Source organism: uncultured Friedmanniella sp., from assembly GCF_964244005.1.
Lineage (GTDB): Bacteria > Actinomycetota > Actinomycetes > Propionibacteriales > Propionibacteriaceae > Microlunatus.
The window spans coordinates 112894-156912 of the sequence record NZ_CAXTHG010000007.1; the positions used below are offsets into that span (position 1 = coordinate 112894).

General features: G+C 70.0%; 49 protein-coding genes, 4 tRNA genes and 1 pseudogene (1 of these 54 only partly in view). 27 read left to right on the plus strand and 27 right to left on the minus strand.

What is annotated here, in order from left to right; translation table 11 throughout:
- The 6 genes from fdh to ACFE76_RS06455 form a co-directional block, all read right to left on the minus strand.
- Positions 1-1478, minus strand: the 5' portion of a protein-coding gene (gene fdh, locus ACFE76_RS06430; RefSeq protein WP_375430915.1) for a formate dehydrogenase. 1858 nt of this gene lie to the left of the window's left edge; only the first 1478 of its 3336 coding nucleotides appear in the window; it begins with the start codon at positions 1476-1478; the stop codon falls past the left edge of the window.
- Positions 1479-1565: 87 nt separating this feature from the next.
- Positions 1566-2459, minus strand: a complete 894-nt coding sequence (locus ACFE76_RS06435) for a DUF4143 domain-containing protein (protein WP_375430916.1) — start codon at positions 2457-2459, stop codon at positions 1566-1568.
- Entirely contained in the window at positions 2395-2847 is a 453-nt protein-coding gene (locus ACFE76_RS06440; RefSeq protein ID WP_375430917.1) for an AAA family ATPase, read from the minus strand. The genes ACFE76_RS06435 and ACFE76_RS06440 overlap by 65 nt, the downstream gene beginning before the upstream one ends.
- Before the next feature lie 104 nt (positions 2848-2951).
- Positions 2952-3290, minus strand: coding sequence for a type II toxin-antitoxin system PemK/MazF family toxin (locus tag ACFE76_RS06445; RefSeq protein ID WP_375430918.1), 339 nt, complete (start codon positions 3288-3290; stop codon positions 2952-2954).
- Entirely contained in the window at positions 3287-3547 is a 261-nt protein-coding gene (locus ACFE76_RS06450) for a hypothetical protein (RefSeq protein ID WP_375430919.1), read from the minus strand. Before ACFE76_RS06450 ends, ACFE76_RS06445 begins: the two co-directional genes overlap by 4 nt.
- 83 nt (positions 3548-3630) lie before the next feature.
- A complete protein-coding gene (locus tag ACFE76_RS06455) occupies positions 3631-3948 on the minus strand; it encodes a hypothetical protein (RefSeq protein ID WP_375430920.1) in 318 nt (105 codons plus the stop codon).
- A gap of 195 nt (positions 3949-4143) precedes the next feature.
- Here ACFE76_RS06455 and ACFE76_RS06460 point away from each other — a divergent pair, with 195 nt between their 5' ends.
- The gene (locus ACFE76_RS06460) at positions 4144-4395 is read left to right on the plus strand and encodes a zinc-ribbon domain-containing protein (protein WP_375430921.1); all 252 of its coding nucleotides are present in this window, start codon (positions 4144-4146) and stop codon (positions 4393-4395) included.
- A 3-nt stretch (positions 4396-4398) separates the two neighbouring features.
- On the opposite strand, the gene ACFE76_RS06465 is transcribed toward ACFE76_RS06460, so the two are convergent.
- Entirely contained in the window at positions 4399-5361 is a 963-nt protein-coding gene (locus ACFE76_RS06465) for an NAD(P)H-quinone oxidoreductase (RefSeq protein WP_375430963.1), read from the minus strand.
- A gap of 77 nt (positions 5362-5438) precedes the next feature.
- Between ACFE76_RS06465 and ACFE76_RS06470 the strand changes: the two genes are divergently transcribed.
- Positions 5439-5525 (plus strand) — tRNA-Ser (locus ACFE76_RS06470).
- A 15-nt stretch (positions 5526-5540) separates the two neighbouring features.
- On the opposite strand, the gene ACFE76_RS06475 is transcribed toward ACFE76_RS06470, so the two are convergent.
- Complete coding sequence (locus ACFE76_RS06475; protein ID WP_375430922.1) at positions 5541-5771, minus strand: hypothetical protein; 231 nt, start codon at positions 5769-5771, stop codon at positions 5541-5543.
- Positions 5772-6232: 461 nt separating this feature from the next.
- Between ACFE76_RS06475 and ACFE76_RS06480 the strand changes: the two genes are divergently transcribed.
- A complete protein-coding gene (locus ACFE76_RS06480) occupies positions 6233-6730 on the plus strand; it encodes a hypothetical protein (protein ID WP_375430923.1) in 498 nt (165 codons plus the stop codon).
- Positions 6731-6756: 26 nt separating this feature from the next.
- On the opposite strand, the gene ACFE76_RS06485 is transcribed toward ACFE76_RS06480, so the two are convergent.
- Positions 6757-8367, minus strand: coding sequence for an LCP family protein (locus tag ACFE76_RS06485; RefSeq protein ID WP_375430924.1), 1611 nt, complete (start codon positions 8365-8367; stop codon positions 6757-6759).
- Positions 8368-8551: 184 nt separating this feature from the next.
- On the opposite strand from ACFE76_RS06485, the gene ACFE76_RS06490 reads away from it, so the two are divergent.
- A tRNA-Ser gene (locus ACFE76_RS06490) sits at positions 8552-8645 on the plus strand.
- Positions 8646-8705: 60 nt separating this feature from the next.
- Here the strand turns inward: ACFE76_RS06490 and ACFE76_RS06495 are convergent.
- Positions 8706-9080, minus strand: a complete 375-nt coding sequence (locus tag ACFE76_RS06495) for a PIN domain-containing protein (RefSeq protein ID WP_375430925.1) — start codon at positions 9078-9080, stop codon at positions 8706-8708.
- 35 nt (positions 9081-9115) lie between these two features.
- Complete coding sequence (locus tag ACFE76_RS06500; RefSeq protein ID WP_375430926.1) at positions 9116-9352, minus strand: type II toxin-antitoxin system Phd/YefM family antitoxin; 237 nt, start codon at positions 9350-9352, stop codon at positions 9116-9118.
- Between the two features lie 118 nt (positions 9353-9470).
- Here ACFE76_RS06500 and ACFE76_RS06505 point away from each other — a divergent pair.
- Positions 9471-9546, plus strand: a tRNA-Arg gene (locus ACFE76_RS06505).
- 128 nt (positions 9547-9674) lie between these two features.
- Here the strand turns inward: ACFE76_RS06505 and ACFE76_RS06510 are convergent.
- Both ACFE76_RS06510 and ACFE76_RS06515 read right to left on the minus strand, forming a co-directional pair.
- Positions 9675-9866 (minus strand): annotated as a pseudogene (locus ACFE76_RS06510) (CHAD domain-containing protein); the annotation flags it as partial.
- A 307-nt stretch (positions 9867-10173) separates the two neighbouring features.
- Positions 10174-10404 carry a hypothetical protein gene (locus tag ACFE76_RS06515; protein WP_375430927.1) on the minus strand — a complete coding sequence of 77 codons (231 nt, stop codon included), beginning with the start codon at positions 10402-10404 and terminating at the stop codon, positions 10174-10176.
- A 176-nt stretch (positions 10405-10580) separates the two neighbouring features.
- Between ACFE76_RS06515 and ACFE76_RS06520 the strand changes: the two genes are divergently transcribed.
- The gene (locus ACFE76_RS06520; RefSeq protein ID WP_375430928.1) at positions 10581-12359 is read left to right on the plus strand and encodes a hypothetical protein; all 1779 of its coding nucleotides are present in this window, start codon (positions 10581-10583) and stop codon (positions 12357-12359) included.
- Positions 12360-12375: 16 nt separating this feature from the next.
- Here ACFE76_RS06520 and ACFE76_RS06525 read toward each other — a convergent pair whose 3' ends face one another.
- A complete protein-coding gene (locus ACFE76_RS06525; protein WP_375430929.1) occupies positions 12376-13860 on the minus strand; it encodes an exo-alpha-sialidase in 1485 nt (494 codons plus the stop codon).
- Between the two features lie 202 nt (positions 13861-14062).
- Here ACFE76_RS06525 and ACFE76_RS06530 point away from each other — a divergent pair, with 202 nt between their 5' ends.
- On the plus strand, positions 14063-14968 hold the full coding sequence (locus ACFE76_RS06530; protein WP_375430930.1) for a class I SAM-dependent methyltransferase: 906 nt from the start codon (positions 14063-14065) through the stop codon (positions 14966-14968).
- A gap of 49 nt (positions 14969-15017) precedes the next feature.
- On the opposite strand, the gene ACFE76_RS06535 is transcribed toward ACFE76_RS06530, so the two are convergent.
- Entirely contained in the window at positions 15018-16115 is a 1098-nt protein-coding gene (locus ACFE76_RS06535; protein ID WP_375430931.1) for a fatty acid desaturase family protein, read from the minus strand.
- 171 nt (positions 16116-16286) lie between these two features.
- Between ACFE76_RS06535 and ACFE76_RS06540 the strand changes: the two genes are divergently transcribed.
- Positions 16287-16787 carry a DUF4395 domain-containing protein gene (locus tag ACFE76_RS06540; protein WP_375430932.1) on the plus strand — a complete coding sequence of 167 codons (501 nt, stop codon included), beginning with the start codon at positions 16287-16289 and terminating at the stop codon, positions 16785-16787.
- A gap of 12 nt (positions 16788-16799) precedes the next feature.
- Positions 16800-17090, plus strand: coding sequence for a hypothetical protein (locus ACFE76_RS06545; RefSeq protein WP_375430933.1), 291 nt, complete (start codon positions 16800-16802; stop codon positions 17088-17090).
- A 246-nt stretch (positions 17091-17336) separates the two neighbouring features.
- On the opposite strand, the gene ACFE76_RS06550 is transcribed toward ACFE76_RS06545, so the two are convergent.
- From ACFE76_RS06550 to ACFE76_RS06565, 4 genes are read right to left on the minus strand one after another with little or no spacing between them, the layout of a single operon-like run.
- Entirely contained in the window at positions 17337-18320 is a 984-nt protein-coding gene (locus ACFE76_RS06550; RefSeq protein ID WP_375430934.1) for a sulfate/molybdate ABC transporter ATP-binding protein, read from the minus strand.
- Positions 18321-18342: 22 nt separating this feature from the next.
- A complete protein-coding gene (locus ACFE76_RS06555) occupies positions 18343-19176 on the minus strand; it encodes a sulfate ABC transporter permease (protein ID WP_375430935.1) in 834 nt (277 codons plus the stop codon).
- Positions 19169-20029: a sulfate ABC transporter permease subunit CysT gene (gene cysT, locus ACFE76_RS06560; protein ID WP_375430936.1), complete on the minus strand. Its 861-nt coding sequence runs from the start codon at positions 20027-20029 to the stop codon at positions 19169-19171. The genes ACFE76_RS06555 and cysT overlap by 8 nt, the downstream gene beginning before the upstream one ends.
- A 25-nt stretch (positions 20030-20054) precedes the next feature.
- Complete coding sequence (locus ACFE76_RS06565; RefSeq protein WP_375430937.1) at positions 20055-21086, minus strand: sulfate ABC transporter substrate-binding protein; 1032 nt, start codon at positions 21084-21086, stop codon at positions 20055-20057.
- Between the two features lie 236 nt (positions 21087-21322).
- On the opposite strand from ACFE76_RS06565, the gene ACFE76_RS06570 reads away from it, so the two are divergent.
- Positions 21323-21745, plus strand: coding sequence for a helix-turn-helix transcriptional regulator (locus ACFE76_RS06570; RefSeq protein ID WP_375430938.1), 423 nt, complete (start codon positions 21323-21325; stop codon positions 21743-21745).
- Positions 21746-21918: 173 nt separating this feature from the next.
- On the plus strand, positions 21919-22827 hold the full coding sequence (locus tag ACFE76_RS06575) for a GH25 family lysozyme (protein ID WP_375430939.1): 909 nt from the start codon (positions 21919-21921) through the stop codon (positions 22825-22827).
- Between the two features lie 176 nt (positions 22828-23003).
- Here the strand turns inward: ACFE76_RS06575 and ACFE76_RS06580 are convergent, their stop codons facing one another.
- Positions 23004-23183, minus strand: a complete 180-nt coding sequence (locus tag ACFE76_RS06580; protein WP_375430940.1) for a hypothetical protein — start codon at positions 23181-23183, stop codon at positions 23004-23006.
- Between the two features lie 110 nt (positions 23184-23293).
- On the opposite strand from ACFE76_RS06580, the gene ACFE76_RS06585 reads away from it, so the two are divergent.
- The gene (locus tag ACFE76_RS06585; RefSeq protein WP_375430941.1) at positions 23294-24616 is read left to right on the plus strand and encodes an alpha-amylase family glycosyl hydrolase; all 1323 of its coding nucleotides are present in this window, start codon (positions 23294-23296) and stop codon (positions 24614-24616) included.
- 30 nt (positions 24617-24646) lie between these two features.
- On the opposite strand, the gene ACFE76_RS06590 is transcribed toward ACFE76_RS06585, so the two are convergent.
- On the minus strand, positions 24647-25069 hold the full coding sequence (locus ACFE76_RS06590; RefSeq protein WP_375430942.1) for a (deoxy)nucleoside triphosphate pyrophosphohydrolase: 423 nt from the start codon (positions 25067-25069) through the stop codon (positions 24647-24649).
- A gap of 195 nt (positions 25070-25264) precedes the next feature.
- Between ACFE76_RS06590 and ACFE76_RS06595 the strand changes: the two genes are divergently transcribed.
- Positions 25265-26776 (plus strand): DHA2 family efflux MFS transporter permease subunit, encoded by a 1512-nt coding sequence (locus tag ACFE76_RS06595; RefSeq protein WP_375430943.1) that lies wholly within the window; start codon positions 25265-25267, stop codon positions 26774-26776.
- A 42-nt stretch (positions 26777-26818) separates the two neighbouring features.
- Here the strand turns inward: ACFE76_RS06595 and ACFE76_RS06600 are convergent, their stop codons facing one another.
- Entirely contained in the window at positions 26819-28009 is a 1191-nt protein-coding gene (locus tag ACFE76_RS06600) for a LacI family DNA-binding transcriptional regulator (RefSeq protein ID WP_375430944.1), read from the minus strand.
- Between the two features lie 340 nt (positions 28010-28349).
- On the opposite strand from ACFE76_RS06600, the gene ACFE76_RS06605 reads away from it, so the two are divergent.
- The 9 genes from ACFE76_RS06605 to ACFE76_RS06645 all read left to right on the plus strand — a co-directional run bounded on the left by ACFE76_RS06605 (position 28350) and on the right by ACFE76_RS06645 (position 35823).
- Positions 28350-29474: an ABC transporter substrate-binding protein gene (locus ACFE76_RS06605; protein ID WP_375430964.1), complete on the plus strand. Its 1125-nt coding sequence runs from the start codon at positions 28350-28352 to the stop codon at positions 29472-29474.
- 31 nt (positions 29475-29505) lie between these two features.
- A complete protein-coding gene (locus ACFE76_RS06610) occupies positions 29506-29979 on the plus strand; it encodes a carbohydrate ABC transporter permease (RefSeq protein ID WP_375430945.1) in 474 nt (157 codons plus the stop codon).
- A 6-nt stretch (positions 29980-29985) separates the two neighbouring features.
- Positions 29986-30396, plus strand: a complete 411-nt coding sequence (locus ACFE76_RS06615; protein WP_375430965.1) for a carbohydrate ABC transporter permease — start codon at positions 29986-29988, stop codon at positions 30394-30396.
- Positions 30396-31304, plus strand: a complete 909-nt coding sequence (locus ACFE76_RS06620) for a carbohydrate ABC transporter permease (protein ID WP_375430946.1) — start codon at positions 30396-30398, stop codon at positions 31302-31304. The genes ACFE76_RS06615 and ACFE76_RS06620 overlap by 1 nt, the downstream gene beginning before the upstream one ends.
- 93 nt (positions 31305-31397) lie before the next feature.
- On the plus strand, positions 31398-32516 hold the full coding sequence (locus tag ACFE76_RS06625) for a zinc-binding dehydrogenase (RefSeq protein WP_375430947.1): 1119 nt from the start codon (positions 31398-31400) through the stop codon (positions 32514-32516).
- On the plus strand, positions 32513-33307 hold the full coding sequence (locus ACFE76_RS06630; protein WP_375430948.1) for a sugar phosphate isomerase/epimerase family protein: 795 nt from the start codon (positions 32513-32515) through the stop codon (positions 33305-33307). Before ACFE76_RS06625 ends, ACFE76_RS06630 begins: the two co-directional genes overlap by 4 nt.
- Positions 33308-33435: 128 nt before the next feature.
- Entirely contained in the window at positions 33436-34326 is an 891-nt protein-coding gene (locus tag ACFE76_RS06635; protein ID WP_375430949.1) for a hypothetical protein, read from the plus strand.
- Positions 34327-34408: 82 nt separating this feature from the next.
- The gene (locus ACFE76_RS06640; RefSeq protein ID WP_375430950.1) at positions 34409-34840 is read left to right on the plus strand and encodes a VOC family protein; all 432 of its coding nucleotides are present in this window, start codon (positions 34409-34411) and stop codon (positions 34838-34840) included.
- Between the two features lie 74 nt (positions 34841-34914).
- Positions 34915-35823, plus strand: a complete 909-nt coding sequence (locus tag ACFE76_RS06645; RefSeq protein WP_375430951.1) for a 1,4-dihydroxy-2-naphthoyl-CoA synthase — start codon at positions 34915-34917, stop codon at positions 35821-35823.
- 42 nt (positions 35824-35865) lie between these two features.
- On the opposite strand, the gene ACFE76_RS06650 is transcribed toward ACFE76_RS06645, so the two are convergent.
- Together ACFE76_RS06650 and upp are read right to left on the minus strand one after the other, a co-directional pair.
- Complete coding sequence (locus ACFE76_RS06650) at positions 35866-36606, minus strand: response regulator (RefSeq protein WP_375430952.1); 741 nt, start codon at positions 36604-36606, stop codon at positions 35866-35868.
- Between the two features lie 152 nt (positions 36607-36758).
- Positions 36759-37421 (minus strand): uracil phosphoribosyltransferase, encoded by a 663-nt coding sequence (gene upp / locus ACFE76_RS06655; protein WP_375430953.1) that lies wholly within the window; start codon positions 37419-37421, stop codon positions 36759-36761.
- Positions 37422-37546: 125 nt separating this feature from the next.
- Here upp and ACFE76_RS06660 point away from each other — a divergent pair, with 125 nt between their 5' ends.
- The 3 genes from ACFE76_RS06660 to ACFE76_RS06670 all read left to right on the plus strand — a co-directional run bounded on the left by ACFE76_RS06660 (position 37547) and on the right by ACFE76_RS06670 (position 38956).
- Positions 37547-38164, plus strand: a complete 618-nt coding sequence (locus ACFE76_RS06660) for a tRNA adenosine deaminase-associated protein (RefSeq protein ID WP_375430954.1) — start codon at positions 37547-37549, stop codon at positions 38162-38164.
- 49 nt (positions 38165-38213) lie between these two features.
- The gene (gene tadA / locus ACFE76_RS06665; RefSeq protein WP_375430966.1) at positions 38214-38642 is read left to right on the plus strand and encodes a tRNA adenosine(34) deaminase TadA; all 429 of its coding nucleotides are present in this window, start codon (positions 38214-38216) and stop codon (positions 38640-38642) included.
- A gap of 226 nt (positions 38643-38868) precedes the next feature.
- Positions 38869-38956, plus strand: a tRNA-Ser gene (locus tag ACFE76_RS06670).
- Between the two features lie 108 nt (positions 38957-39064).
- On the opposite strand, the gene ACFE76_RS06675 is transcribed toward ACFE76_RS06670, so the two are convergent.
- Complete coding sequence (locus ACFE76_RS06675; protein ID WP_375430955.1) at positions 39065-39340, minus strand: hypothetical protein; 276 nt, start codon at positions 39338-39340, stop codon at positions 39065-39067.
- Between the two features lie 92 nt (positions 39341-39432).
- Between ACFE76_RS06675 and ACFE76_RS06680 the strand changes: the two genes are divergently transcribed.
- Positions 39433-40959, plus strand: a complete 1527-nt coding sequence (locus tag ACFE76_RS06680; protein ID WP_375430956.1) for a potassium/proton antiporter — start codon at positions 39433-39435, stop codon at positions 40957-40959.
- Here ACFE76_RS06680 and ACFE76_RS06685 read toward each other — a convergent pair.
- Positions 40946-41479, minus strand: coding sequence for a LytR C-terminal domain-containing protein (locus ACFE76_RS06685; protein WP_375430957.1), 534 nt, complete (start codon positions 41477-41479; stop codon positions 40946-40948). The two genes, ACFE76_RS06680 and ACFE76_RS06685, sit on opposite strands and share 14 nt — an antisense overlap.
- 95 nt (positions 41480-41574) lie before the next feature.
- A complete protein-coding gene (locus ACFE76_RS06690) occupies positions 41575-41868 on the minus strand; it encodes a type II toxin-antitoxin system VapB family antitoxin (protein ID WP_375426293.1) in 294 nt (97 codons plus the stop codon).
- A gap of 59 nt (positions 41869-41927) precedes the next feature.
- Here ACFE76_RS06690 and ACFE76_RS06695 point away from each other — a divergent pair, with 59 nt between their 5' ends.
- On the plus strand, positions 41928-43583 hold the full coding sequence (locus tag ACFE76_RS06695) for a helicase HerA-like domain-containing protein (protein WP_375430958.1): 1656 nt from the start codon (positions 41928-41930) through the stop codon (positions 43581-43583).
- The last annotated feature ends 436 nt before the right edge of the window (positions 43584-44019 follow it).

Sequence of the window (44019 nt, forward strand, 5' to 3'; positions counted from 1 at the left end):
AGCAGGTTGAACAGCGTCGGGATGTCGGTCGAGCCCTGGATGCTGGCGTGGCCGCGCAGCGCGAGGATGCCGCCACCGGGGCGACCCATGTTGCCCAGCAGCAGCTGGATGATCGCCGAGCCGCGGATGTACTGCACACCCACGGTGTGGTGGGTCCAGCCGACCGAGTAGACCCAGGTCGTCGTCCGCTCGCGGTTGCTGTTGTCGGTGACCGCCTCGCAGACCTCGAGCAGCTGCTCGGGACTGATCCCGCAGGTCTCCTGCACCATCTCGGGGGTGTAGCGGGCGTAGTGCCGCTTGAGGATCTGGAACACCGTACGGGGGTGCTGCAGGGTCTCGTCCCGGACCATGTGGGACGGGTCCATAGCGGCACCGTGGCCGCCGAGCTCGTGGCCGGCTCCCCGGCTGCCCTCGGACTCCTCGCTCTCGTCGCCGCTACCGCTGCCGTCCTCGACGTCGTTCTGGTCCTCGTACGCCCAGCTGGTCGTGTCGTAGGTACCGGTCTCGGGGTCGTAGCCGGAGAACACGCCGTCGAGGTCGTCAGCGTCGACGAAGTCCTCGCTGACCAGGGTGGCCGCGTTGGTGTAGGCGACGACGTACTCGTGGAACCACTTGTCGTTGCTGAGGATGTAGTTGATCACCGCACCGAGGAACACGATGTCGCTGCCGGCCCGGATCGGGACGTGGGTGTCCGCCACAGCCGACGTCCGGGTAAACCGCGGGTCGATGTGGATGATCTTGGCCCCGCGGGCCTTGGCCTCCATCACCCACTGGAATCCCACGGGATGGCACTCGGCCATGTTGGAGCCCTGGATGACGATGCAGTCAGCCTGCTGGAGATCCTGCAGAAAGCCGGTGGCACCGCCACGGCCGAACGAGGCTCCCAAACTGGGAACCGTGGCACTGTGTCAAATACGGGCCTGGTTCTCGATCTGGATCGCGCCGAGCGCAGTGAAGAGCTTCTTGATCAGGTAGTTCTCTTCGTTGTCCAGCGTCGCTCCGCCGAGCGAGGCGAACCCCATAGTGCGGCGCAGCGGTCGGCCCTCGGCATCGGTGTCCTGCCAGTGGGTACGTCGGGACTCGACCATCCGGTCGGCGATCATGTCGGTCGCCTCTTCGACGCCGATCTTCTCCCAGGTCGTGCTGCGCGGACGGCGGTAGAGCATCGTCGTCGCGCGGCCCGGGGAGTTGACGAGCTGCTCGCTGGCCGAGCCCTTGGGGCAGAGCCGGCCGCGGGAGACGGGGGAGTCGGGGTCGCCCTCGATCTGGACGACGTGCTCGTCACGCACGAAGACCTTCTGGCCGCAGCCGACGGCACAGTACGGGCAGATGCTCTGCACGACCCGGTCCGCGCTGGTCGTCCGCGGCACCACCGCTCGGGTGTGCGCCGACTGCACGGCCGCGCCCCGGCCGAGCGGGTCGTTGCCCGTCAGCTGACGAACGACCGGCCAGCTGAGGAACGTCTTCTTGAGATCCATGTCACGCCTCCCGGGTGCAACATAACCCGGGCAGTGAGGGATGAAACCTCGGGTCGGTTTCGCGCCCCTACTCCGCACGTCACCGGGTCAGGGGCCCAACAGGGCAAGCGGCACGACTGCGATGCCGTCCGCACGCCTGTAGGCGTAAGGCCCGGCCGTCACGACCACCGCATCGATCAGGTCGTCCCCGATCTCGCTTCGCAACCAGTGCAGATGTCGGACGTCGCCGTCGTCGGGCGTGGCTCCGAGCTTGACCTCGATGGCCAGAACGCGGCCACCCTCACCCACGACGATGAGGTCGATCTCCTGACGTCCGGCCCGGGTGCGCAGGTGCGCTACGCGTGCTTCGGCCGCCTGCGCGAAGACTCGAACGCTGAGGGTGGCCAGGGACTCGAACAGGGGACCGAGCATCGAACGGTGCCGCAGCTCGCCCACCTGATCCCCGCCGATCAGGGAGTCCGCCGTCAACGACAGGAGGCGAGCAGCCAGGGCTGGGTCGGCCAGGTGGTGCTTCGGTGCCGCCGTCAAGCGGTTGAGAAGGTTCTTCGTGGGCAACCACGCCTCGAGCGGGTCCAGGATCCAGAGTCGCTGCAGGGTGTCGCGGTAACCGATCGCCGTGACCTTGGCTGGTTTCTCGCTCTCGCCGGGAGTCGCCGCGTCGCGGATGGTCTCGTAGGCCGCCGTCGTCGAGGTCGCGGCCGCGTAGGCCGTCAGCCACGGTCGGATGGCAGCCGGACGACGTCGCCGCGAGCCGTTCTCGGTGAGCTCATGGTCGAACAGGCGGTCCAGATAGCCGTCGAGCTGCGCACGGCGCCCGCGACCGCTCTTCGCGGTCCTGATGCCCGGGTAGCCCGAAGCCAGGATCTCCTCGACGTAGCGATCAACTCCCAGGTCGGTCTCGCCCCCGACGTCGGCGTCACCGCGCAGCAAGGCGCCCAGCGACACCGAGGGCTCTGCCGCGCCTCGCTCGGGAAGTGTCATCGGTCGCATCCGGAGCGGCACGATCCGCCCCCGCCCCGGTGTGGATGTTCGCGAGCGGACTGGCTGATCCGGTCAGCAGGTAGGTACCCGGCCGCGCTCCGTCGTCCACCGCCCGGCGTACCAAGTCCCAGATCTCGGGCCACCGCTGCCACTCGTCCAGCAGTACCGGGGAGGGGATGCTACGCAGCAGATCGGGCTGGGCAGCCAACAGCTCCAGGTCTTCGCGCCTGTCGAAGCGAAACGTACGCTCGACTCGTTGCAGGGCGGTCTCGGTCTTGCCTACTCCCTTGGGGCCGTCGAGGGACACCGCCGCGAGATCGCTCATCAGCAGATCGATCTCAGCGTCGATGACCCGCGGCCGGTACGGCACGGCAGCTGGCACGGACACGGAGGCGACTGTACCGTCTGACCGCGCCTAACTGTACTTTCTGACCCACAATGACTGTACCGTCTGCCCTTGGGCGACGGGCGAGACGGTCGCTGAGTCCGCGGTCAGGGCGAGAGTGCCAGTAGTCGACTCAGGATCAGGTCTACCCGCGCCATCACGACTGAGTCGGCTTCGCCCATCCTGTGCTGAAACCGGAGCGGGGAGATGGCCCGGATGTCCTCGCACTTGACGTAGCTGACCGCCGCCAGACCCGAGCCGCCCGGCTCGAGCTCGACGTGGGTGGAGCGGCTCCGGTGAGTGCGCGTGAGCGGGAGCACGGCGATCACGGGCGGATTGCTCAGCAGCCAGGGATCGGCGCTGACGATCAGGACAGGCCGCTGCAGTGCCTGCTCGTGACCGACAGGCTCGCCAAGGTCCGCGAGATAGAGATCGCCCCGTCTCACCAACCGTTCCTGACGCTCACTGCGTCATCTGCCGGATCGATGGAGTCCCTCACCGTCGAATCGGCAGCGTAGGCAGCACGGTCCGCCTCACTGAGGGCGGCATGTTCGGCGGTGACGGCCGACCAGAACGATCGCTCTTCGGACTCATCCAGGGCCCTGGCGATCACGACGCCGAGGGGGACTCGATCGCGCTGAGCGCGGGCAGCGAGCCGGTCGCGCAGCTCCCTCGAGACCTTGATGGTGGTGACGGTCGACATACTCGCGAGTATACCTACACGGGCTACTTCACGAGCGTGACACGCGAACCACGCTGATCCACACCGCTGCGCCACCGGCGCCATCAGAGAGCCTCGTAGTACCGCCGGATGGACGCGGCCATGAGCCGACGGCGCTCGCCCAGAAACTCCCGGTACGAAGCGGTGGTGACCTCCCGCACGAAGGACGGCACCGCGTTCTCCGACAGGTTGGCCTGCAGGTCTTCGGACTGGACGATCTCGCCGAGGACCAAGGTGCCGGTGTGGGTCTGCTTGTCCACCATGGTCACGGAGTCGATCTTCGACAGAAAGCCGCGCGCGCCACCGGCCACCTGGGCCGCGAGGTAGGTCTGAAAGAACGGGCTACCCGTGCTCGTGGTCCCGAGCGCCGCCGGCAGCGTCACCGTCCAGAAGGCATCCGACAGGTCGGCCTCCTCGAGCTGCTTGAGATCGGCAGCCGCCCCCCCTGTCGTGGTCGGCGGATGGACGGATGCGTCACCCTATGCATACCTCGGCGGCGGCGACGGTTTCTTCGGCGACCCGCCTCCGTGACAGGCTGGCCATCGCTCCGATCCCGGAGCGGGAGAAGGAGTACCCCCGTGTTGATCTTCGGGCTCAGTACCAAGCAGTTCCTGTTGGCCACCTTGGTCTACGTCTGCGAGGTCTGCGGCAACAACGCCGCGCACCACCTGGTGAAGCGCGTGCGTCGCTTCACCCTCTTCTTCATCCCGATCTTTCCGGTGAGCACGCGTTACGACGACACCTGCACCGCCTGCGGTCGCGGCCTCGACGTGCCGGCCGACCGGGCCGAAGCAGCCGCGGCTGCTCAGGGTGCGCCCGAGCTTCGCTGATGGTCAGCTGACCGTCAGGACCACCTTGCCGAGGTTGTCGCCGGACTCCAGGTGCGCGTGGGCCTCGGCGGCGTCGGCCAGGGCGAACCTGGTCTGCGGCGTGAGCTGGATCGACCCGTCGGCGAGCAGCGGCCAGACCTGCTCGACCACGTGACGGCAGATCTCGGCCTTCTCGGCCGGCGGTCGGGAACGTAGCGTGGTCGCCCGGACAACCGCCCGCTTGGCCAGCAGGGCGCCGAGGTCGAGGGTTCCCTTCGTACCGCCCTGCAGACCGATCACCACCAGCCGACCCTCGGTGGCCAGCAGCCCGAGGTGGTCACCGAGGTACTTCGCGCCCATGTTGTCGAGGATGACGTCGACGCCTTGCGGGGCCAGCTCGCGCAGCTGCGCCACCCAGTCGTCGCGGTAGGACAGCGCGTGGTGGGCGCCGATCGAGCGGCAGTAGTCGAGCTTGTCCGTACTGCCGGCCGTCGCCACCACGGTCGCGCCCAGGTGCCGCGCGTACTGGATGGCGAACGAGCCGATCCCGCCGGAGCCGCCGTGCACCAGGAAGACCTCACCGGTGATGAGCTGCGCGAGGCCGAGGTTCGAGACCACGGTGGCGGCCACCTCGATGACCCCGGCCGCTTCGACCAGACCCAGTCCGGGAGGCGGGGCCAGGACCTGTCCGGCCGGTACGGCGACCTGCTCGGCGTACCCGCCCCCGGCGAGCAGCGCCACGCACGGCTGACCGACCTCCCAGCCGGTCACGCCGGTCCCGAGCGCCGCGACGTGCCCGGACACCTCGAGCCCGATGATGTCGCTGGCTCCCGGCGGCGGCGGGTAGGCGCCCTGGCGTTGCATCAGGTCGGCCCGGTTGACCCCGGACGCCGTCACCGCGACGAGGATCTCCCCCGGGCCGGCCTCGGGAGCGGGCAGCTCCGCCAGCTCGAACGCTTCCGGTCCGCCCGGCTGCCGTACCACCATCGCCTTCACGCGTCCGAGCCTGCCACCGGCCTGGTCGGCTACGATCTTGGGGTTCCGGCGGCAGCAGGTGCCGACCGGGCGAGGTCGCATAGTGGACTAGTGCAGGCGCCTTGAAAGCGCCCGAGCGGGAGACCGTTCCGTGGGTTCGAATCCCACCCTCGCCGCCTGCGTCAACCCGATCAGCTGGTCTGCGTCTCCCAGACGAAGGCGCCAGAGGCGGTGCCGCCCTGGGTGCTGTTCGAGGCTGCGTGGTCTAGGGCGTAGGTGATCCTGAAGGTGCGGGTCTCCTCAGCCGTACCCCTCGGGTTCCAGGCGCCGAGTCCGCTGCCGTAGCTCGGATAGGCCGTGCCGAAGCCCAGGAACGTGCCGTTGTCCAGGTCGGACCTGCTGGCCAGCGGTACCAAGCCCATGCAGGAGCCGAACGAGCCGCCGGTGCCCTGGGTGACGGGTGAGGTTCAGGTAGCCGGCCAGGTCGGCGGTGCTGACCGAGCAGGCCGAGGAGGAGGCCTGCGAGACGACGAGACCGGAGACGATCAGGCCAGCGGGATGGTCGCCGGCGACAGCTTCGCCATCCGGCGGGTGCGGCGGCGTGGGGTGCCGGTCATGGTGGTCGGTGATCCTGGGGGCCAAGGCTCGGTGTGTCTTGGGAGGGGCACCCCGGCGCCTGCTCGGTGAGAGCTGGCGCCGGGGGCAGGACAGAGACTGCCGGTCCGACCTCAGGGGCCGCCGTGTCCAGGGACCGACGGATCTCAAGGTTGGCCGAAGATCGCCTCGACTGCCCCCGAATCTCAGGTCTGGCTGAACACATGGCCGTGAGCGCCCGGAATCCGCTGGTACGCGGTCGTCAGCCTCGCGGCACTAGGGTTCGGGGGTGAGCGAAGCGAGCACGGCCCAGGTGCCCGCGCAGCGGTTCACGCTGAACGCACCGCCACCCGTACGGCCGCTGGCCATCGCTGCCGGCACGGTCGTCGTCGCCGCAGTGCTGCTGGTGCTGTGGGGCAGCCTCGATCTGCCGGTCGCCCTCGCGGGACTGGCCGTGCTGCTCTTGGTGCTGGGTGTCGCGCTGGCGGTGGCCGCGCTGGTGCTGGCGGCCCGGCTCCGCACCGAGGTGTGCCTGGACGCAACGGCGATCACGGTCGTCCACCGACGGCAGGAGCGGTCGGTGTCCTGGCGCGAGGTGACGGAGGTCAGCCTGGCGCACCCGCGGCTCAGCCTGATCACCGGCGAGCGGACGACCAGTCTGGTGCTGGTCAACCCGCGTCGCCCCGACAACCCGGTGTTCAACGCTCTGGTCGACCAGGTGCGGCAGCGGTTGGACGGCAACCGCGGCTACCGCGACCTGCCCGACCCGTCGCCTGACCTGGTCTGAGCGCGCGGTCCGGAAAGCGGCAGAGGTCAGCCCCGGTACGGGGTGGCCGTCGCCGCCATCTCGGGGTTGAAGGCGCAGGTGTCGTCGACGTCCTCGCTCTCGGCTGTCTTCGAGCTGGTGCCCGAGCTGCTGCCCGAGCTCGAGCCGGAGCTCTTCTTGCTCTTCTTGGTGCTCGGCGGCTTGGCGGCCTCCCCGAGGGCGACCTTGACCCGCTGTCGCATCTCCGGGAAGTCGGGATTGGAGCTGAAGAAGCCGTCGACGCCGTTCTTGAACACGATGCTGCGGACGTTGCCGTCCTTGACCCGCAGCCCGAGGTCCACCATCAGCGGCAGCACCTCCTGCGGCACGTCGGTCTGCACGATCTCCTTGCCGGCCTTCGCGATGTCCTCGTAGCGGGAGAGCAGGGTGGCGGGGCTCGCTTGCTTGATCATCGCGTTGATCACGCACCGCTGCCGGTCCATCCGGGCGAAGTCGTCGGCACCGTAGCGGCCCCGGGCGTACCAGAGCGCGCTGCGGCCGTCCAGCTTCTGGTTGGCGCCGGGGTGCAGGAACTCCGACGGTGGGATGTGCAGGTCGGTGTTGCCACCGATCGGGATGTAGGAGTTGACGTTCAGCCGGATACCGCCGAGCGCGTCGACCAAGGTGCTGAAGCCCTTCAGGTCGATCAGGGCGTAGTAGTCGACCTCCAGACCGAGGGCCTCGCCGACCGAGATCTTGAGGACGTCAGCCCCCAGGTCGTCGGTCGGGCCGAGCACGTTCTTGGGCACGGAGGCGGGGACGTTCTGGTACAACGCGTTGAGCGCGAACTCCTGGTCCTCGCCGTTGCCGTTGGTAAAGCCGTTCGGGTAGTAGCGGTGCAGCGGCGACTTCTTCGGGAAGGGCATCCGGGCGGTGTTGCGCGGCAGGCTGAACAGCGTGGTGTCACCGGTGTGAGTGTCGACACTGGCCAGGATGACGGTGTCGGTGCGGGTACCGGTCCGGCCCTTGCCCGCGTCGCCGCCGAGCAGCAGCACGTTGAGCCGGGGCTTGTCGGCCCACGGGTCCTGCGGCGCGGTCTGGCCTTTGGTCGGCTTGCCGGCGTTGAGCGTGGGTCGGGTGGCGCTCTTGCTGTCCGCCTCGCTCTTGAAGGTGCCGGCCACCGACGTCGCGGTGTCGTAGCTGTAGCGCGCGGCCACCGCCATCGGCGCGGCCACAGCGAAGGCCAGTACGCCGACCAGCAGACCCCCCAAGACCCGGTGCCGACGGCTCGGACGCCCGCGCAGGCTGAGGTGGCTGGCCACCACGACGCCCACCCAGACCACGGCGACGACGACCAGGGCCACGGTCAGCCGCATCAGCACTGCCGGCCGGACGAACTGGCCGAGGAAGCCTTGGGTGTCCGTCAGCGCCCAGATCCCGAGGCTGATGGCCGCGACAGCGAAGACGCCGAGGATGATGCTGCCGACGACCCGACGCCGAGCCAGGATCAGCCCGAGGCCCGGCAAGACCGTGCCGGCCACCGTCAGCAGTGCCGTGCTGCGAAAGCTGCGGTTCGTCGCCAATGCCGTCGCGCCCGACCGCTCGGTCAGGTCCCACGTCCAACCGCCGTCCGGTTCGCCGGCGTTCGCCTGCGTCTCGTCGGGCGGCTGGTCGGACATGGAGCTCCCACGAGAGGCGGCGACACAGGGGTCGAGGAGGGACGAGGTGGCCCCACTGTACGTCCCCGGCCAGGTCAGCGGCACATTCCGGACTCGATCGCGCGACGGCGCGCGTTTTCGTTTTTGCTCGGGATGACCCGCGTCGGTAGTCTTGCCCAGCGCTCGTTCGCGGGCGTTCAGGTTGGGAGGCGTCGCCTAGTCCGGTCTATGGCGCCCGCCTGCTAAGCGGGTTTGGGTCTTAAAGCCCATCGCGAGTTCAAATCTCGCCGCCTCCGCCACCTCGACACCGCCCCGACTCCGCTGAGTCAGGGCGGTGTCGTGTTTCACCGGCCGCGAGATCAGGCGTCAGGGTGGGGAAGCGTGACGACGGTGAGGCCATCGATGGACGAGAAATCCCGAGGGTTGCATGTGTACACCGGGAGATCGTGAGCCAGGGCCGTAGCGGCGATCAGGGCGTCAAAGGCTCGCGCGCTGACTCGCCGCCCTGACCGACGAAGGTCCGCCGCAACTCGGCCGTAGGCACGGGCGGCGGCCGCGTCGAAGGCCAAGGCGTCGAAGCTGCTCTCGGCCTCCTGCAGGCGCACCTGACGGGCGGCTCGTTCCGCCGGGTCGTCGGTCACCAACGCCCCGACCGAGAGCTCGGCCAGAGTGACGGCAGTGATGACCGGCTCGACCGGAAGGTGCTCCGGAGCGAGGGCGTCGAGCAGGATCACGGCGTTGGTGTCGAGGATGCCGGCGCGGGTGGTCGTCACAACGATTGGTCGATCATCGAGTCGACGTCACGGCGGAAGGTCGTTGGGTCGATCGGTGGCAACGCTCGAAACCGTTCGACCAGCGCCGCGGCCGAGAGAGGTTTGCGACGCAAGGGAATGAGCTGCGCCACCGGCTCGCCGTCACGAGTGATGGTCACCTGCTCCCCGGCCAGCACTCGATCCAGGACGTGGCCACCCTGGTTACGCAGTTCTCGCACCGAAGCATCGCTCACGCGGGGAATGTATCACGCGTGAGACATCTGCACGGGATGCCTCGTCGGCAACGGGTTCGCCTGTCTCTCAGCCGGCCGCTATGATGGTGGACCGTTGTCCGGCTTCGTCGGACGACTGGCACCTGTAGCTCAACGGATAGAGCATCTGACTACGGATCAGAAGGTTGGGAGTTCGAGTCTCTCCAGGTGCGCCACCCCAGCCCGGCTGGATCGACTGACCGGGCTGCCCACGCCGCAGGCGGCTTGACGCTTGTTCTTGGCCCACTGCTGAGCGGAGTCGTCCCGAACCGCGCGTTGGAGATCGTCGGCCCGTGGAGACCTCGTCAGGTCGGAAGAGGGCCGCGAACACCCGTACGGTGCTGCGCAGCCCCCGGATCGCCACCCGGGCATTGTGCACGAGCGGCTCGTCCTGCCGCAGACCGATGTCGCACCGGACGATCTCCCGACACTGGTCCGCGAGATAGGCCCAGACCAGCCCGCCCACGGTGTCGAGAGCGGCGTGCTCCGCCGGCACTCAGCCGCTCCGTCACCGACCGCCGTAGCCGGCGGCGGCGGCCAGCGGTCCGGAGCGTAACCGTCACCTCTCGCCACGCGCTGGTTCTGGCCGTCTGACCCGCCGCTACCCCGGACAAACGGTCGTCGTACGGGTCGAGGAGCGGTGCGTCGTCCGCTTGGGTCAGCGTGTGGACGGTACGCCTGGTCGACGAGGGTCAGCTCTTCGTCAGCGCAAACACCGGTGACGAGGCGACGCAGCACCTCAGGAGGGGTGTCGGAGGTCGAGGTGTTCTCGATCGTTCGTTGGTCGTCGCCGTCCGCGCTGATCAAGGACCAGCCAGTGCCGGGGCCCGTTCGCGGTACCGCAGGGTGATCCCGAACTGGGCGAGGTGGCTCGACGGAGTGTCGAGGTAGACGTCCTCGAACTCCTCTTCCGCGGTCGTCCAGCGGCCTTCGGTGCGAGCCAGGTCATCCATGACCGGAAGCGGAAAGGTGCTGTCGACCTCGAACACGACCGGTAGGTTCCGGTCGGTGTCCACGGCCCTGCGGTCGTTCACCTGTTGTCCTTCGTCTGAAAAGTGCCCCGCAACTCGTGGCCGGCGCGCCGGTGAGGATGGTCCCCCGAGAAGACCGACCTGAGGCTGTCGGCCAGTACCCACTGTTCACTCGGCCGTTCCCGACTCGTCATGCACCGTTGCGACCGCTGTCGGATCGGACCTCCATAGAAGAGGGCATGAACGAGGCGCCGGTCACCGGCTGGCGCGTACGGTCGCTGCTGGTCTGGGTCGGCGCCGCCCTGGCGCTGGCGGCATTGCGGCTGCCGAGCTTCGAGCTGTGGGGCGACGTCCGGTACACACTGGGGGTCGAGCGGGTCACCGCGGCCGCCGGGTGGCCGTCCTGGCAGGTCTGGACGCACCGGCCGCTGCTGAATCGGGTGCTGATGGCGGGGCTCGACCACCTCACCAGGGGTCCGTACCGGGAGCAGCAGCTGCTCGCGTGGAGCTCACTGATGGCCGCGGTAGCGGTCGGCGCCCTGCATCCGCCGCTGGTGTCACGGATCGGGCGGCTGGCGGCGACGGGGCTGTGCGGCGGGCTGCTCGTCGGCCTGGTCTGGGCGCCGCCGCGAAGCCTGATGCAGCCGGAGTGGTACGCCGTGGTGTTCGGGATCGCCGCCGTCGCCGTCGTCGGTCAGCGCCCCCGCTCGCGGCGCGGCGAGTGGTTCCTCGCTCTCCTCGGCGCCGCGCTGCTCACGGCCGCCGTCTTGATGAAGTGGACGACGATCGGGACGGCGGCCGCCGCCTGGACCGCGGCCGCCCTGCTCTGCCGGCAGCAGCCTCGGCGGCTGCTGCGACTGACGGTGGCGACGGCGGTGGTGCTACCCCTCGTACTCGGCCTCGAGCTGCTGCTCGTCCCCCAGGAGCTGCTCTGGCTGCGCGAGATCCCGCAGCTCAACCCACCAGACCAGCCCCTGGAGTGGTGCACCCCCCTCGCGGCACCACGAGTAGAGTGCCGCGCGCAGACGTTGGTCCTGAACGAGACCCTGACCTCACCCGTCCTGCTCCTGCTGCCGGCGGCCGTCCTGTGGCTCGCTCGGGCCGCCGCCGGGCCGGTCCGGATCGCGGCTCTCGTCATCCCGGCGGCGACCATCGCCGCCACCCTCGCGACCACCGCGGTGCAGGGTCAGTGGTTCAGCTACCACGTGGCCGCGCTGCCCGTGCTGGCCGGCGGCTGGGTGGGCTGGGCTGCTGGGTCGGTGCTGCAGCAGCGCGGACGGCCGCCATGGGTGAGCCTCCTGCTGATGGGGGCGGCCACGGCCGCGAGCGTGGCGTTGCTGAGCCTCCCCACCCGCGTCCGTGCCGGGAGCGGCGCGGTGTGGGAGGGGCTCAGTGCGGTCGACCTCGCCTACGCCCTCGGGCTCGGGGTGGCTGCGCTTGGCCTCTTGGCTGCGGTGCTGAGCCGGGCGCCAGTTCTTGCTGGCGATGAGCGCCACCCCTTCGGGGCCTTCGACAAGCTCAGGGCGTGGACGGGTGCGTTCGTGGTGCTGCTGGTCATGGTCGGTCAGGTCGAGTCGGTGCTACCGAGCACCGCGTACTCGTTGAACACCCAGTCGGCGAACCGGACCGCGGCGAACCTGCGGGCCCAGCGGCACCGGGAGGTGGCGCTGGCCGCCCGGATCCACGCCCGGATCGGTACGACGGCGACCGTGGTCTACCTCGGGTTTGGCGACCGGGGCTACTGGCTGGGCAACCCCAGCCGGTGCCGGTATGCCGCCGCCACCTACCTGCAGCGCAGCGGCTACCTGCCCGCCGGCCGGCTCGAGGGGTTCGAGCAGAACCTCGACTGCCTCGCCGATCCCGGGACGGCGTACGTCCTGATCCAGACAGGCTGGGTCGATCTGCCGAACGCCGACCCGCGCGTGCAGCAGGCGATCGACGCCAGCTTCGACTGCGGCGACCCGGTGCTCGACGAGCCGAACACCCTGGTCTGCCGTCGGCGCGGGTCACCCGGCTGAGGCTCGAGCAAGCCCGTCAGCGCACCGTGATCGTCTTGGTTGTGGACGTGCTGGCGATCCGGGCGGTGCCGATGTAACGGACCCCGACCCGGTACGTCCCCTTCCTGAGCTTGCCCAGGCTGGCAACGCGACGTCCGTTGCTGCCCGGCATCAGGGGCAGGACCTGGGACCGGTCGACCCCTGGGCCGCGCAGCCGTACCCGCAGCTCCCCAGCCGGTGAGGTCGCCCCCGGGACGGTGACGAGGAGCGTGGGGCGAGGGGCGCTACCCGTGCGGACCCGGCTCGGCAGGGTCACGCGCAGCTCGGCGGCGACGCGGTCGGGTGCGAGCACGTCGGTGATCGCCAGGCTCCGGAAGCGGATCCGTTCGTGCCAGGAGGTACGACCGGTCTCGTAGAGGACCCCGACCGTGGCGTCGTCGAGCTGGACCAGGTCGGAGTAGGAGGCGGGTCGGCTGTCGAGCTCCACGTCGTACGGTGCGCTCCACCGGCTGCCGGCCGTGCTGCCCCGGCTGGTGAACACCGCCATCTGGTGCCGTCGGTTCAGGTCCTGACCGGCCGGTGAGGAGAACAGCAGTGCGCCGGCGTGGGTGCCGGTCAGGGCGAGGGCACTGCCCTGCACCGACACGACCGGCAGACCGGCGAGGCGGAACGGGCCGTCGAGGGTGCGGCCGCCGTCGCTGGAGTAGGCGCCGACCCGGCCGGCACCGACGGCCGGCTTGCCGCTGCGGGCGTGGTAGCTGACCCACAACCGACCGTCAGGCAGCTCCGCGACGGTCCCCTCGATCCGGGCGTCGCCGGTCAGGACGTCGTAGCCGGCCCGCCAGTGAGCCCCGTGGTCGTCGCTGATCAGCCCGTACGTGCCGTAGCGGTCACCCGACTTGTAGCCAAGCGGCACCACGAGCCGGCCGCGGTGTGGACTGTTCGGCGACTGCAGCTGGATGGCGTGTCCCGGACCGGTCAGTCCCCCGGAGCGGCCGGGGTTGCGTGCGAGGGTGATCCGCGCCTCGCTGTAGCGGGTGAAGGTGAGCCCGTCGTCGGTGCTCCGCTGCACGTGCAGGCCGCCGCCGCGCGCGCCCTGCTGCGGACGGTCGGCCGTGAACAGCAGCACGGTGCCCGTCGTGGTGTCCACCACCGGCACCGGGTTGCCCACCGTGTCGGTCCCCGAGTCGGCGATGACGCGAGGCGCGCTCCAGTGGCAGCCGCGGTCGGTCGACCGGGCTACCACGACCTCGTTGTCAGCGTGGTCGCTCTCGGGCGCGGTGCTCCGTCGACGTTCGGCGAACGCGACGAGCGTGCCGCGCGGGGTGGCGACCAGGGCGGGGATGCGGTAGACGACCCGCTTGGACACCGAGGTGAGGAAGGGCGTCCCCGTGCAGAGCCCCGTAGCGGCCTGCGCTGCCGGAGCAACAGGAACGAGGAGGAACGGGGCCACTGACGCGGCGACCAGGGCCGCCAGCCGGCGCGATGGGAGGTACGGGTGCGCGGCGCGGGACGGAGCCATGGAAGTGATCCTCAGGGGTCGAACGGGCCCCGAGCCTGCGCACAGCGTAGGCGAGAACACCGCGCCCCGCCGACGGTCTGAGGTTGTCGCCCAGCGTTTGCCGCGCGGTCGTCGGCTCGTTACCCGCGCCCGGTCTGCCCGTACCTGCGTCGCGGCAAGATGCGGCAGCACCATCCCGCCTAGAGGCACGAGAGGAACGCTGATGCGACCGACCACCCGGGCGTTGATCCAGCACTACGTCAACGAGCTCGACCTGCACGGCGACGTCCTGGAGATCGGTGGGCACCGACTGGCCAAGTGTGCGGTGGCAGAGTTTCCGGCCCCGCGGTTCGCCTACCACGACCTCAACCTCGCGGCGTCCGACATCCCGGACACGATCATCGCCGATATCACCGACTGCCGGGCCACCATCCCCGACGAGTCCTTCGACGTCGTCTTCTCCTCTGACGTGTTCGAGCACATCGACCGGCCCTGGCTCGCGGCCGAGGAGATCAGCCGGATCCTGAAGCCCGGGGGGATCGCGATCACCTGGACGCTGTTCTCGTGGCGGAACCACCCCTGCCCGATCGACTACTGGCGCTATTCGGCCGAGTGCCTCGAGTTCCTCTTCGGCGGCCTCGAGCTGCTGGAGAAGGGGTACGACCTCAGCGACCGACGGGCCGACCAGCCCGGTTTCTGGGGCAGCGGGATGGACTCGGTCCCGGTCGACCACCTGGGCGGCTGGCGCGAGCACTGGGCGGTCTACCATGTCGGCCGCAAGGGGCCGGGGTCGCCGGTGACGACCTTCAAGGCCGGCGACCACCCGTTGGCCCGCTTCCTGCGGATGGACACCCAGGGTGTCGTGACGAGCCCCCGGCTCCTCGAGCAGGAGGCGCCGACCATCGCGCGGCGGGCGGAGAACCGGATCGCCGCGTCGACGTCGCGGGTCGAGGCCGCGCAAGCAGGCTTGGCGACGACGTTGGACGAGCTGACCCAGCAGGTCCTCGACCTGTCCAGCCGCCTCGACGCGGTCAGCCGCACCCTGGCGCACCCGCCGCCCACCGACCTGCAACGCCTGTCCCGCAGCCTGCGGCGCCGCGTCCGTACGCTCTCCCCCGGTCGGCGATAGTGGTCGTTCCCGGAAGTTCGTCGGGACCTGCCGTAGCGACCCGGAGGGGTCAGCGACCCCGGAGCTCGCCGACCATGGCGCACTGGAACGAGTCGCGGGCGAAGAGCCCGACCCCGTTCAGGTAGCGGATGACGATGCCCCAGGCGCTGATCAGCGAGGTCTCGGTGTACGGGACGTCCTGTGCGCGGCAGTGCTCGCGGACCAGCAGCCGGGCCTTGGCCAGGTGCGGCCGGGGCATGCTCGGGAAGAGGTGGTGCTCGATCTGGTAGTTCAGACCGCCCATCAGCACGGTCGCCCACCAGCCGCCGGACACGTTGCGGGAGGTGCGGACCTGCTTGTCGAGAAAGTCGAGCTTCGCGTCGCGCGGCACGATCGGCATGCCGACGTGGTTGGGCGCGAAGGACGCCCCCATGTAGAGGCCGAACACCGCGAGCTGGACGCCGAGGAAGGCGAACGCCATCCCCAGCGGCAGCAGCCAGAACAGGATCGTCAGGTAGATCGCGAAGCGGCCGCTGATCAGCCCCAGCTCGAACCAGCGACCCTCGACCTTGCCGCGGCGGAACAGCCCGCGGAAGGAGTGGATGTGCAGGTTGATGCCCTCGAGCAGCAGCAGCGGGAAGAAGAACCAGCCCTGGCGACGGGTGAACCACGCCATCACGCCGGTCCGGCTGGCCGCGTCCTCTTCGACGAAGGAGATCGTGTCGATCTCGATGTCGGGGTCCTTGCCGAGCTTGTTGGGGTTGGCGTGGTGCCGGCTGTGCTTGTTCATCCACCACGCGTAGCTGATGCCGACGAAGAGGGTGGAGAGGATGCGGCCCACCCGGTCGTTCGCGGGACCGGACGCCAGCACCTGACGGTGTGACGCCTCATGACCGAGGAAGGCGAACTGGGTGAAGATCAGGCCCAGCGCGGCGGCGATCAGCAGCTGCAGCCAGGAGCTGTCCAGCAGGATCAGGCCGGTGACCGCGCCACCCAGGGCAAGCATCAGGCCAGCGAAGACCAGCGCGTAGAACCAGCGCGTCCGTCCCTGCAGACCGAGCTCGCGGGAAGCCTGGGCGAGTGCAGTGTAGGTGTGGGTGATCTTGTGGCCGCTACCTTGAGCCGAGGCGGCTCCGGGGGTGCGGATGGGTGTGCTGAACGAGGACAAGGATCCATGCTTCCTACCGGTCCGCGACGAGGCGCCGGGCTGGAAGCTCAGGAACAGGTAACGCCAGTGTAGGCGGGGGTGGGGACCAATAACGAACGTCCGCCGGTTGCCTACCGTCCCAGGAGGCGGACAGGGGAACGCTGTCGACCCCCCCGCGCTACGGTCGCGAGCATGGCACTGCCGACGTGGGCGACGTTCCCGAACCCGGTCAACGACCTGGCCGCGCGGGTGGTGGCGGGCGGAGTTGCGCTGCTGACCATCGTGACCCTGCTCAGCGGCGTCCATGCCCTGGTCCTGCTGCTGGTGCTCGGGTTTGCCGCTCGCGCGCTGGCCGGTCCCCGCTTCAGCCTGCTCGGCCGGCTGGCGACCGGGGTGGTGGCTCCCCGGCTCGGGATGCCGCGATTCGTCCCGGGCCCGCCGAAGCGTTTCGCGCAGCTGATCGGCCTCGTCCTCACGTCGGCGGCCGCCGTGCTCGGGCTCGGTCTGGGGTACGTCGTGCTGGCCAACGGGCTGCTGGTGGTGCTGCTGCTGTTCGCCCTGCTCGAGTCGGTGCTCGGCTTCTGCGCCGGCTGCTGGGTGTTCGGGCAGCTGATGCGGGCCGGCCTGATCAGTCCCGAGGTCTGCGAGGAGTGTGCGTCGGTCTGGACCCGCTACGGCCGCTCGCCCGCCTGACCGCACTTTGCCGTGTTCCCTATACTGGCGCTAGGAAATATCCGGACCACTCTGGGAGAACCTGATGCCCGTCTCGATGAAGTCCTGGCCGCCAACGAGACCTACGCCGCCAGCTTCGGTGACCGCAGAAAGCTGAGGCTGCCACCGGCCCGTCAGTTGAGCGAACTGCTGGCGTCCAGCCTCGAGACCGCGGCGCTCGGACCGGATGGATTCTACGACGTCGGCGCCGGACCGGGCAGCCCGCCTGGCGGCGAGCCCGACGAACTGCTGAGAACCGACATCCGACACGCCGATCCGGAGTGACGCTTTCCCGCAATCCGTGAGCGGGTCACGAGACTCGACCAAGGGTTGTGCTAGATCTGCTGACGCTGAGCGCCAAGGCCTTCGTCCGCTTTCACCAGGCTCTGGCGCGGTGTCGGGTACTCGTCGAACCACCACGTTGAGGGCTGGAACTGCGTGAAGGCCGTCCCGGCGGCTGGCGAAAAAGACTGAGAAGACTTGAGCCGCATAGTCGCGGCTTAGGTCTACTCGATGATTCGCGCGACCGAGTCAGGCCACCGGTACCGGCAGGCTGGTCGGCGGGGCGATCGTGGCCGCGCCCCGGGTGGGCCGCACCCACACCCGCGAGCCGGCGACGAGCTCCAGGGCGTCGACCTGGCCGGGGGTCAGCTGCACCCAGAAGGCCGAGTCGGCGCTGCGCAGGTCGGCGCGCACCTCGAACCCGATCCGCTGCAGCCGCTGGACCTCGGCCGCCACGGTGCCCGGGCGTTCGCTGTCGAAGACGTCGATGTCGTGCGGCCGGACCAGCAGCCCGTCCAGCCGGGTGATCGGGCCGAGGAACTCCATCACGAACTCGTTCGCGGGCCGGTCGTAGAGGTCGTTCGGGCTGCCCACCTGCTCGACCCGGCCGGCATTGATCACGACCAGCTCGTCGGCGACCTCGAGGGCCTCCTCCTGGTCGTGGGTGACGAAGATCGTGGTCACGTGCACCTCGTCGTGCAGCCGGCGCAGCCAGTCGCGCAGCTCCTTGCGGACCTTGGCGTCCAGCGCCCCGAAGGGCTCGTCGAGCAGCAGCACCTTCGGTTCCGCGGCCAGCGCTCGGGCGAGCGCCATCCGCTGCCGCTGTCCGCCGGAGAGCTGCGCGGGCAGCCGGTCGGCGAACTGGTCGAGGTGGACGAGCTCGAGCATCTCGTAGACCCGACGACGGACCTCGGCCTTGGGGCGGTGCCGGACCTCGAGCCCGAAGGCCACGTTGCGAAAGACGCTGAGGTGCTTGAACGCCGCGTAGTGCTGGAAGACGAAACCGACGCCGCGCTGTTGCGGCGGCAGCCGGGTGGCGTCCTCGCCCTCGATCCGGACGGTGCCCGAGTCGGCGGAGTCGAGCCCCGCGATCACCCTCAGCAGCGTCGACTTGCCGCCGCCACTCGGCCCGAGCAGGGCCGTCAGCTGGCCGCTACGGACGTCGACGGTCACGTCGTCGAGCGCCACAAAGCTGCCGAAGCGCTTGGAGATGTTCAAGGCCTGGATGCCCATGGCGGTGCTCCTTCGAGGAGGTTCAGCGGTGGTCGGGGTCGGCGCGGGGCCGCAGCACGGCGACGATGACGATGCAGAGGATGGCGATCGCCACCATCACGAAGCTGATGGCGTATGCGCCGTTCTCGTCGAGGTCGGCGTAGCGCTGCGCGGCCAGCAGCGGCATGGTCTGGGTGGAGCCGAGCACGTTGCCGGCGACGACGCGGACGGCCCCGAACTCACCGAGCGCCCGCGCCAGGCTGAGCACCACCCCGTACGCCAGGGCCCAGCGCACGCTCGGCAGGGTCAGCCGCCAGAGCCGCTGCCACGCTGTCGCGCCCAGCGCGCGGCCCGCCTGTTCCTGCTCGAGCCCGATCTCCTCGAGCACGGGGATCAGCTCGCGCACCACCAGGGGTAGCGACACGAAGCAGGTCGCCAGCACGATGCCGGGCTCGGAGTAGATGACCTGCACCCCGAGCGTCGAGAGCGCGCCGCCGAACCAGCCGTTCTTGCCGTAGACGAGGATCAGCGCGAGGCCGGCGATGACGGGGGAGACCGAGACCGGCAGGTCGATCAGAGCGTTCAGGACCGTCCGGCCGGCGAACCGGTAGCGGGTGATCAGCAGGGCGACGGTCAGACCGAAGACGGTGTTGACCACGACCGCGATCACGGCCACCCGCAGCGACAGTGAGACCGCGGCCACCGCTTCGGGTGAGGTGATCGAGTCGACGAAGTCGCCGACGCCGTCCTCGAACGTCCGGCCCACCATCACCACCAGGGGCAGCACGACGAGCACCAGGACGTAGGCCACGGCCACCAGCCGCAGCCCCCAGCGGGTGCCGGTGCGCCGAGCCGTGGCCGCTCCGCTCTCAGCCACGACGAGCCGTCCGTCGCTGGACGACGCCGAGGCTGATGATCACCACGAGGGCGACGACCAGCAGGACGGTCGCGACCGCCGAGGCGCCGGCGAGGTTGTCGTTCTCGATCTGACCCAGCATCCGGGCGCTGGCCACCTCCGTACGCCGCGGCAGGCTGCCGGAGATCAGCACGACCGAGCCGTACTCGCCAAGCCCACGGGCGAAGGACAGCGCGGCGCCGGCCGCCATCGCCGGGGCGATGTTGGGCAGGATCAGCCGACGGAAGATCGTGAACCGGCTGGCCCCCAGCGAGGCGCCGGCCTCCTCAACGTCCCGCTCGAGCTCCTCGAGCACCGGCTGGACGGCACGCACCACGAAGGGCAGCGTGACGAACAGCAGAGCGACGAAGATCGACCAGCGGGTCTGGGCGAGCACGATCCCGAACGGGCTCTTGTTGCCGTACAGGGCGATCAGCACCAGCCCGGCCACGATGGTGGGCAGGGCGAACGGGACGTCGATCACGAGGCTGAGCAGCGAGCGGCCCCAGAAGCGGTCCCGCACCAGCACCCAGGCGACCAGGGTCCCCATCAACGTGTTGACCACGGTCGCCGCAGCCGCGGTGGCCACCGTGAGCCGGATCGCCGCCGCGACGGCCGGGCTGGTGACGGTGTCGACGAATCCGCTCAGCCCGTCCGTCGTCGAGGCGACCAGGACCGCGACCAGCGGCAGCAGCACCAGCACACTCAGCCAGAGCACCGACAGGCCCAGCGCCAACCCCGAGCCCGCGCCCAGCCGGAGGACGCCCTGGGGCGCGGAGGCCTTCGGTCGGCCAGCGGCAGGGGCCGGGGTCGAGGTCAGGGCTGGCGCACTCACGAGACCGTGTCCTTCTCTCGGGCGCTCACGAGACGCCGCTCGCGTCCTGGATCTGGGTCACGATGCCGTTGTCCTCGTCGAAGAACTTCTTGGCGGCCGCCGGCCAGCCGCCGAGGTCCTCAATCGTGACGAGCTTCTTGACCGTCGGGAACGGGGCGGCCGGGTCGTTCGCGCCCTCGACCTGGCCGGGGTCGACGGAGGCGTTCAGCGGCCGGAAGCCGTGGCTGGCAAAGACCTTCTGACCCGCGTCGGACTCCACGTAGGCCAGGAACTTCTTGGCCGTCTCGGGTGCCTTGACGGTCACCGCACCCGGGTTCTCGATCTTCAGCGTGGTGTCCGGGATGACGTAGTCGACGTCGGCCCCGCTCTGCCGGGCCGCGATGGCCTCGTTCTCGTAGGAGATCAGGACGTCACCGGTCCCACTCGTGAAAGCGCTGGTGGCCTCACGACCGCTGGCCGGCAGGCTGACGACGTTCGCGTAGTACTTGGTCAGGTAGTCCTTGGCCTCAGCCTCGCTGCCGCCATTGGCGGTGATCTGCGACCACGCGGCCAAGACGTTCCAGCGCGCCGAGCCGGACGACCCCGGGTTGGGGGTGACGATCTTGACGCCCGGCTTGATCAGGTCCGCCCAGCCCTTGATGCCCAGCGGGTTGCCCTTGCGGACCACGATCGTGACGACGGAGGTGCTGACGATGCCCTTGCTCGCGTTGGCGTCCCAGTCCTTGGCCACCAGGCCGGCGTCGACCAGCTTGGTCATGTCGGTGCTCAACGAGAAGCCGACGTAGTCCGCGGGCAGGCCGGAGATGACGGCGCGAGCCTGGTCGCCGCTGGCGCCGTAGGAGGACTTCCACTTCACGTCCTTCCCGTCGGCGCTGTCGGCGAAGTCCTTCTGCAGGTCGTCATAAGCCGGCTTGGGCACGGAGAACGCGACCAGGGAGAGCTCGCTGCCCGGGGCCGCAGCCTCACCTCCGCCGCAGGCGGCGAGCAGCAAGCTCATCGCCACCGCGGCTGCCGCCGCGGGTCGTGCCCAGGCCTGTCGTCCGAAGCGACCGCTCATGTCCAACTCCCCTATCCCTACCCGACGACTCGGGAAACTGACAGAAATCTTCGGCCCTCGCGATGGGAGGGTCCAGTCGGTCTCAATCAGTGGACAGACGTCTCAAAACAAGAAATCGTGACGGTCTTGGTGCTTTCGGTCCCACAACCTTGTAGATTGCACGTCACAGGTCGACGCGATGGTGTCGACCGCGGTCAAAAAGTCGGCCGTCCTCCGTGAAGCCTCCTGGAGCGACGATGACGAACAACGTGGCCGAGCACCTCACTGACCGTTCAACGACACCCGTCTGGCTGGACGACCCGTACGGGACCCAGGCCGTGGTGCTGCGCCAGGCGGTGCTGTTCATCGAGCAGAACGCCCACCGCCCGATCGGGATCGCCGACATCGCGGCCGCCTGCCACCGCGGGCCTCGGGCCCTGCAGCTGGCGTTCCGCCGCGGCGCCGACACCACGCCCTGGGCGTACGTACGAGCGGTCCGGCTGGCCCGTGCCCGGCAGGACCTGCTGGCCGGCGACCCGCGGACGGACACCGTCTTCGCGGTCGCGCACCGCTGGGGTTTCACCAACCGCAGCCGTTTCTCCGCCGAGTACCGGGCGGCCTACGGCGAGGCTCCGGGCGCGACGCTCCGGCGTCCCTGGGCCGAGGCGTCGGCCGCCTGAGGGCGGGGCGGCCCTCCCGGGTCCGCTCGTGGCAACTCTCAAGCCCCACTTCCGACCTCTTCCCAACCGGGCACCCTGATATCTAGGCTGCCGTCTCGACGTCTTCGAGGGGCCGGCGCAGCAGGTGCTGCGGCGAGATGTCGCGCCCGATCCCCCTTCCCCGAAGGACCGCCATGTCGCTGCTCCGCCACCCCTCTCGACGGATCGCTGCCGTCGCCTTCGCGGCAGCCGCCGGTCTGGCCGGCCTGTCCCACGTGCCGGCCGCCGCGGCGCCAGCCGCACCGGTACCGGTACCGGCCACGACGACCGCCTCGCAGCTCCCCACCCCCACGCGCGCGGCGCTGAGGGCCGGTGTCGAGCCGGGGAACGCCCCGATGGGCTGGCGTTCAGCGCTGATCAGCCAGCGGGTCACCGCCGGTTCGGGCGGCGTGGCTGCGGCCAAGAAGTTCGTCCCCTCCGGGGTGCTGGGGATCGACGTGTCCAGCCACCAGGGCAAGGTCAGCTGGGCCAAGCACGCCAAGGCGCGCAAGCAGTTCGCCTACGTCAAGGCCACCGAGGGCACCACCTACCGCAACCCGTACTTCCGCGGCCAGTACGACGGTGCCGCCGGTTCGGGGCTGATCCGGGGGGCCTACCACTTCGCGAGCCCGTCGGGCAGCAGCGGGAAGAAGCAGGCGGCCTACTTCGTCAAGCACGGCGGCGCCTGGACCGCCGACGGGCAGACACTGCCGGGCGTCCTGGACATCGAGTACAACCCGTACGGCAAGACCTGCTACGGCCTCAGCAAGAAGAAGATGGTCGCGTGGGTGAACAGCTTCGTGGTCGAGTACAAGCGCCTCACCACCCGCGACGCAGTCATCTACACCACCACCGACTGGTGGACCCGCTGCACGGGCAACACCACGAAGTTCAGCTCGACCAACCCGCTCTGGCTCGCCCGCTACGGCACCAAGGACCCCGGCAAGCTGCCCGGCAGCTGGCAGTGGGCGACCTTCTGGCAGTTCACCTCGACCCCGCTCGACCAGAACCAGTTCAGCGCCAAGTACGCCCGGCTCGTCGTCCTCGCCACGGACCCGGGCTGACCAACCTTGCCCGGGGGGCCGAGAACCCAGTGATGCGCCCGAGCGTGTCCTGGGTGCAGAAAGCCCAGTACCCGCGTCCCGAGCTTGTCGAGGGCCCCGAAGGGGTTGCGCCAGCTCTTCCTCACGCTATTAGCGCAACCTCTTCGAGTCCTTCGACAAGCTCAGGGCGCGTAGGGCTAGCGGACGTCCTGGTCCTCTTCGCTGGCGCCGCCGGCGAGCTCACCCGGGTCGACGGTGCCTTCCGGGTCGTCCTCGATCGACAGGCTGCCGAACTCCTTGCCGTCGGGAAGCGTCCCGGTCCCGGGCGTCTCGCCCTCGGGCAGGCCGTCGTCGGTGGGTGCGGGGGAGATCGACATCGTGGCTCCTGTGCGGGATGGTCGCGTAGAGGTCCCAGCGTAGGGCACGGCTTCCCACCCCGATCGGCTGCGCGACGGCCAGGGGTGGGGAGACGCGCCCGGGGCCTGCCATGCTGAGTCACCGGTCAGCACCGGCCGGCGAGGAGGGCGGACACGTGAGCAGCTGGGTCGAGCACGTCATCTGGTGGCACGTCTATCCGCTCGGCTTCGTGGGCGCCGGGCCCGAGCTGGCGACCGCGCAACCGGAGCCGCACCAGCTCCACCGGTTGCACGGCTGGCTCGACCACCTCGTCGCGCTCGGTTGCAACGGGCTCGCGCTCGGACCGGTCTTCGCGTCGCGGACGCACGGCTACGACACCACCGACTACCTGGCGATCGACCCCCGGCTGGGCGACGACGGCGACTTCGACGCCCTGGTCGCCGCCTGCCGGGAGCGCGGCATCCGGATCCTGCTCGATGGCGTGTTCAACCACGCTGGCCGCGACTTCCCGCCCGTCCGGGACGCGCTGGCGGGCGGCGCGGACTCCGAAGCGGGTCGCTGGATCCACTGGAGCGACGGCTGGCCGGTCTTCTTCGAGGGCCACGACGCGCTGGTCGCGCTCAACCACGGAGCGGTCGAGGTGCAGGACTTCGTGGCCGAGGTGATGATCTCCTGGCTCGAGCGGGGGGCCGACGGCTGGCGGCTGGACGCGGCGTTCGCCGTGCCGCCGGAGTTCTGGGCCGCCGTGGTGCCGCGGGTCCGCGAGCGGTTCCCGGAGGCGTGGTTCGTGGGCGAGATGATCCACGGGCCGTACGACGACTACGTCGCCGCCTCGGGCCTGGACTCGGTCACCCAGTACGAGCTCTGGAAGGCGATCTGGTCCTCCCTCACCGAGGAGAACTTCTGGGAGCTGGACTGGACGCTGGGCCGGCACCGCGACCTGGTGGCCGCTCTCGACCCGCTCACCTTCCTCGGCAACCACGACGTCACCCGGGTGGCCAGCCAGATCGCCGACCCACGGCACGTCCCGCACGCGGTCGCACTGCTGCTCTTCCTGCCCGGAGTGCCGAGCATCTACTACGGCGACGAGTACGGGCTGCGGGCCACCAAGGAGGAACGGTTCGGCGGCGACGACGCCATCCGGCCGGAGATGCCGGCGGCGCCGCACCAGCTGCCCGGTACTGATGACGCCATCTGGTCGGTCTACCAGCGGATGATCAGCCTGCGCCGCCGCTATCCCTGGCTGACCCGGGCGGTGATCCACACCACTGACGTCGCGAACGAGCACCTGGTGGTCGAGGCGGTCGGACCGGACGGCGAAGAGCTCACCCTGGGGCTCAACCTGGCCGACACCCCGTTCCGGCTGCCGCGGGCCGGCGAGGTCGTGGATGCCGGCGCTCCCGTCCAGGACCAGTCGGTCGCCCCGCACTCCTGGGCCGTGCTGCAGCCCTGACGTTAGCCGGCGCGACGTACCGACCGGCCCTCAGGCGGGATGCAGGGCCGGGCGGATGCGGGCCAGCAGCGGTCGGTCCGGGGCGAGCCAGGGCGGGTCGTCGCAGGTGGCGGCGGTGAGCCAGCGCAGCTCGTCGTGGGCGTCGCTGAGCTGCGGGTCGCCGTCGGTGATCTCGCACCACCACACCCGCATCTCCAGGCCCGCCGTCAGCGGCCAGGCCGTGCCAACGGCTGGCCGCAGCTCGTCGCCGCAGCGGATGCGGACCCCCAGCTCCTCGTCGATCTCGCGGTGCAGCGCCTCCAGCGGCGCCTCACCCGGCTCGACCTTGCCGCCGGGCAGCTCCCACTGACCGGCGAGCGCCAGCGGCCGGGTCCGTCGTGCCGCGAGAATCTCGGTCGGGCGGTCGAGGCGGTCCACGATCACCGCGCCGACCACCAGCTGCCGTCCATCCACCGGCTCACCGTAGTCGGGCGCGGAACAGAACGCCGACGACCGGTGTTGCTCGCGTCGATGGCGCGAAAACCCGTTGCCCGCCCGGCGTACGCCTCCTACGGTCCGATGAGTTCTGCGGCCCGGCGAGGTCTGCCTCGGGCACAGGCACGGCACCGGCGCCGGACGACCAAGAACCACGACGCGAAGGACGGTGGCATGACCGCCACGGACAGAGACGGGTCGGCCACCGCGACCACCGAGCCGACGGTGCGGTCCGGAGCCAGCGACACCCGGGTGATCATGACCCTGCTGGTCGCCACCTTCGTCGTGATCTTGAACGAGACGATCATGGGCGTCGCCCTGCCGCACCTGATGAGCGACCTCGGGGTCGCCGCGTCGACCGTGCAGTGGCTGTCCACGGCCTTCCTGCTCACGATGGGCGTCGTCATCCCGACGACCGGCTTCCTGCTGCAGCGGCTGCCGACCCGGACGGTCTTCCTGCTGGCCATGAGCCTGTTCTCGACCGGCACCCTGGTCGCGGCGCTGGCGAACGGCTTCTGGATGCTGCTGGTGGCGCGGGTGGTGCAGGCCTCGGGAACGGCGATCATGCTGCCGCTGTTGATCACCACCATCTTGACCCTGGTGCCGATCGAGCGCCGCGGCGTCGTGATGGGCAACGTCAGCATCGCCATCTCGGTGGCGCCGGCCATCGGACCGACCGTCTCCGGCGTCATCCTGCAGTACCTGTCGTGGCGCTTCATGTTCGTGATCGTGCTGCCGATCGCCCTCGCCGCCCTGGTGCTCGGTTCGCGCCAGCTCGGCACGGTGAACGCCGCCGGGCACCAGCGTCTCGACGTCATCTCGGTGCTGTTGTCGGTGCCCGCGTTCGGCGGTCTGGTGTACGGGCTGAGCCGGCTCGGCGAAGCCGCCACCGACGGCTACCGCACCGCTCTGGTCTTCCTCGCGATCGGCGTGGTCGGGCTGGTGGCCTTCGGCTGGCGCCAGCAGCGGCTGGCCCACGGCTCGGGTGACCCGCTGCTCGACCTGCGCGCCTTTCGCTACCCGATGTTCAGCGTCAGCCTGACGATGCTCTGCATCGCGATGGTCGCGCTGTTCGGCGTCCTCATCCTGCTGCCGATCTACCTGCAGACCGTCCGCGGCTTCGACTCGCTGCAGACCGGTCTGCTGCTGCTGCCGGGCGGCCTGCTGATGGGTCTGATGGGACCGGTCGTCGGTCGGCTCTTCGACCGCTACGGGCCCAAGGGGCTGTCCACCTTCGGCTCGGTCCTGCTGGTCGTGACGCTGTGGCGGCTCAGCACCGTCGATCCCGCAACGCCGGCCTGGCTGCTGGTCGCCTACCACCTGGTGCTGTCGCTCGGGCTCGCCTGTCTGTTCACCCCGGCCTTCACCACCGCGCTGAACCCGCTGCCGCCGTCTCTCTACTCCCACGGCAGCGCGATCCTCTCCACGCTGCAGCAGGTCGCGGGGGCGGCCGGTACGGCGTTGCTGGTCGGCATCTACGCCGGCCGGGCGGCCACGCTCGCCGGCAGCGGCACGCCCGCGCTGCTGGCCTCGGGCGAGGGGCTGCAACGGGCCTTCGCGGTGGCGGCCGTGGTCGGTGTCGGCGCGGTGATCTGTGCGCTCTTCCTCACCTCCACCGCACCTGAGTCCGGTGCCGCTGAGCCGGAGTCCGGAGCCGAGCTCGAGGTCCAGGCCGAGCTGCGCTAGGAGGGTGGCGTTTGACACCACCTTTCGAGGTCCTGCCGAGGCTCAGGAGCCGCCGGTGGACGCACGGGCGACGAGCCGGTGAGGGACGACGTAGGCCCGGCCGGGTGAGCGGTCGCCCTCGATCCGGCGGATCAGGGCGGCCATCGTCTGCTGGCCCAGGGCCGGCAGGTCGGAGGCGATCGTGGTCAAGGTGGGCGTCACGTACTGGTCTTCGGCGATGTCGTCCCAGCCGAGCACGGCGACGTCCTCGGGCACCCGCCGGCCGAGCCGCTGCAGCGCCCGGACCGCTCCGATGGCCATCAGGTCGCTCGCGCACACCAGACCGTCCAGGTCCGGGACCCGCACCAGCATCTCGGCGGCGCCACGTTCGCCGGAGTCGCGGTCGAAGTTGAGCCCTGGTCCGACCCCGCCGTCCGGCTCGAGGAGGCCGTGCTCGCCCAGGGCCCGCCGGTAGCCGGCCAGCCGCACCTCCCCCAGCGCGCCCGGCCGGCCGGGTTCGGCGCCGAGGTAGCCCAACCGGCGTCGTCCCCGGTCCACGAGGTGTGCGACGGCGTCGGCGGCCGAGCCCCGGTCGTCGATGGCGACGTAGTCGGCGGTGCTTCCGGGCAGGAACTGGCCGAGCAGCACCAGCGGCACGTCCCGGCTCCGCGCCGCCAGCTGGTCGGGCTTCAGGGCGAAGGGGCTGATGATCACCCCGTCGATCCCGTGGCCCGGATAGCCGGACGCCGCCTGGTGCTCCTGCTCGGGCCGACCACCGGTCTCATCGATCAGCAACCGATAGCCGGACGCGGACGCCGCGGCGATCAGGGCGTGGGCGAGCGAGGCCAGGTAAGGCTCGTCGATCCGCGGCACCACCAGGGTGATCAGGTGGCTCCGGCCGCTCTGCAGCTGGCGACCCGCACGGGACGGCCGATAGTCGAGGTCCTCGATCGCCGCCAGCACCCGGGCCCGGGTCGTCTGCTTCACGTACGGCCGCTCGTGCACCACGTTGGTGACCGTCTTCGGCGAGACGCCGGCCAGCGCCGCCACGTCCTTGATGCCCGCCGCCTTGATCCCGGCCGCCTTGATCCCTGCCGCCTTGGCTTCCGCTGTCGTGACTCCTGCTGTCGTGACTCCGGTTGCCGTGACTCCGGTTGCCGTGACTCCGGTTGCCGTGAGGCTGGCCGGTTGGACGCCTCCGCCCCCCGACCCGGCCGCGGGAGGGGTCGCGCGAGTCGTGGGGAAAGAGGTCATGCCTCGTTTCTACCGGAAACCTTGACAAGGCGACAGACGTCCGCGATGGTTTTCTCACGTAAGAAGTTTCAACGTGATAATCAACGGCGACGGAGCCGGCCGGTCGGTTGCGGCTGTGTCGCCGGCCCGCCGCACGACCACTCCCATCGACAAGGAAGTCACGTGGACGCTCGTAAACCCCTGGTCCTGCTCGCCTCCTCAGCGCTCGCGCTGAGCCTGACGGCCTGCTTCGGCGGCTCACCGACGGCTGAGCAGTCGACCGGCCCCGCAGGTCTCCAGCGGACCGGTCGAGATCCGGTACCTGATCGGCCAGCCCGAGAGCCCCAAGGACCTCGACAACATCAAGGCCGACCTCAAGAAGTTCGAGGAGACGAGCGGCGGGGTCACCGTCAAGCTCGACGTGGTGCCGAGCGAGAACGTCAAGACGATCCTGCAGACCCAGCTGCGCTCGGGCAACGGACCCGACGTCTTCGGCTACGACACCGGTCCCGGCTTCGCCGGCGCGCTGGCCAAGGCCGGCCTGGTGCACGACCTGACGGACGCGTACGCGAAGAACAACTGGCCGGTGTACGACTTCGCCAAGCAGCGGGTGACCTTCGGCGGCAAGCTCGTCGGCATCCCCAGCCAGCTGGAGGAGGTCGGCCTGTTCTACAACAAGGACATCTTCGCCAAGCTGGGTCTAGCCGAGCCGCAGAGCGTCGACGACCTGATGGCGGCCGCCACCAAGATCAAGGACGCGGGCTACATCCCGATGGGGGTCAGCGACAAAGAGGGCTGGCAGGGCGGCCACCTGCTGAGCATGGCTCTGTCCAGCGAGGTCGGCAGCACCGGCATGGACAAGCTGATCGCCGGCGAGACGCCCTGGAACGACCCGACCGTGGTCAAGGCGCTCTCGATCTGGGACGAGATGAGCAAGCAGAAGCTGCTCACCCCCTCACCCACCGCGGTCACCTACGACAACGCGAACGCACTGTTCTACTCCGGCAAGGCCGCGATCGCCCCGACCGGCAGCTGGCTCGCCCAGGACATCGAGCGGAACGCCAAGTTCAAGGTGGGATTCATCCCCTTCCCCGCTTCGGCCAGCAAGGGCATCTTCAGCGGCGGACTCGGCTCGGGCACCTTCATCTCCGCCAGCAGCAAGAAGATCGAGGCGTCGGAGAAGTTCCTCAACTACCAGATCAGTCCCGAGCACGGCCGCTGGGCGGTCGAGACGCTGCAGGACATCCCGGCCTTCCCGGTGGACACCTCAGGCATCAAGGCCACGCCGCTGTTCACCCAGATCCTCGACGACACCGGCAAGATCGCCGACGGCACCGGGGACTTCGGCTACAACATCGACGTGCTGACCAACGACACCTTCAACAACGCCATGGGCAAGGGCATCCAGGGCATCCTGAGCGGTCAGAGCACCCCCGACAAGGTCGCCGAGCAGCTGCAGAAGAACTTCAAGAAGCCGACGGCCTGACGTGGCCGCTGTCCTCAGCCACGCACCACGGGTGACCCGCCGGGCGCAGCAGCGACTGGGCGTCCTCCTGGTCGTCCCGGTGACGGTGATGATGGTGCTGTTCTTCCTGCTGCCGCTGGGGAACTCGCTGGTCTACTCCGTCGTCGACTTCGACGGGCTCAGCACCAACCCCCCGTTCGTCGGTCTGGCCAACTTCAAGGAGATGTTCACCGACGACCTGGTCTGGCACGCCCTGCAGAACAACGCCGTCTGGATCGTGCTCGGGACGGCGGCACCTCTGGTCCTCGGTCTGGCCATCGCCCTGCTGCTGTGGGGCGTCGGGCGCGGCAGCCTGATCTACCGGCTGTGCTTCTTCCTGCCGTACGTCCTGCCGGGGGTGGCGATCGGCATCGTCTGGGGCTGGATCTACGACCCGGTCCAGGGCCTGTTGAACAAGGCCCTCGGGGCGGTCGGGCTGTCCGCGCTGGAGCGCGGCTGGCTCGGTGACCCGAAGACGGCGCTGTAAGCGATCCTGGTCACCGCCGTCTGGGGCGGGACCGGCTTTGCCGTGGTGATCTTCATCTCCGCGCTCCGCAACGTCGACGTCGAGCTGGTCGACGCCAGCCGGATCGACGGCGCGGTCGGGCTGGCGCGACTCTGGTACATCATCCTGCCGCAGATCATGCCGGTGTTCCTGATGGTGCTGACCCTGACGCTGGTGGGCGGGTTCAGCGTCTTCGACATCATCTTCATCATGACCGGCGGCGGTCCGGCGGGGGCGACCGACGTGATCGGCACGTACGCCTACACCAACGCCTTCCAGCTCAGCCGGATCGGCTACGGCACCACCTTGGCGCTGTTGATCACCGTCTTGTCCGTCCCGTGTGCGGTCGCGTTGAACCGCCTGCAACGGCGGCTCTCGCTGCAGGGGACCGGCGCCTGATGGCCACCACCACTTCTGCGCTCCCGATCCTGCCGGTGAAGTCGCCCGAGCCCAGCCGGCCGGCCGGGCCCAGCCGGACGTTCGGCCGTCGGCGGGTCACGCTGGCGGTCCGACACCTGGTGTTGATCATGCTCTCGGTGACCACGATCATCCCGGTCCTGCTCGTGGTCTCGACCTCGCTCAAGACCGAGAGCGACGTCAAGGTCAACCCGTTCGGGCTGTTCACCTCGTTCTCGTGGAGCAGCGTGCGGGCGGCGTGGTTCGACGGCCACTTCAGCGACTACCTGCTGAACAGCTTCCTGCTCTCGGTCCCCAGCACGGTGTTGATCTTGGTCATCTCGACCATGGCCGGTTACACCTTTGCCCGGCTGCCGTTCCCGGGCCGGTCGGTCCTGTTCTACCTGGTGGTGCTGGGCCTGCTGGTGCCGTTCTTCACCTACATGATCCCGCTCTACTTCCAGCTGCGGTCGATGGGCCTGCTCGACACCCTGCCCGGCGTGATCTTGGTGCTGACGTCGACCGGGATCTCGTTCGGGACCTTCTTCATGCGGGCCTTCTTCTCCGACCTGCCTGAGGAGCTCGAGCAGGCGGCGCGGATCGACGGCTGCTCGGAGTGGCGCATCTTCACCCGGGTGATGCTGCCGCTGGTCACCTCCGGTATCGGCGCGCTGGCCGTCTTCACCTTCCTGAGCACCTGGAACAACTTCCTGGTGCCGCTGCTCTACCTGCCCGGCGGCAGCTTCCGACCCCTGACCGCTGGTCTCTACAACTTCATGGGCGGCCGCTCGATCGACATCGGCCCGCTCGCCGCCGGCACCTTGATCACCATCGTGCCGGTGATCATCCTCTTCGTCGTCCTGCAGAAGCAGGTGACCGCCGGCTTCATTTCCGGCGCCGTCAAGGGCTGAGAACCACGCGTCCTGAGCTTGTCGAAAACCTCGAAGAGGTTGCGCTTCCCGTCCCCAGACCATGATCAACTCCACCCGAAAGAGAGCTCCACCATGCCGTCAGTGATCAGGTTCACCTCCCCGCACGAGTCGGAGGTGGTCGAGGAACCGCTGGCCCCGCTCGGGCCCGACCAGGTCCGGCTGCGCACGCTCTACTCCGGCATCTCGGCCGGGACCGAGCTCACCGCCTACCGGGGGAGCAACCCGTACCTGACCAAGAAGTGGGAGGACGACTCCCGGCTCTTCGTCGAGGGCTCCACCAGCTTTTCCTACCCGGTCGACGGCTGGGGCTACGAGGAGGTCGGCGAGGTCACCGAGCTCGGCGCCGAGGCCGCGGGCCTGGCCGTCGGCGACCGTGTCTGGGGCACCTGGGGCCACCGCGCGTACACGGTGCAGCGGGCCGACAAGGCGGCGGCCCGGATCCTCGACCCGGCCGCTGACCCCCGGGTCGGCATCTTTTCCCAGATCGGTGCCATCGGGCTGAACGTCGTGCTGGACGCCGACATCCACGTCGGTGAGACGGTGGCCGTGTTCGGACTGGGCGTCCCCGGCCAGATCGCGGCCCAGCTGGCCCGGCTGAACGGGGCGCGGGTGATCGGCGTGGACAACATCGCCGGCCGGCGCGCACTCGCGTCCGAGCTGGGGGCCGACGTCGTCCTGGACGCGGGCGAGGGCCAGGTGGCCGAACGGATCCGCGACCTGACCGGCGGCCGGGGTGCCGACGTCTGCCTGGAGGTGACCGGCAACTACCGCGCGCTGCACGAGGCCATCCGTTCGGTCGCCTACAGCTCCCGGGTCTGCGCCGCCGGCTTCATGCAGGGCGACGGGGTCGGGCTGCGGCTGGGGGAGGAGTTCCACCACAACCGGGTGCAGGTCGTCTGCTCACAGATCTCGGGCGTCGCGCCGGCCCTGCAGCACCGCTGGGACGACTACCGGCTCGCCCGGACCGCGATGGACCTGGCCGTCTCGGGCCGGCTGCGGCTGACCGACCTGATCTCGCACACGATGCCGATGGCGGAGGCCCCGGCCGCGTTCCGGCTGCTCGACGAGCACCCCGAACAGGCCCTGCAGGTCGTGCTGAGCTTCGACGAGGCTGCTGCGACATCGGCTGCGGGGACATCGGCTGCAGGGACATCGGCTGCAGGGACATCGGCTGCAGGGGCGGCCGCATGAGCGTCCGGCTGGCGGCACAGGAGTCGACCCTGCCGGGGGCGAACCTGATGGAGAAGTTCCAGTTCACCCTCGACTGCGGCTTCGACGGCATCGAGCTCTCCGGTCAGGGCGGCGGGATCTTCGGCGCCCGGGCTGAGGAGCTACGCCTGGCCCGGGCCGCGGGGGTGGTGATGTGCTCGGCGGTGATGCACACGCCGACCTTCCTGGGCACGTTCGCCCCGGAGGGCCGTCAGACCGCGATCGCCGACCTCAAGGTGCTGCTGAGCACCATCGTCGAGGCTGGCGGGCTGGGCATCGTGAGCCCGAACGCGTTCGGGGTCTTCTCGACCAAGCTGCCGCCCTTCGACCCGCCCCGCAGCGCCGAGGAGTCGCGTCGGCTGCTCGTGGAGGCGCTGGTCGAGCTCGGCGAGCACGCGGTGTCCGTGGGCGCCCAGCTCTTCCTCGAGCCGCTCAACCGCTACGAGGACTACCTGGTCAACACCCTCGCCGACGCGGTCTCGATCGTCGAGGAGGTCGGCTCGCCCGGCGTTGCGGTGATCGCGGACACCTACCACATGTCGATCGAGGAAGCCGACTGCGCGGCGTCGATCATGGCGGCGGGCGCCCACATCCGGCACGTCCAGCTGGGGGACAGCAACCGGCTGGAGCCCGGGGCGGGCCACTACGACTGGCCGGCCACGCTGGCGGCGCTGAACAGGATCGACTTCGACGGCTGGCTGGCCATGGAGTGCGGGCTCAGCGGACCCACCGGTGAGGTGCTGCCGAAGGTGGCCACGCTGCTCAGAGCCTGACCAACGAAGACGGTGCTGCGGTGTGCCGGTTACTCACGGCACACCGCAGCACGGTCTTCGGCGAGCACCGCCGAGGGGCCTTGGCCCGAACCGGCGCCGGTGTAGTTTCGGCACATGGACGAGCGGGGATGACCGCCGGGCGCCCTGGGCCGGTGGAGAGCCGGCTGCCGGCTCTGCTGAACGGCGCGCCCGCGGCCCCACCGCCGTCGCCCTGGTGGAACCGGGCCTCCGTCGCCGCCGGGGCCGGGGCGCTCGGCTTCTTCGTCGCGACCGCGGGGACGGCACCTGACGTCTGGGGCGTCGGCGGCACCGCGCTCGTGGCCGCCGCGGTCGGGCTGCGCTACAAGGGTCGGACCCCGCGGCGTCGGTACCCGCACCTCGGCAAGGCGCTGCCGGCCTGGCGGGCCGCCGGCGCGACGCCGGCTCAGCTGGAGATCCTCGACGAGGCGCACCGGATCCGAGCCCTCACCCCGCCGGTGGGCTACCGGGACCGCCGTACCGTGATCAACCCGTTGGCCGACGCCTACGCGATCTACACCTCACCGGCCTGGCGGGACCCCTGGCTCGCCGACCACCAGCTCACCATCGACCCCGTCGCCGAGGCGGCCGAGATCATCGACTACGTGCACCGGGTGACCGACGTGCTCGGCGAGGTACGCAGCCGGGCGGTGCGGGTACCGCCCGGCTCGGCCGCCCGCCGGACCTACGCCGACTACGAGCGGGCCCTGCTCACCTCCCTCGACGACGGGCTGCGCCGGACGCGGGCGCTCAGTGCCTACCGCGCCGAGGTCGCTCGGCTGGCGGCCGTCCTGGCGACCTCGCGAGCCCTGCCCGAAGCCGAGGCCTTCGCCGACCGGGTGCTCGACGTGGTCTCGGAGTCGGCGCGGCAGGAGCTCGCGGCGGCTCAGCTCGACGACAGCCGGGCCCAGCTGCGGCTGCTCGAGTCGGGTCTGCGTGAGATCACCGACCTGCTCGGCAGCCAGCCCGTACCGCCTCCCACGCTGCGCCCGTCGCTCTGACCTCGATCCGCCCGCCCGTTGTCAGTGGCTCCGGCTAGCGTGCTGACCACGAGGCAGGCCCGGCGAGGGATGGAGGACAGCGGTGGAGGCAGTGAGCTGGCAGCTGGTGATCGACGCGCGGGACCCGCACGCGCTGGCCGACTTCTGGGCGGCCGCCCTGGGGGCCGAGGTGGAGGACAACGCCGGGCTGATCGAAGGGTTGCTCGCGGCGGGTCATGCGCAGCAGTCCGACACGCTGGTGCACCGGGGCCGGCTGAGCTGGCGCGACCTGACCGCCGTTCGGGGTGCCGGTCCGCGGATCCTGCTGCAGCGGGTGCCGGAGGACAAGGCGGTCAAGAACCGGCTGCACGTGGACCTGAACGTGTCGTCGGGTCCGGGCGGCAAGGAGCGGCTGCGCGGAGAGGTCGACCGCCTCGTGGCGCTGGGAGCCGTCGAGTGCCGGGAGTGGCGCGAGCCCGGTGGGCACTGGATCGCCATGACCGATCCGGAGGGAAACGAGTTCGACGTGCAGTGAGCCAGATCAGGAAAGGTCTCGGCCCTCAGTCCGGCCTGACCAGGTGGGGGGCGGGCAGCGCCTACGGTGTGCGGGTGAACTTGACCGACGCCAGTCCGTTCCGACCGGACCTCTGGTATCCCGTCCCGGGTTTCGAGCTGACCGACGTCACCTACCACCGCGCGGTGGACGCGCCGGTCGTCCGGGTGGCCTTCGACCGGCCGGAGGTGCGCAACGCTTTCCGACCGCACACCGTCGATGAGCTCTACCGCGTGCTGGACCACGCCCGCCGGTCCTCCGACGTGGGGGCCGTGCTGCTGACCGGCAACGGTCCCTCAGCCAAGGACGGCGGCTGGGCCTTCTGCAGCGGCGGCGACCAGCGCATCCGCGGCAAGTCCGGCTACACGTACGCCGATGACGACGCGCCTGGGGAGGTTGATCCCACGACGATGGGCCGGCTGCACATCCTGGAGGTGCAGCGGCTGATCCGGTTCATGCCGAAGGTGGTGATCGCCCTGGTCAACGGGTGGGCGGCCGGCGGCGGGCACAGCCTGCACGTGGTCTGCGACCTGACCGTGGCCAGCGCCGAGCACGCCAGGTTCAAGCAGACCGACGCCGCGGTCGGCTCCTTCGACGGCGGCTTCGGCTCGGCCTACCTGGCCCGTCAGGTCGGGCAGAAGTTCGCCCGCGAGATCTTCTTCCTCGGCGGCGAGCACGACGCGGCCGACGCGATGCGGATGGGGATGGTCAACCGGGTCGTCCCGCACGCCGAGCTGGAGGACGCAGGGCTGGCCTGGGCTCGCACCATCTGCGCCAAGAGCCCGACCGCGGTCCGCATGCTGAAGTTCGCCCTGAACGCGGTCGACGACGGACTGGTCGGTCAGCAGGTCTTTGCGGGGGAGACGACCCGACTCGCCTACATGACCGCCGAGGCGGCCGAAGGTCGCGACGCCTTCCTGCAGAAGCGCGAGCCGGACTGGTCGGCCTTTCCTTACTACTACTGACCGCACCTGACGGACGGATCTGGACGGGCCTACCGCCGGCGGTCAGCCGACCGCGGTATCGACCCCGCCGCCGGGCTGATAGCTGGACGAGCGGGACCGGTGGGCGCGGACGGCCGCCTGCACCCGTCGTTCGAGGGCGAGCTTGGTGAAGATCACCGACACCTGCTTGGTGATGGAGTCCTCGGCGATGCTGAGCTGCGCGGCGATCTCGCGGTTGGTCCGGCCGGCGATGGCCAGGTCGAGGATCTCCTGCTCGCGCTCGGAGAGCCGGCTGCCCTGGTTTTCGGTGCGCGGCTGGGGCCAGGACGCGTCGGCGGGGTTGGTGCGGACGATGCCGCGCAGCCGGTCGAGCAGCTGCCCGGTCGCGACCGGGTCGAGCAGCGACTCACCGGCCGCCGCGCGGCGGATGCTCTCGACGATGGTCGGACCCTGGATCTGCTTGATCAGGTAGCCCGCCGCTCCGGCCATCACGGCGGCGAGGTGGGCCTCCTCGTCGTCGTGGGAGGTCAGCATCAGACAGGTGATGTGGGGATAGCGGGAGCGGATCTCGCGGCCGACGTCGATGCCGTTGCCGTCGGGCAGACCGATGTCCAGCAGGGCCAGCTGGGGGTGGGCGCCGGGCAGCAGGCGCAGCGCCTCGGCCGCCGTACTGGCTTCGCCCACGATCTCGAGGTCCGGCGTGGCGCCCAGGAGACCCGCGAGGCCGAGGTGCACGAAGGTGTGGTCGTCCAGGACGAACACACCGATCCGCGGCGACCGCGGTGCCCCTGCGTTGTCGACCAACTTCGCCTCGATTCTCCCGGCGCGGCACCCACCTTCGTGCCGGCGCACTCCCCCGAGGCTTGTCGGCTCATCTTCTCACAGGGCTGTCACCGAACTACAGTCCATTGACAAGACAATTCAACCCAGATGGACGACCTCAGTGCGGCTCGGCCTCAGTCCACAACGCCGTAGAGGCGGTCGCCGGCGTCCCCGAGCCCCGGCACGATGTAGCCGACGTCGTTGAGCTTGTCGTCCACTCCGGCCAGGACGAGGGTGCAGGGGACGCCGAGCCCCTCGAGCAGCCCGCTCAGCCGTTCGATGCCCTCGGGGGCGGCGATCAAGCAGATGCAGGTGATGTGGTCGGCGCCGCGGCCGACCAGGAACTGGACGGCTGCGGCGAGCGTCCCGCCGGTGGCGAGCATCGGGTCCAGGACGTAGCACTGGCGGCCCGACAGGTCCTCGGGCAGCCGCTCGGCGTAGGTCGCTGCCTCGAGCGTCTGCTCGTTGCGCACCATGCCCAAGAAGCCGACCTCGGCGGTGGGAATCAGCCGGGTCATCCCTTCCAGCATGCCCAGCCCGGCGCGGAGGATGGGCACGACGAGTGGTCGGGGTTGGGAGAGCCGGACGCCGACCGCGGGCGCCAGCGGAGTCTGCACGGCGTACTCGGTCACCCGGACCTCGCGCGTCGCCTCGTACGCCAGCAGGGTGACCAGCTCTTCGGTCAGCCGCCGGAAGGTCGGGGAGTCGGTTGCTCGGTCGCGCAGCACGGTCAGCTTGTGCGCGACGAGCGGGTGGTCGACGATGCGGAGGTCCACCTGAGCCACGTTAGTGGTCATCTCCGGAAGTTCGTCCAGGGTCCAGCGTCGTCCAGGTATCGGTGTCGTGTCGGCTGGGAAACTCTGACACGATGGGGCCGCGACCCGACGGTCGCACCGGGGCGGGGCAGCGTGGAGGAGGCGGGATGTCGGACTTCGATGACGATGAGTACGAGTCCTTCGGCGTGGACGGCGCCGGTGGTCCGGCCGTGGTCCAGCCTGTCGCTCCGCTCGAGGACGACGAGGACGACGAGGACGACGACGAAGACGACCTCGAGGACGCGGCGGACGACGAGATCGACTTCGTCATCGCGGCCTACCGCGAGGACGGCCAGCCGCTCGTGCAGGCGTTGGCCTCCGACCTGGCGAACGACCTCGAGGAGCTGATCGTCCAGCTCCGCCGCTTGCCGGGTGACGCCGGCGCTCTCGGTTTCGTGAGCCTGGTCGAAGAGGTGTTCGTGATCGTGCGGGTCCGCGGTCAGCACGTGCAGGTGCTGCTGAACGACGCGGCCGCGGCCGGGGACTGGCCGGTCGCGCGGGACGTGGCCGACCTGCTCGGGGAGGACATCCCCGACCCCGAGGACGAGTCCGAGCCGATGGGTGACCTCGGCATCCTCGCCGACCTCGGGATGAGCGACTTCGACCTCGGCACCTTGATCGACAACCTCGACCTCGGCAGCGACCAGATGTTGATCGAGGTGGCCGGCAAGATCAACCTCAACCCGCAGTTCCAGCGGGTGGCCGAGCTCGCGTTCCGTTCCTGAGCCCTCCCTTCGGGTCGCCGCGGTGAGCACGCTCTCCTGGGCCGACCCGATGCGGCTGGCGCTCGAGCAGGGCCGACGAGCCGAACAGCACGGCGACGTGCCGGTCGGGGCGGTGCTGCTCGCTCCGGACGGGGCCGTCCTGGCCGAGGCCGGGAACGAGCGGGAGCTGACTGGCGACCCGACCGCCCACGCCGAGATCCTGGTGCTGCGCCGCGGGGCGGCGGCCCGGGGGGAGTGGCGGCTGACCGGCTGCACGCTCGTCGTCACCCTCGAGCCGTGCACGATGTGCGCCGGAGCCCTCGTGCTGGCCCGCGTCGACCGCCTCGTCTTCGGTGCGTACGACCCCAAGGCGGGTGCGGTGGCCTCGCTCTTCGACGTGGTCCGCGACCGCCGGCTCAACCACGCCGTGGACGTCCGCGGCGGCATCCTGGCCGAAGAGTGCGGCGCTCAGCTGCGCGACTTCTTCGCCCGGCGCTGACGCCGATGATGCCGGCGGGCTCAGCCACACGCGCCCTGAGCTTGGTCGTTGGCCTCGAAGAGGTTGCGCTGACTGTCAGGAAGAGTGGTCGCAACCCCTTCGGGGCCCTCGACAAGCTCGGGACGCGTTGCTGGATTCGTTGCCTGCTCGAAGTCGGCCTTGTTCGGCCCCTCGAGGGGTGCCTTCGATTAGTCGGATCGGGCGGACCTTCGGTAATCTCTTCGGCGGTGGCGTGTCTGAGCGGCCTAAAGAGCGCGCCTCGAAAGCGCGTGAAGCGCAAGCTTCCGAGAGTTCAAATCTCTCCGCCACCGCCAACGTGGTCGAAGCGAAACGCCGGTCGGCGCCCAGGGAGGTGCAGGCCGGCTTTTCGGTCCCGTCTCAGGTCCGGCCCGAGCACGGCCACGACCGTGACCCGTGCGATTTCACGGCGGCGACAGCCTGATCGTGAGCGTACGGATCGTGCCGTCCGGGTCGGACTGACTGACCTGTCCACGAGCCCCTTCGTAGTCGTCTGTCCCGCCGACGATCGCCAACGTCTGGGTGGTCAGCTGGTTGAAGTCGCGGTCGAAGATGGCCACCCCGTGGGCGATGACCTGGCCCCTGGGCAGGTCGGCTGTCACATTGTCGAACAAGAAGGTGCCCTCGTACTGGAAGAGCATGCTGCCCTCGGGGAAGAACCTGTCGTCCGCGTCGGCCACCCGGAGGGTCGAGCAGGCTCGACCGGCGCCCTATCCTCGGCGAACCCGGTCGACGTTTCCTCGCGGCAACATCGGTCAGGGACAATGAGCGCATGATCGACCTCGACCTCATCCTGCTGGTGAGCGCGGTGGTCGTGATCGTGGCTATCGTGGCGGCCCGCGTCGGCTCCAAGGTGGGCCTGCCCTCGCTGCTGCTCTTCCTCGCCCTGGGCATGGTGCTGGGCGAGTCCGGCTTCGGCATCCACTTCGGCGATGCGGACCTGGCGCGCGCTCTCGGCTTTGCTGCGCTGGTGGTGATCCTGGCCGAGGGTGGCCTGACCACCAAGTGGGCCGACATCCGCTCCTCAGCCGTCCTGGCGACCGTGCTGGCCACCGTCGGAGTCGGGATCAGCGTGGGTCTGATGACTCTGTTCGGCCACTACGTGCTCGGCCTCGACCTCTGGATCGCGGTCCTGCTCGGGGCGGTGACCTCACCGACGGACGCAGCGGCGGTCTTCTCGGTGCTGCGGCACGTCCCCATCCCGCAGCGGCTACGAGGAGTGCTCGAAGCCGAGTCCGGGCTGAACGACGCTCCGACGGTCATCGTCGTCGGACTCGCCAGTGCCGCGGCCCTCGGACACCCCTCAGAAGGAGGCGTCGCCGGGATCGTGGGGCTGATCCTGCTCGAGCTGGTCGCCGGCCTGGCAATCGGCGTCGCCCTCGGCTGGGTGGGAGCACAGCTGCTGCGCCGCGTCGCACTGCCCTCCTCCGGCCTCTACCCGTTGGCGACCATCGTCTGGGCGATCTTCGCCTACGGGGTGGGAGCCGTAGCCCACACCAGCGGCTTCGCGGCGGTCTACGCCTGCGCGCTGGTGCTCGGCAACGCCCAGCTGCCGCACCGCACCGCCACCCGCTCGTTCGTCGAGGGGGTCGGCTGGATCGCCCAGATCGGGCTGTTCGTGATGCTCGGACTGCTCGCCTTCCCCGACCGGGTGACGGTGCGCGCGGCCGTGGTCGGGGTGCTGGCCGGGCTCTTCCTGACCTGCATCGCCCGGCCGGTCGCGGTCTACGCGTCGGCGGTCTGGTTCCGGGTGCCGCTGCGCCAGCAGGGGTTCCTGTCCTGGGCGGGGCTGCGTGGCGCGGTGCCCATCGTGCTGGCCACCATCCCGCTGTCCGAGGCCGTCCCCGGATCCGAGTTCCTCTTCGACGTCGTGCTCGTGTTCGTGGTCGTCTTCACCTGCCTGCAGGGGCCGACGCTGCCCTTCGTGGCGCGTCGCCTCGGGCTGCTGGACGACCAGGCGGCCACCGACGTCGAGATGGAGGTGGCTCCGTTGGACCGGATCTCCGCCGACATGATCCAGGTGCGGATCCCGGAAGGCTCCCGGCTCGCCGGCGTCGAGATCGGGGAGTTGCGGCTGCCGCCGGACACGGTGGTGACCCTGATCATCCGCGGCGCCGCCCCCTTCAACCCCGCTCCCCGGGAGCGGATCCGGGTGGGCGACGAGCTGCTGGTGGTCACCCCGTCGGACTTCCGCGAGCGGACCGAGGAGCGGCTCCGGGTCGTGGGTCGCGGCGGCCGGCTGGCCGGCTGGCGCGAGGGCGGCCGGACCGGACGCCGGGTGCCGCTCAGCCGCCGGTGACCGAGCTCGGGGTGGCGGTGGCCTGCGCGGGCAGGCAGACGGTCGTCGCCTTGACCGTGTAGGTGGTCTTGGCGCCCTTGCGGAAGCCGCCGTAGTCGTTGCCGACCAGGACCTCGACGGTACGGTCGGGCCGCTTGTCGGCGCGCACCACCGCACCCTTGAAGAAGCCCTTGACCAGCAGGACCTCAGGGTTCTTGGCCCCGGCGCCCACGATCACCGTCTTCTGGATCTTCTCCCCGGTGTTGCCGGTCTGCTGCACCTTGAAGCCGCGGTCGCGCAACGACCGGCCGACGTCACCGGCCAGCCCGCGCTTGTCGCCGCCGTTGTAGACGCTCACCGTGACCTGGCTCGACTTCAGCTGACCCTTGCTCACGGGCTGGTCGACGCACGGAGTGGGCGGGGCGGGCGGGACGGTGCGGATGACGTTCGTCCAGCCCCACCACGCGCCGTAGCTCAGGATCGCGAGCAGGATCAACAGGGTGAAGGGCGTGCGGACAGCGCGGAAGATGCGACCGACCAACGCTCCTCCTTGTGCGGGGGTCTGAGCCTTCGGCGGTGGGCCTCCAGCGGCCGGGTCCACGTCCTGGCTAGCCGCGAGACTACCGGGCGGTCGACCTACTTCAGGTCAAGCACCCGGGCGTGCATCGTCTGTCGCTGCTGCAGGGCCGCGCGGAGCGCCCGGTGCAGGCCGTCCTCGAGGTAGAGGTCGCCGCGCCAGGACACCACGTGGGCGAAGAGGTCGCCGTAGAACGTCGAGTCCTCCTCGAGCAGCGCCTCGAGGTCGAGCGTCCGCTTGGTCGTGACGAGGGAGTCGAGCCGGACCTGGTGCGGTGCGATGGCAGCCCACTGCTTCTGCACGTACCCGTGGTCGGGATACGGGCGGACGTCCCCCACACGCTTGAAAATCACGGAGCCACTGTAGTCAGGACCAGGCGGTCGCCGCAGACGTCCGTCGTTACGATCTGGACATGACCGATCTTGCCCCGGCTTCTCCTGCGCCGTCCTCGCCCGCCCCGGCGCTGTCGGCGGCGGCGAGCGCGATCGCGGCGGGCTACACCTTCGACGAGCCGGCGATCGAGCTGGGGGTGCTGATGGAGGACGGCACCCCGGTGCCCTCGGCCGTCGTCCGGATCCCGCTGTCGATGCTGAACCGGCACGGCCTGGTCGCCGGGGCCACCGGGACGGGCAAGACCAAGACCTTGCAGCTGATGGCCGAACAGATCTCCGCAGCCGGGGTGCCGGTCTTCGCCGCCGACATCAAGGGCGACCTGTCCGGGCTGGCCTCCCCCGGCCAGGTCAGCGACAAGCTGACCGCCCGGACGCAGAAGATCGGTCAGCACTGGCAGCCGACCGCCTGTCCCACCGAGTTCTACGCCCTGGGCGGCGAGGGCCTCGGCGTCCCGCTCCGGGCCACGATGAGCTCGTTCGGTCCGGTGCTGCTGTCGAAGGTGCTCGGCCTGAACGCCGTCCAGGAGTCCTCGCTCGGTCTGGTCTTCCACTACGCCGACACCGCGGGGCTGCCGCTGCTCGACCTCGCCGACCTGCGCGCGGTGCTGACGCACCTGACCAGCGACGAGGGCAAGGCCGAACTGAAGGGCATCGGTGGTCTCAGCGCCGCCACGGCCGGGGTGATCCTGCGCTCGCTGGTCACCCTCGCCAGCCAGGGTGCGGAGAGCTTCTTCGGCGAGCCCGAGTTCGACACGGCCGACCTGATGCGGACGACGGCGGACGGCCGAGGCGTCGTGTCGCTGCTGGAGCTGCCGAACCTGCAGGACCGGCCGGCGGTGTTCTCCACCTTCTTGATGTGGATGCTGGCCGACCTGTTCCACGAGCTGCCCGAGGTCGGGGACGTGGACCTCCCCAAGCTCGTCTTCTTCTTCGACGAGGCGCACCTGCTGTTCGCCGACGCCTCCAAGGCGTTCCTCGACGCGATCGCGCAGACCGTGCGGCTGATCCGCTCCAAGGGCGTCGGCATCTTCTTCGTCACCCAGACGCCCAAGGACGTGCCCGACGACGTCTTGGCCCAGCTCGGCTCCCGCGTCCAGCACCAGCTGCGGGCGCACACGCCGAACGACGCCAAGGCGCTGAAGCAGACCGTGGCCACCTTCCCCAAGTCGGACTACGACCTGGCTGACGTCCTGCAGCAGCTCGGTATCGGCGAGGCGGTCGTCACGGTGATGGACCCCGACGGCGCACCGACCCCGGTGGCCCGGACCCGGATGCAGGCGCCCCAGTCGTTGATGGCGCCCACACCGGAGGACGTGCTGCGTCCGGGTATCGCCTCGTCCGCGCTGATGAGTCGCTACGGCCAGCCGCTGGACCGGGACTCCGCCCAGGAGATGCTCGCCCGCAAGCTCGAGGCGGGCGCCGCGACGGCGGCGGCCGAGCAGCAGGCCAAGGAGGCCGCCGACCGCGACGACGCCGAGGCGAAGCGCCGGGACGCCGACGACCGTGTCGAACGGGACCGGGCACGGCGTCCCGCGCCGCGTACCCGGACGGCGTCCCGCCGCCAACCGAAGAGCGTCGTCGAAGAGGTCGTCAGCTCCTCGGTGTTCAAGCAGTTCGCCCGCAGCGCCGGCCGGGAAATCGTCCGTGGACTGTTCGGGGCGGCCCGCCGCCGCTGAGGCCGGCGGGCCGCCCACCGGCTCAGGCCTGCACGACCTGGCCACGTCGATCCAGCCGCTGACCGGCGTCTCCGACCGGCCGATGACCTCGACGAGCGGATCGGGCTGATCGGCATGCGGGTCGGGAGCGACGGGGGCCGGGTTTACCCGAAGCGCTGGGCTCAGGCCGTCCGGTCGAGACGGGGGCCGGCAGCGTGGAGCTCAGCGAAGCTGATCATGGTCGTGAAGTTGATCATGGTCGGGCTGGTGATCTTGTTCCTCAACACGGATGCGGCACCTCCTCTCGGATCTCGTTCATGATCAGGACCCGTTCGGGTCTGTGGTGGTGCAACAGCAGGGAAGGCGGCCCGGTGGCCGCGACGGGTTAGTCCGGGTTAGCCCCAATACCGTTCAGTTAGGGTCGGCCGATGGTGTAGGTTGGCGGGCTCTGGGGCTG

What these genes read in the sequence shown, in the direction of transcription:
- ACFE76_RS06435 (WP_375430916.1), bottom strand. Translation starts at nt 2,459, where the DNA reads ATGACACTTCCCGAGCGAGGCGCGGCAGAGCCCTCGGTGTCGCTGGGC.
- ACFE76_RS06450 (WP_375430919.1), bottom strand. Translation starts at nt 3,547, where the DNA reads ATGTCGACCGTCACCACCATCAAGGTCTCGAGGGAGCTGCGCGACCGG.
- ACFE76_RS06465 (WP_375430963.1), bottom strand. Translation starts at nt 5,361, where the DNA reads ATGGTGGTACGGCAGCCGGGCGGACCGGAAGCGTTCGAGCTGGCGGAG.
- ACFE76_RS06475 (WP_375430922.1), bottom strand. Translation starts at nt 5,771, where the DNA reads ATGGGCTTGGTACCGCTGGCCAGCAGGTCCGACCTGGACAACGGCACG.
- ACFE76_RS06485 (WP_375430924.1), bottom strand. Translation starts at nt 8,367, where the DNA reads ATGTCCGACCAGCCGCCCGACGAGACGCAGGCGAACGCCGGCGAACCG.
- ACFE76_RS06520 (WP_375430928.1), top strand. Translation starts at nt 10,581, where the DNA reads ATGAACGAGGCGCCGGTCACCGGCTGGCGCGTACGGTCGCTGCTGGTC.
- ACFE76_RS06525 (WP_375430929.1), bottom strand. Translation starts at nt 13,860, where the DNA reads ATGGCTCCGTCCCGCGCCGCGCACCCGTACCTCCCATCGCGCCGGCTG.
- ACFE76_RS06530 (WP_375430930.1), top strand. Translation starts at nt 14,063, where the DNA reads ATGCGACCGACCACCCGGGCGTTGATCCAGCACTACGTCAACGAGCTC.
- ACFE76_RS06540 (WP_375430932.1), top strand. Translation starts at nt 16,287, where the DNA reads ATGGCACTGCCGACGTGGGCGACGTTCCCGAACCCGGTCAACGACCTG.
- ACFE76_RS06550 (WP_375430934.1), bottom strand. Translation starts at nt 18,320, where the DNA reads ATGGGCATCCAGGCCTTGAACATCTCCAAGCGCTTCGGCAGCTTTGTG.
- ACFE76_RS06565 (WP_375430937.1), bottom strand. Translation starts at nt 21,086, where the DNA reads ATGAGCGGTCGCTTCGGACGACAGGCCTGGGCACGACCCGCGGCGGCA.
- ACFE76_RS06570 (WP_375430938.1), top strand. Translation starts at nt 21,323, where the DNA reads ATGACGAACAACGTGGCCGAGCACCTCACTGACCGTTCAACGACACCC.
- ACFE76_RS06575 (WP_375430939.1), top strand. Translation starts at nt 21,919, where the DNA reads ATGTCGCTGCTCCGCCACCCCTCTCGACGGATCGCTGCCGTCGCCTTC.
- ACFE76_RS06580 (WP_375430940.1), bottom strand. Translation starts at nt 23,183, where the DNA reads ATGTCGATCTCCCCCGCACCCACCGACGACGGCCTGCCCGAGGGCGAG.
- ACFE76_RS06585 (WP_375430941.1), top strand. Translation starts at nt 23,294, where the DNA reads ATGCTGAGTCACCGGTCAGCACCGGCCGGCGAGGAGGGCGGACACGTG.
- ACFE76_RS06595 (WP_375430943.1), top strand. Translation starts at nt 25,265, where the DNA reads ATGACCGCCACGGACAGAGACGGGTCGGCCACCGCGACCACCGAGCCG.
- ACFE76_RS06600 (WP_375430944.1), bottom strand. Translation starts at nt 28,009, where the DNA reads ATGACCTCTTTCCCCACGACTCGCGCGACCCCTCCCGCGGCCGGGTCG.
- ACFE76_RS06620 (WP_375430946.1), top strand. Translation starts at nt 30,396, where the DNA reads ATGGCCACCACCACTTCTGCGCTCCCGATCCTGCCGGTGAAGTCGCCC.
- ACFE76_RS06625 (WP_375430947.1), top strand. Translation starts at nt 31,398, where the DNA reads ATGCCGTCAGTGATCAGGTTCACCTCCCCGCACGAGTCGGAGGTGGTC.
- ACFE76_RS06630 (WP_375430948.1), top strand. Translation starts at nt 32,513, where the DNA reads ATGAGCGTCCGGCTGGCGGCACAGGAGTCGACCCTGCCGGGGGCGAAC.
- ACFE76_RS06635 (WP_375430949.1), top strand. Translation starts at nt 33,436, where the DNA reads ATGACCGCCGGGCGCCCTGGGCCGGTGGAGAGCCGGCTGCCGGCTCTG.
- upp (WP_375430953.1), bottom strand. Translation starts at nt 37,421, where the DNA reads ATGACCACTAACGTGGCTCAGGTGGACCTCCGCATCGTCGACCACCCG.
- ACFE76_RS06660 (WP_375430954.1), top strand. Translation starts at nt 37,547, where the DNA reads ATGTCGGACTTCGATGACGATGAGTACGAGTCCTTCGGCGTGGACGGC.
- tadA (WP_375430966.1), top strand. Translation starts at nt 38,214, where the DNA reads ATGCGGCTGGCGCTCGAGCAGGGCCGACGAGCCGAACAGCACGGCGAC.
- ACFE76_RS06680 (WP_375430956.1), top strand. Translation starts at nt 39,433, where the DNA reads ATGATCGACCTCGACCTCATCCTGCTGGTGAGCGCGGTGGTCGTGATC.
- ACFE76_RS06695 (WP_375430958.1), top strand. Translation starts at nt 41,928, where the DNA reads ATGACCGATCTTGCCCCGGCTTCTCCTGCGCCGTCCTCGCCCGCCCCG.